At 63.2% G+C, this 56,164-nt stretch carries 54 protein-coding genes, 1 tRNA gene and 1 pseudogene (2 of these 56 running past the window's edge); 23 read left to right on the forward strand and 33 right to left on the reverse strand.

What is annotated here, in order from left to right; genetic code table 11:
* The 5 genes from JQ558_RS31500 to JQ558_RS31520 all read left to right on the forward strand — a co-directional run.
* Positions 1 to 304, forward strand: partial view of an OB-fold-containig protein gene (locus tag JQ558_RS31500; RefSeq protein WP_212296261.1) — the 3' portion only. Its footprint begins 347 nt before the window's first position; only the last 304 of its 651 coding nucleotides appear in the window; its start codon lies off the left edge, out of view; it ends in the stop codon at positions 302 to 304.
* Positions 305 to 306: 2 nt separating this feature from the next.
* The gene (locus tag JQ558_RS31505; protein ID WP_212296232.1) at positions 307 to 2,064 is read left to right on the forward strand and encodes a flotillin family protein; all 1,758 of its coding nucleotides are present in this window, start codon (positions 307 to 309) and stop codon (positions 2,062 to 2,064) included.
* Between the two features lie 197 nt (positions 2,065 to 2,261).
* Positions 2,262 to 4,331, forward strand: coding sequence for a peroxidase family protein (locus JQ558_RS31510; RefSeq protein ID WP_212296233.1), 2,070 nt, complete (start codon positions 2,262 to 2,264; stop codon positions 4,329 to 4,331).
* Between the two features lie 211 nt (positions 4,332 to 4,542).
* A complete protein-coding gene (locus tag JQ558_RS31515) occupies positions 4,543 to 5,802 on the forward strand; it encodes an MFS transporter (RefSeq protein ID WP_212296234.1) in 1,260 nt (419 codons plus the stop codon).
* Positions 5,803 to 6,004: 202 nt separating this feature from the next.
* Complete coding sequence (locus tag JQ558_RS31520; protein WP_212296235.1) at positions 6,005 to 7,216, forward strand: multidrug effflux MFS transporter; 1,212 nt, start codon at positions 6,005 to 6,007, stop codon at positions 7,214 to 7,216.
* On the opposite strand, the gene JQ558_RS31525 is transcribed toward JQ558_RS31520, so the two are convergent.
* From JQ558_RS31525 to JQ558_RS31550, 6 genes are read right to left on the reverse strand one after another with little or no spacing between them, the layout of a single operon-like run.
* Positions 7,213 to 8,472, reverse strand: a complete 1,260-nt coding sequence (locus JQ558_RS31525) for an adenylate/guanylate cyclase domain-containing protein (protein WP_212296236.1) — start codon at positions 8,470 to 8,472, stop codon at positions 7,213 to 7,215. The genes JQ558_RS31520 and JQ558_RS31525 overlap by 4 nt on opposite strands.
* 50 nt (positions 8,473 to 8,522) lie before the next feature.
* Positions 8,523 to 8,930 (reverse strand): arsenate reductase (glutaredoxin), encoded by a 408-nt coding sequence (gene arsC / locus JQ558_RS31530; protein ID WP_212208198.1) that lies wholly within the window; start codon positions 8,928 to 8,930, stop codon positions 8,523 to 8,525.
* Positions 8,927 to 9,625, reverse strand: a complete 699-nt coding sequence (locus tag JQ558_RS31535; RefSeq protein ID WP_212296237.1) for an MIP/aquaporin family protein — start codon at positions 9,623 to 9,625, stop codon at positions 8,927 to 8,929. The genes arsC and JQ558_RS31535 overlap by 4 nt, the downstream gene beginning before the upstream one ends.
* Positions 9,625 to 10,152: an arsenate reductase ArsC gene (locus JQ558_RS31540; protein WP_212296238.1), complete on the reverse strand. Its 528-nt coding sequence runs from the start codon at positions 10,150 to 10,152 to the stop codon at positions 9,625 to 9,627. The genes JQ558_RS31535 and JQ558_RS31540 overlap by 1 nt, the downstream gene beginning before the upstream one ends.
* Positions 10,145 to 10,510, reverse strand: a complete 366-nt coding sequence (locus tag JQ558_RS31545) for a helix-turn-helix transcriptional regulator (RefSeq protein WP_212296239.1) — start codon at positions 10,508 to 10,510, stop codon at positions 10,145 to 10,147. The genes JQ558_RS31540 and JQ558_RS31545 overlap by 8 nt, the downstream gene beginning before the upstream one ends.
* Before the next feature lie 56 nt (positions 10,511 to 10,566).
* Positions 10,567 to 10,767, reverse strand: coding sequence for a GDCCVxC domain-containing (seleno)protein (locus tag JQ558_RS31550; protein ID WP_212296262.1), 201 nt, complete (start codon positions 10,765 to 10,767; stop codon positions 10,567 to 10,569).
* Between the two features lie 830 nt (positions 10,768 to 11,597).
* Between JQ558_RS31550 and JQ558_RS31555 the strand changes: the two genes are divergently transcribed.
* The 5 genes from JQ558_RS31555 (at position 11,598) to JQ558_RS31575 (ending at position 16,267) form a co-directional block, all read left to right on the forward strand.
* On the forward strand, positions 11,598 to 11,912 hold the full coding sequence (locus tag JQ558_RS31555) for a helix-turn-helix transcriptional regulator (protein ID WP_212296240.1): 315 nt from the start codon (positions 11,598 to 11,600) through the stop codon (positions 11,910 to 11,912).
* A 49-nt stretch (positions 11,913 to 11,961) separates the two neighbouring features.
* Positions 11,962 to 13,326, forward strand: coding sequence for an NAD(P)-binding domain-containing protein (locus tag JQ558_RS31560; protein ID WP_212296241.1), 1,365 nt, complete (start codon positions 11,962 to 11,964; stop codon positions 13,324 to 13,326).
* Positions 13,327 to 13,378: 52 nt separating this feature from the next.
* On the forward strand, positions 13,379 to 14,548 hold the full coding sequence (locus JQ558_RS31565; RefSeq protein WP_212296263.1) for an MFS transporter: 1,170 nt from the start codon (positions 13,379 to 13,381) through the stop codon (positions 14,546 to 14,548).
* Positions 14,549 to 14,682: 134 nt separating this feature from the next.
* On the forward strand, positions 14,683 to 15,861 hold the full coding sequence (locus tag JQ558_RS31570; RefSeq protein ID WP_212296242.1) for an MFS transporter: 1,179 nt from the start codon (positions 14,683 to 14,685) through the stop codon (positions 15,859 to 15,861).
* Positions 15,851 to 16,267, forward strand: coding sequence for a RidA family protein (locus tag JQ558_RS31575; RefSeq protein WP_212296243.1), 417 nt, complete (start codon positions 15,851 to 15,853; stop codon positions 16,265 to 16,267). The genes JQ558_RS31570 and JQ558_RS31575 overlap by 11 nt, the downstream gene beginning before the upstream one ends.
* Positions 16,268 to 16,299: 32 nt before the next feature.
* On the opposite strand, the gene JQ558_RS31580 is transcribed toward JQ558_RS31575, so the two are convergent.
* Positions 16,300 to 17,526 (reverse strand): MFS transporter, encoded by a 1,227-nt coding sequence (locus tag JQ558_RS31580; RefSeq protein ID WP_212296244.1) that lies wholly within the window; start codon positions 17,524 to 17,526, stop codon positions 16,300 to 16,302.
* A 250-nt stretch (positions 17,527 to 17,776) separates the two neighbouring features.
* Here JQ558_RS31580 and JQ558_RS31585 point away from each other — a divergent pair, with 250 nt between their 5' ends.
* Both JQ558_RS31585 and chrA read left to right on the forward strand, forming a co-directional pair.
* Positions 17,777 to 18,595 carry a chromate resistance protein ChrB domain-containing protein gene (locus tag JQ558_RS31585; protein ID WP_212296245.1) on the forward strand — a complete coding sequence of 273 codons (819 nt, stop codon included), beginning with the start codon at positions 17,777 to 17,779 and terminating at the stop codon, positions 18,593 to 18,595.
* Positions 18,595 to 19,998: a chromate efflux transporter gene (gene chrA / locus JQ558_RS31590; protein ID WP_212296246.1), complete on the forward strand. Its 1,404-nt coding sequence runs from the start codon at positions 18,595 to 18,597 to the stop codon at positions 19,996 to 19,998. The genes JQ558_RS31585 and chrA overlap by 1 nt, the downstream gene beginning before the upstream one ends.
* A gap of 16 nt (positions 19,999 to 20,014) precedes the next feature.
* On the opposite strand, the gene JQ558_RS31595 is transcribed toward chrA, so the two are convergent.
* The 11 genes from JQ558_RS31595 to rpoZ form a co-directional block, all read right to left on the reverse strand.
* Positions 20,015 to 20,962, reverse strand: a complete 948-nt coding sequence (locus tag JQ558_RS31595) for a cation diffusion facilitator family transporter (protein ID WP_212296247.1) — start codon at positions 20,960 to 20,962, stop codon at positions 20,015 to 20,017.
* Positions 20,963 to 21,068: 106 nt separating this feature from the next.
* The gene (gene parC / locus JQ558_RS31600) at positions 21,069 to 23,324 is read right to left on the reverse strand and encodes a DNA topoisomerase IV subunit A (RefSeq protein WP_212272807.1); all 2,256 of its coding nucleotides are present in this window, start codon (positions 23,322 to 23,324) and stop codon (positions 21,069 to 21,071) included.
* Positions 23,325 to 23,539: 215 nt separating this feature from the next.
* Positions 23,540 to 24,292: a DNA repair protein RecO gene (gene recO, locus JQ558_RS31605; protein ID WP_212038341.1), complete on the reverse strand. Its 753-nt coding sequence runs from the start codon at positions 24,290 to 24,292 to the stop codon at positions 23,540 to 23,542.
* A 125-nt stretch (positions 24,293 to 24,417) separates the two neighbouring features.
* Positions 24,418 to 24,798, reverse strand: coding sequence for a hypothetical protein (locus tag JQ558_RS31610; protein ID WP_212208213.1), 381 nt, complete (start codon positions 24,796 to 24,798; stop codon positions 24,418 to 24,420).
* A gap of 32 nt (positions 24,799 to 24,830) precedes the next feature.
* Positions 24,831 to 25,745, reverse strand: a complete 915-nt coding sequence (gene era, locus JQ558_RS31615) for a GTPase Era (RefSeq protein WP_212208214.1) — start codon at positions 25,743 to 25,745, stop codon at positions 24,831 to 24,833.
* Positions 25,735 to 26,562 (reverse strand): ribonuclease III, encoded by an 828-nt coding sequence (gene rnc, locus JQ558_RS31620; protein ID WP_212272805.1) that lies wholly within the window; start codon positions 26,560 to 26,562, stop codon positions 25,735 to 25,737. Before rnc ends, era begins: the two co-directional genes overlap by 11 nt.
* The gene (gene lepB, locus JQ558_RS31625; protein ID WP_212038338.1) at positions 26,559 to 27,317 is read right to left on the reverse strand and encodes a signal peptidase I; all 759 of its coding nucleotides are present in this window, start codon (positions 27,315 to 27,317) and stop codon (positions 26,559 to 26,561) included. Before lepB ends, rnc begins: the two co-directional genes overlap by 4 nt.
* A gap of 317 nt (positions 27,318 to 27,634) precedes the next feature.
* Complete coding sequence (acpS, locus tag JQ558_RS31630; protein WP_212208215.1) at positions 27,635 to 28,054, reverse strand: holo-ACP synthase; 420 nt, start codon at positions 28,052 to 28,054, stop codon at positions 27,635 to 27,637.
* The gene (locus JQ558_RS31635) at positions 28,051 to 28,818 is read right to left on the reverse strand and encodes a pyridoxine 5'-phosphate synthase (protein ID WP_212272803.1); all 768 of its coding nucleotides are present in this window, start codon (positions 28,816 to 28,818) and stop codon (positions 28,051 to 28,053) included. Before JQ558_RS31635 ends, acpS begins: the two co-directional genes overlap by 4 nt.
* A gap of 30 nt (positions 28,819 to 28,848) precedes the next feature.
* Complete coding sequence (locus JQ558_RS31640; RefSeq protein WP_212208217.1) at positions 28,849 to 31,140, reverse strand: bifunctional (p)ppGpp synthetase/guanosine-3',5'-bis(diphosphate) 3'-pyrophosphohydrolase; 2,292 nt, start codon at positions 31,138 to 31,140, stop codon at positions 28,849 to 28,851.
* Positions 31,141 to 31,439: 299 nt separating this feature from the next.
* A complete protein-coding gene (gene rpoZ / locus JQ558_RS31645) occupies positions 31,440 to 31,832 on the reverse strand; it encodes a DNA-directed RNA polymerase subunit omega (RefSeq protein WP_074276225.1) in 393 nt (130 codons plus the stop codon).
* Positions 31,833 to 32,183: 351 nt separating this feature from the next.
* Here rpoZ and JQ558_RS31650 point away from each other — a divergent pair, with 351 nt between their 5' ends.
* Positions 32,184 to 32,813: an NYN domain-containing protein gene (locus JQ558_RS31650; protein ID WP_212208218.1), complete on the forward strand. Its 630-nt coding sequence runs from the start codon at positions 32,184 to 32,186 to the stop codon at positions 32,811 to 32,813.
* Between the two features lie 113 nt (positions 32,814 to 32,926).
* Positions 32,927 to 33,583, forward strand: coding sequence for a uracil-DNA glycosylase (locus JQ558_RS31655; protein WP_212208219.1), 657 nt, complete (start codon positions 32,927 to 32,929; stop codon positions 33,581 to 33,583).
* On the opposite strand, the gene JQ558_RS31660 is transcribed toward JQ558_RS31655, so the two are convergent.
* From JQ558_RS31660 to dapA, 4 genes are all read right to left on the reverse strand, one after another.
* On the reverse strand, positions 33,580 to 34,155 hold the full coding sequence (locus JQ558_RS31660) for a peroxiredoxin (RefSeq protein ID WP_212208220.1): 576 nt from the start codon (positions 34,153 to 34,155) through the stop codon (positions 33,580 to 33,582). The two genes, JQ558_RS31655 and JQ558_RS31660, sit on opposite strands and share 4 nt — an antisense overlap.
* 105 nt (positions 34,156 to 34,260) lie before the next feature.
* Positions 34,261 to 34,734 carry an SsrA-binding protein SmpB gene (smpB, locus tag JQ558_RS31665; protein WP_027537130.1) on the reverse strand — a complete coding sequence of 158 codons (474 nt, stop codon included), beginning with the start codon at positions 34,732 to 34,734 and terminating at the stop codon, positions 34,261 to 34,263.
* A gap of 1 nt (position 34,735) precedes the next feature.
* The gene (gene mscL, locus JQ558_RS31670; protein WP_212208221.1) at positions 34,736 to 35,152 is read right to left on the reverse strand and encodes a large conductance mechanosensitive channel protein MscL; all 417 of its coding nucleotides are present in this window, start codon (positions 35,150 to 35,152) and stop codon (positions 34,736 to 34,738) included.
* A 42-nt stretch (positions 35,153 to 35,194) separates the two neighbouring features.
* Positions 35,195 to 36,085, reverse strand: coding sequence for a 4-hydroxy-tetrahydrodipicolinate synthase (gene dapA / locus JQ558_RS31675; protein ID WP_212208222.1), 891 nt, complete (start codon positions 36,083 to 36,085; stop codon positions 35,195 to 35,197).
* A gap of 310 nt (positions 36,086 to 36,395) precedes the next feature.
* Between dapA and JQ558_RS31680 the strand changes: the two genes are divergently transcribed.
* Together JQ558_RS31680 and JQ558_RS31685 are read left to right on the forward strand one after the other, a co-directional pair.
* Positions 36,396 to 38,645 (forward strand): lytic transglycosylase domain-containing protein, encoded by a 2,250-nt coding sequence (locus JQ558_RS31680; RefSeq protein ID WP_212296248.1) that lies wholly within the window; start codon positions 36,396 to 36,398, stop codon positions 38,643 to 38,645.
* Between the two features lie 130 nt (positions 38,646 to 38,775).
* Positions 38,776 to 39,612, forward strand: a complete 837-nt coding sequence (locus tag JQ558_RS31685; RefSeq protein WP_212296249.1) for a tetratricopeptide repeat protein — start codon at positions 38,776 to 38,778, stop codon at positions 39,610 to 39,612.
* Here the strand turns inward: JQ558_RS31685 and JQ558_RS31690 are convergent.
* Positions 39,613 to 39,969 (reverse strand): annotated as a pseudogene (locus tag JQ558_RS31690) (hypothetical protein); the annotation flags it as partial. It lies immediately after the preceding gene.
* Positions 39,970 to 40,539: 570 nt separating this feature from the next.
* On the opposite strand from JQ558_RS31690, the gene JQ558_RS31695 reads away from it, so the two are divergent.
* Positions 40,540 to 40,633: transfer RNA gene (locus JQ558_RS31695), tRNA-Ser, on the forward strand.
* A gap of 245 nt (positions 40,634 to 40,878) precedes the next feature.
* Here the strand turns inward: JQ558_RS31695 and JQ558_RS31700 are convergent.
* From JQ558_RS31700 to JQ558_RS31715, 4 genes are all read right to left on the reverse strand, one after another.
* Positions 40,879 to 41,088, reverse strand: a complete 210-nt coding sequence (locus JQ558_RS31700; RefSeq protein ID WP_212296250.1) for a hypothetical protein — start codon at positions 41,086 to 41,088, stop codon at positions 40,879 to 40,881.
* A gap of 82 nt (positions 41,089 to 41,170) precedes the next feature.
* Complete coding sequence (locus JQ558_RS31705) at positions 41,171 to 42,535, reverse strand: hypothetical protein (RefSeq protein WP_212296251.1); 1,365 nt, start codon at positions 42,533 to 42,535, stop codon at positions 41,171 to 41,173.
* Positions 42,536 to 42,556: 21 nt separating this feature from the next.
* The gene (locus JQ558_RS31710) at positions 42,557 to 43,462 is read right to left on the reverse strand and encodes a ferritin-like domain-containing protein (protein ID WP_409363390.1); all 906 of its coding nucleotides are present in this window, start codon (positions 43,460 to 43,462) and stop codon (positions 42,557 to 42,559) included.
* Between the two features lie 1,233 nt (positions 43,463 to 44,695).
* Entirely contained in the window at positions 44,696 to 44,941 is a 246-nt protein-coding gene (locus JQ558_RS31715; protein ID WP_212208230.1) for a hypothetical protein, read from the reverse strand.
* A 226-nt stretch (positions 44,942 to 45,167) separates the two neighbouring features.
* Here JQ558_RS31715 and JQ558_RS31720 point away from each other — a divergent pair, with 226 nt between their 5' ends.
* A complete protein-coding gene (locus tag JQ558_RS31720) occupies positions 45,168 to 45,587 on the forward strand; it encodes a DUF6766 family protein (RefSeq protein WP_212208231.1) in 420 nt (139 codons plus the stop codon).
* 101 nt (positions 45,588 to 45,688) lie between these two features.
* A complete protein-coding gene (locus JQ558_RS31725) occupies positions 45,689 to 45,865 on the forward strand; it encodes a hypothetical protein (protein WP_212208232.1) in 177 nt (58 codons plus the stop codon).
* Positions 45,866 to 46,023: 158 nt separating this feature from the next.
* On the opposite strand, the gene JQ558_RS31730 is transcribed toward JQ558_RS31725, so the two are convergent.
* A complete protein-coding gene (locus JQ558_RS31730) occupies positions 46,024 to 46,251 on the reverse strand; it encodes a hypothetical protein (RefSeq protein WP_212208233.1) in 228 nt (75 codons plus the stop codon).
* A 305-nt stretch (positions 46,252 to 46,556) separates the two neighbouring features.
* On the opposite strand from JQ558_RS31730, the gene JQ558_RS31735 reads away from it, so the two are divergent.
* Positions 46,557 to 47,099, forward strand: coding sequence for a PRC-barrel domain-containing protein (locus JQ558_RS31735; RefSeq protein ID WP_212273157.1), 543 nt, complete (start codon positions 46,557 to 46,559; stop codon positions 47,097 to 47,099).
* A gap of 115 nt (positions 47,100 to 47,214) precedes the next feature.
* Here the strand turns inward: JQ558_RS31735 and JQ558_RS31740 are convergent, their stop codons facing one another.
* Positions 47,215 to 47,523 (reverse strand): hypothetical protein, encoded by a 309-nt coding sequence (locus tag JQ558_RS31740; protein ID WP_212272789.1) that lies wholly within the window; start codon positions 47,521 to 47,523, stop codon positions 47,215 to 47,217.
* An 811-nt stretch (positions 47,524 to 48,334) separates the two neighbouring features.
* On the opposite strand from JQ558_RS31740, the gene JQ558_RS31745 reads away from it, so the two are divergent.
* From JQ558_RS31745 to JQ558_RS31755, 3 genes are all read left to right on the forward strand, one after another.
* Entirely contained in the window at positions 48,335 to 48,478 is a 144-nt protein-coding gene (locus JQ558_RS31745) for a hypothetical protein (protein ID WP_212296252.1), read from the forward strand.
* Between the two features lie 32 nt (positions 48,479 to 48,510).
* Positions 48,511 to 48,690: a hypothetical protein gene (locus JQ558_RS31750; protein WP_212296253.1), complete on the forward strand. Its 180-nt coding sequence runs from the start codon at positions 48,511 to 48,513 to the stop codon at positions 48,688 to 48,690.
* A 455-nt stretch (positions 48,691 to 49,145) separates the two neighbouring features.
* A complete protein-coding gene (locus JQ558_RS31755) occupies positions 49,146 to 49,295 on the forward strand; it encodes a hypothetical protein (RefSeq protein ID WP_212208237.1) in 150 nt (49 codons plus the stop codon).
* A gap of 1,963 nt (positions 49,296 to 51,258) precedes the next feature.
* Here JQ558_RS31755 and JQ558_RS31760 read toward each other — a convergent pair.
* The 4 genes from JQ558_RS31760 to lepA all read right to left on the reverse strand — a co-directional run.
* A complete protein-coding gene (locus JQ558_RS31760) occupies positions 51,259 to 51,714 on the reverse strand; it encodes a DUF1801 domain-containing protein (RefSeq protein WP_212277064.1) in 456 nt (151 codons plus the stop codon).
* A 17-nt stretch (positions 51,715 to 51,731) separates the two neighbouring features.
* Positions 51,732 to 52,904: an acyl-CoA dehydrogenase family protein gene (locus JQ558_RS31765; RefSeq protein ID WP_212277062.1), complete on the reverse strand. Its 1,173-nt coding sequence runs from the start codon at positions 52,902 to 52,904 to the stop codon at positions 51,732 to 51,734.
* 90 nt (positions 52,905 to 52,994) lie between these two features.
* Positions 52,995 to 54,242, reverse strand: a complete 1,248-nt coding sequence (locus JQ558_RS31770; protein WP_212209796.1) for an MFS transporter — start codon at positions 54,240 to 54,242, stop codon at positions 52,995 to 52,997.
* A gap of 171 nt (positions 54,243 to 54,413) precedes the next feature.
* Positions 54,414 to 56,164 carry the 3' portion of a translation elongation factor 4 gene (gene lepA / locus JQ558_RS31775; protein WP_212209795.1) on the reverse strand. The gene runs 61 nt beyond the window's last position, so the window shows 1,751 of its 1,812 coding nt (coding positions 62–1,812); the start codon falls outside the window, past its right edge; the stop codon is at positions 54,414 to 54,416.

Raw genomic sequence — 56,164 nt, forward strand, 5'->3', positions numbered from 1 at the left:
TACCAGCCGCGCTATCTCACGCGTGATCCCGCGCGACGAGACCTATGCGGTCGATGAGGCCGACTTCGTCGGCCAGGTCGCCGTGGTCTCGATCGGTCCGCTCGACCAGGGACTGCCCGGCCGCGTCCGTCTCAAGGATGTCTTCGGCAACTGGCACTCTGTCCCGGCGCGCGCCGGCCCCGATTCGAAAGCGCTCGCGGTCGGCACCAGCGTGTTGCTGGTCGACCGCGACACCAGGAGCTTTATCGCGATTGCCGCACCAGCCAACCTCATTGCACAACAATGGTCATCAGACAGGGCATGAACATGTGGGAACTTGCAGTACCGATCGCTATCGGCGTCCTTCTTTTTGTCATCATCGGCTTCATGTTCGCGACGCTGTACCGGCGTTCGACCCGCGACGAGGCCTATGTCCGGACCGGTCTTGGCGGCCAGAAAGTCGTTCTCGACGGCGGCTCCGTCGTGCTTCCGGTTTTCCATTCCACGGCAGCCGTCAATCTGAAGACGTTGCGGCTGGAGGTCGCCCGTGGCGGCCCGGACTCGCTGATCACCAAGGACCGCATGCGCGTCGACATCGGCGCCGAGTTCTACGTCCGCGTCAAACCGGACATGTCGTCGATCGCGCTGGCCGCGCAGACGCTCGGCAACCGCACCAACGACGCTGCTGAACTGCGCGAACTGATCGAGGCGAAATTCGTCGACGGCCTGCGCTCGGTCGCCGCCACCATGCATCTCGAAGAGCTGCAGGAACAGCGCGCGACCTTCGTCAAATCGGTGCAGGACGCGGTCGGCGCCGACATCCAGAACAACGGCCTCGAGCTTGAATCGGTCTCGCTGACGAGGCTCGACCAGAGCGACATCAAGCATTTCAATCCGAGCAATTTCTTCGACGCGCACGGCCTCACCACGCTGACCAAGATCACCAAGGAGCGTGAGCAGGAGCGCAACCAGATCGTCCGCACCACCGAGGTCAACATCGCGCAGCAGGATCTGGTCGCCCGCCAGACCACGCTGACGATCGAGAGCACCAAGCGCGAGGCGGAACTGGCGCAGCAGCGCGACATCGCCAACAAGACCGCCGCGATGCGCGCGCAGACCGCGCAGGTCGAGCAGACGGCGCTGCAGAACGAGGCCGAATACCGCATCCAGCAGGAACTGGCCGTCGCCAACGTCCAGACCGAGGCCAACCAGGCCCGCGACACCAAAAAGATCGAGGCTGATCTGGCGGTGAAGCGCCGCACCACCGAAATGGAGCGTGATCTCCAGATCGTGGCGCAGGAAGCCGCGATCGTCGTCGCCACCAAGAACAAAGAGCAATCCGAAGCGCAGACCATCGCGGAAACGGCGCGCGCGCTTGCGATCGCAGCCGAAGAAAAGGTCACGACGGCACGGGCCACAGAAATCGCCGAGCGCGACAAGATCATCAACGTGATCGCGGCGCGCAAGGTGGCGGAAACCGACGCGATGCCGATCACCGTGATGGCGGAAGCCGAACGGCAGGCCGCCGCCAACAAGGCGGAAGCGATCAACGTGCTCGCCAAGGCCGACGCCGACGCCGCAACCACGCGTGCGACCGGCGTCAAGGCGCTCGGTGAAGCCGAGGCCGAGGTGGCGGCGCTCAAGGCCGAGGCCCGCAACAAGCTCGGTGCCGAGATGATCGAGTACGACCTCAACCTCGCCCGCATCAATATCATTCCGAGCGCGCTGGCCGAAGCGGTCAAGCCGATCGAGAAGATCTCCGACATCCGGATCTTCGATACCGGCGGCATGCTCGGTCGCGGTGGCGGCAACGGCGCGATGAACGGCGGCGGCAATGGCGGTCTCGGACTCGGTGATGGTCTCGCCGCTCAGCTGTTGTCGGTATCGGCGTTCAAGCCGATGATCGACAGGATTCTCGGCGAGGCCGGTTTCCCGGCTGGCCCCGACGGCATGACCAGCCTGTTGAATGCGCTGCGTGCCGGCAATAGCCCGCTGACTGAAGCGGAGGCGCCTGCCGACAGCCCCGCAACGCCGCCGACCACCCTCTCGGGCACGGGCAAGGCGACGCTCGGACCGAAATCGTAGTCGCAATGACGGTCTGAGCCGCCGTCAGATCGCAAATAGGCAAATAGAGAGAAGCCCGCCGCGGTCGATGCGGCGGGCTTTTTTACGCCTTGCCGGGCACGGCGCGTCCCTCCGTCTTCGATTTCCTTATTGCAAATGCCTCTCATTAGTGACACTAGTTGCGAATAATTCGCAATTGCAGGTCAGGGAGGCGGTCGATGCGTCAGCTCAAGCGGGCTTTTGGCGGCAAGGACGGAGACCATGACGATTTCCACTTCGGCCATTTTTCCCAGCATTTTTTCCTGCCGCACCAGCCTCACGGTTCACATGGCACGCACGACGCCCACCCCTCTCACGGATCCCATGGTTCTCACGGGGGCCACGGCTCTCATGGCCCGCATGACGGCCCGTCGTGCCAACCGGGTCCGCAGCCGGTAAAAATCGAGTACCGCAGCTTCGACGGCTCGCAGAACAACCGGTCCGATTCCACCCTCAACGCCGCCGGCACCGAATTCGCACGTATCGGGACGGCGCATTTTGCCGACGGCATTTCCGTGCCGCTGGGCGGCAACAATCCGCGCACCATCAGCAATCTCGTGGTCGGCGCCGGCGATGCCGACGTGGCGAACCCGGAAGGTGTTTCCGCGTTCATGTACGCCTGGGGCCAATTCATCGACCATGACATGACGCTGACCCGCACCGACGGCGTCAACGACATCAGCGTCGTGGTCCCCGCCGGCGATCCCGTATTCCCCGCCGGCACCATCATTCGGATCACCCGCGCCGTCACCGATCCCACGACCGGTCCGGGCACGTCCAATCCGGCGATGGCGGTCAATTCCAATTCCGCCTGGCTCGACGCCTCGATGGTCTACGGGTCGAGTGCAGCGGTCGCCGCCAGCCTGCGCACTGCCGACGGCCACATGAAGACGTCCGCGGGAGACAATTTGCCCATCGTCAACGGCATGGTGGTGGCCGGCGACGTCCGCGCCGCGGAAAATCCGGCGCTGACCGCGCTGCAGACGCTGTTCGTGCGCGAACACAATTACCAGGTCGACAAACTGCACCTTGAGCATCCGAACTGGAGCGGCGACCAGCTCTACAATTACGCCCGCGCCATCGTGTCGGCGGAAATCGCCAACATCACCTATTCCGAATTCCTGCCGAACCTCGTCGGCAAGGACGCGCTCACGCCCTATGACGGCTACGACCCCAATGTCGATCCGCATTTGACACTGGAATTCGTCGCCGCGGCGTTCCGCTTCGGACACTCGATCGTCTCGGGCGAAACCGAAGGCCTTGCGGAGAACGGCGAGGTCATCGCCGGCTCCGAGGAAGACCTGAAAGACGTGTTTTTCCAGCCGGCGGCCAACTTCATCGACAATGGCGGCGCCGACGGACAATTGCGCCATCTGGCCGCCGATCCCTCGCAGGCGCTCGATGCGCGCATTGTCGAGGATCTGCGTAATTTTCTGGTCGATGCGCCGGTGTCGATGGATCTCGCCGCGATCAATATCCAGCGCGCCCGCGACCTCGGCCTCGGCACGCTCAACCAGACCCGTGAAGCGCTCGGGCTCGACCCCTACACCGATTTCAGCCAGATCACGAGCGACCCGCAGACGCTGGCCGGGCTGAAGGCGGCCTACGGCAACGTCAACAATGTCGGCCTGTGGACCGGCGGCCTGTCGGAGAACCATGTTCCCGGCGCGCTGGTCGGCGAAACTTTTCAAGCCATTCTGACGATGCAGTTCGAGGCGCTGCGCGATGGCGACCGGCTCTGGTTCGAGAACCAGGGTTTCGATGCCCGGACGCTATCCGAGATCAAGGGCACGACGCTCGCCGACATCATCCTGCGCAACTCCGACACCAAGCACATCCAGGATGACGTCTTCGTCACCTATGTCCGGCACACCGGCCTTGCCGGCGGCGTCGAGTCCGAAGACCCCGACGCCCGCCAGATCGTGATCGGCTCCGATGGCACCGACACCCTGATCGGCGGTCCGCAGGGCGATTACCTGTTCGCCGGAACCGGCAAGCAGACCATGACAGGCCATGCCGGCGCCGATCGTTTCGTGTTCGATACCGGCGCCACCAAAGCCAGGATCACCGACTTCGATCCCGGCGTCGACCTGCTGGTGTTCGAGCATGCCGGCCGCCTCGACTTTCGCGATGTAAAAATCTCGGGCAATCACGGCAACACGATCGTGCACGTCGGCGACGACTGGATCGAATTGATGGGTGTGCGGCCCTATGAACTCAGCAGGCACGACTTTCTGTTCGACGTCTGATGGGTCAGCAAGACGTGGATGGCCGGGACAAGTGTTTAGCCGGACAGATCACTGGTGTTGGGAGACATCGCTGACACATCAAGGTGAGAAACCTCCACACGTTCACGTGTGGAGGTTTTTTCGTTGCCCCGCCGCTTGTCGGGAAACGGGTGGGTTGGGCCGTGCTGTCGTCGGACAATGAGGGCCGATAAAGCCATCAGGGAATCGCCCCATGTCCGCCGCCGAGACGCCGCGCCTGCCGCCGACCTTCAACCGCCTCGCCTGGTCGAACCTCGCCGCGCAATCGGCCGAACAAGTCGCGCTGGCCGCCGCCCCGATCGTCGCCGTGCTGCTGCTGGGCGTCGGCGAAGGCCAGACCGGCCTGCTGCAGACCGCGCTGACGCTGCCCTTCATCCTGTTTGCGATCCCTGCCGGCCTGCTGGCCGACCGCATCTCGCGGCGCTGGCTGATGGCGGGCGCCGAAGCGCTGCGTGCGGCGGCGCTCGGCGGAATCCTGCTGCTGATCTGGCTCGGCTGGATGACGCTGCCGCTGCTGGCTCTGCTCGGCTTCATCGCGGTGTGCGGCACGGTCGCCTACAGCGTCGCGGCACCGGCGCTGGTGCCCTCGCTGGTGAACCCGGAGCAACTGCCCGCGGCCAATGCGCGGATTGAACTGGCGCGCACTGTCGCCTTTGCCAGCGGCCCCGCGCTCGGCGGCGTGCTGGTCGGATGGGTCGGCGCCGCCCCCGCGTTCGGATTTGCCGCTGCGCTGTCGGTCATCGCGGTCGTGCTGCTGTCGGGCATCTATGAGCCCGCCCGCGCGCCCGCTCCCCGCCGCCATCCGCTGCAGGAGATCAAGGAAGGCGCCGTGTTCGTGCTGCACCACAAGCTGCTGCGGCCGGTGTTCATCACCCAGTTCATCTTCAACACGGCCTCCTTCCTGCTGCTTGCGGTGTTCGTGCCCTATGCCGTGCGTCATCTCGGCCTTTCCGCGACCGGCGTCGGCACCACGCTCGCGATGTACGGCGTCGGCATGGTGGTCGGCGCGCTGCTGGCGACGCGCGTCATGAAGCGCCTCGCCTTCGGCACCGTGATCGGGCTCGGCCCGGTGACCGGTTTCGTCGCCGCCGCCGTGATGGCGCTGACGACCATCTTTCCCTCACCGCAGCTCGCGGGCCTGAGCTTCTTCCTGCTCGGCGTCGGTCCGATCCTGTGGGTGATCTCCACCACGACGCTGCGCCAATCGGTGACGCCGCCCTCGCTCTTGGGCCGCGTCTCCGCCATCAACATCATGAGCTATGGCGCCCGCCCGCTCGGCTCGGCGCTCGGCGCCATCGTCGGCGGGCTCTACGGCGCCGAAGCCTGCCTCTACCTGGCGGCCGCGATCTTCGCCGCCCAAGCGCTGGTCATCCTGATGTCGCCCGCCGTCTCGCTGACGCGGCAGCCGGAAATGGTCGGCGACGGGCCGGCGCTGCGGGCGCATGCGTTCTGAAAAGGTCCTCGTCATGCCCGGGCTTGACCCGGGCATCCACGTCTTCCTTGGCTGCAACCGCGAAAGTAAGTCGTGGATGGCCGGGTCAAGCCCGGCCATGACGAATCAACGCCAATACAAAGCAAAATGGCATGGCTTATTTGCGTTTCCGCACCCCGTTTTATATGATATACATCATCTTATCGAAATGCGGGAACCCTCCATGGCCGACCAGACCGTAGCGATCGCGCGCCCCCGTCCCGAGGCCTCCTCCACCGTTCTGCAGATCGCGGTGCTGGCGGCGCTGGCTGCCACCGGGACGCTGGCGACCAATATCCTGCTGCCGTCGCTCCCGCAGATGGCAGCCTCGCTGCACGTCACGAGCGCGGCGGTCACGTCAGCGATCACGATCTTTCTGGCGGTGTTCGCAGTCGGCCAGCTCGTGGTCGGGCCGATCTCGGACCGCTACGGTCGCCGCTGGCCGGTGCTGATCGGATTTGCCGTGTTTTTCGCCGGCAGCGTCTGGTGCGGCCTCGCCACCGACCTGCCCAACCTGCTCGCCGGCCGCGTGGTCCAGGCCGCCGGCGCCTGCGCCACCTCCGTGCTGTCACGCGCTATTGCGCGCGACCTGTTCTCCGGCGCCGCATTGGCGCGCGCGATGGCGCTGATCATGATTGCGATGGCGGCGGCGCCTGGCTTCTCGCCGCTGTTCGGCGGCGCGCTCGACCATTATTTCGGCTGGCGTTCCGAGTTCGCGCTTGTCGCCGCCTTTGCCGTGCTCGGCGCGCTCGCCTACGGCATGGTTCTGGGCGAGACCCATCATGCGACGCGCACACCGCTCGACCCGCTCGCGATTGCCAAAAACTATCTTGGCCTGATCGCCGACCGGCGTTTCGTGGTGCCGGCAGCGACCGTGAGCCTGATCATGGGCGGTCTGTTCGCGGTGTTCTCGGCCGCGCCCCGCGTGCTGATCGAAGCGATGCACTTTACGCCAATTCAGCTCGGCCTGTTCTTCGCCGGCACCGTGCTGATCGTATTCGCGGCCGGAATGCTGGCGACAAAGCTGGCGCCGCGCTACGGACTCGACCGCTCGATCCGTGGCGGATTATTCGCGGCGGCAGCCGGCAGCCTCGCGATGCTGCTGGTGTCGCTGTATAGCCCGACCTTCCTGCCGTTTCTGGGCGCGATGAGCGTGTTCCTGCTCGGCATGGGCATCGTGAACCCCTTGGGCACCGCACAGGCGCTCTCCCCGTTCGGCGAGAAGGCAGGCGCGGCCTCCGCGCTGGTCGGCTTCTGGCAGATGATGAATGCGGCGATCGGCGTCTGGCTGGCCGCGACGATCTCGCACGAGGCGCTGTTCGCGCTCGGCGTGGTGCTGACGGTGTTTTCGTTGGTGGCGGTCGGCCTCTACTCGCTGCACGCGAAAGCGGCCTAGCTGCCGAGATACCGCTCGTATTTGCCAGCCACAACTTCATCCGACGCAATGTCCGGATCGAGCGTATAGAGATCCTGCGCGCGGCCGATGCCACGCAGCGCATAGCGGCCGGTGGAAACCAGATAGTTGCGCCCCGCAGCATCCAGTCCGGTCCGGAACGCCTGCGACGTCAGCAATTCGCGGTCGACCGAACGGCACATCGAGGCGATGCGGCTGACCTCGTTGACGGCCGGCCCCACCACGGTGAAGTCGAGCCGGTCCTCGCTGCCGATATTGCCGTAGAAGACCTCGCCGACATGCAGGCCGACATGGGCCGTCGTCACCGCCACCCCTTCGGCGGCACGGCGCGCGCTGACCGCAGCCATGTTGTGGCGGAAGCGATGCTCGGCGCGCAGCGCCGTGCGCTTGGCAACGGCCATGTTCTCATGGGTGAACATCGCCAGCACGCCATCGCCGATCAGTTTCAGCACCTCGCCGCCGGCATCGTGGATGGCGTCGATCGAGGCCTGCGCATAATCGTTCAGGAACGGGATGATCTGGCCGGGCTCGATGCTCTCGCTGATCGAGGTAGAGCCGCGCAGATCCGAAAACCACAGCACCGCGTTGATGCGCTCGGTGACGCCGCGGGCAATGCGGCCGCGCAGCACCTGCTCGGATGCGTCCCGGCCGAGATAGACCCTCCCCAGCGTCCGCGCGACCTCAGCCTGTGCGGCGGATTTGACCGCAAGCCCGAGCACCGGCACCAGCTCGCGCAAGGCGGCGAGTCCCTGCTCGCCAAATCCTTCGTCGCGCCGGGTCACCCATGTCGAGTAAAAGCAGTCCATCTGCCCCATGGTGCCGGCTTCGCCGAAACGGTGCACCATGCTGAGAAAATGCTTGTGACCCTTGGCGGTCAGGTCCTCGATCATGTTGAAATCGAGGCCTTCGCAATCGGACAGATCGATCAGCAGCTCGTCGCCGCCGGTTTCAAGCAAATGGTAAAATGTCGAGCGCCGCCAGTTATCCGCGACGGCGCCCTCGCTGCTCGAACCATATTCAAACCTGTCGGCCTCGTTGGTCTGGGAATCGCTCCAGCGAAATCCGCGGCCCTCGAACACCGGGTGCAGCGTGTCAATGATGACCATTGCGCGCGACAGCTCCAGGCCATGGGCGCGGCAGCGTTCGCAAAAGCCGCGGAGCAGATCGTTCTCGGGCAGGCCTGTCAGGCTCTGATGGGCGATCCAGTTCATCAGGCGCAGGCGGGGCGTGAGTTCCATGCCGCCATTATGCCGCGCAATCGTGACAGACGGAAGCCTGCGGAAATCCCTTAGGTTTTCCCGGATACGACGACTTCGCCGTCTTCCTTCACGAAGGAGGCCACGGGACGGTCGAGCAGGTCGAGCACCATCTCCGACGGCCGGCACAGCCGAACCCCCTTCGGCGTCACCACGATCGGCCGGTTGATCAGGATCGGATGGGCGAGCATGAAATCGATCAGTTCGTCGTCGCTCCATTTGGGATCGGCAAGGCCGAGCTCCGCATAGGGCGTGCCTTTTTCGCGGAGCAGCTCGCGCGCGGAGATGCCCAACGCGGCGATCAGCTCGACCAGCCGGGCGCGGCTCGGCGGCGTCTTCAGATACTCGATCACCTCGGGCTCTTCGCCGCTTTGCCGGATCATTGCCAGCGTATTGCGCGAGGTGCCGCAGGACGGGTTGTGATAGATCGTCACGCTCATGAGCGAGCTTCCTTCGCAGTTGCGGCCACCTCGCCTGCCTCGCGCAGCAGCCAGCCCATCAGCATCATCGCCAAGATCGCACCACAGAGTTCGGCGGCGATGAAACCGGGCAGATCGGTCGGACGAATTCCCGAAAACGTATTGGTGAACGATCGGGCGATGGCGACCGCGGGATTGGCAAACGACGTCGACGACGTGAACCAATAGGCCGCCGTGATGTAAAGCCCGACCAGCCAGGGGATCGCCGCCCGGTTGAACCGGATACCGGCCAAAATCGTCGCAAGCAGGCCGAACGCGGCCACCGCCTCCGCCAGCCATTGCGCGCCGCCGGTTCGCACCTTCAGCGAGGCATCCAGCAGCGGCAGGCCGAACATCGCATGCGCCATGATGGTCCCGGCGATGCCGCCCGCGATCTGCGCCGCCACGTACAATAGCGCCTCACGCGCTGTCAGTTCGCGCCGGAGCGCAAACACCAGCGACACCGCGGGATTGAAATGCGCACCCGAGATAGGACCAAGAATGGTGATCAGCACCACCAGGATCGCGCCGGTCGGCAGCGTGTTGCCGAGCAGCGCCAGCGCAACGTCCTTGGTGAGCGTTTCCGCCATCACGCCGGATCCGACCACGGTTGCGACCAGTATCGCGGTGCCGAGGGCTTCGGCGGTCAGGCGGCGCGGAAGATCAAAATCGGACATCAACTCGCCTTCTCGTGACCGTTAGTGGCACCATCGATGCGGCCGATATCGCGCAGCCGCGTTCCCAGCGACAGCGCATTGATGCTGCTCAACGGCAGGCTCGTGAACGCGGCGATGCGATTCTTCATGTACCGGAATGCCTCGACGAACGCCGCTTCGCGCTCGATATCGGTACCAACAACCTCCGCCGGGTCTGCAATACCCCAATGCGCCGTCATCGGCCGGCCGGGCCACACCGGGCAGGACTCGCCTGCAGCATTGTCGCAAACCGTAAAAATGAAATCCATCGCGGGAGCGCCGGGGCGCGCGAACTCCTCCCAACTCTTGGAGCGCAAATCGCCGGTCGGATAATCCAGGCTGTTCAGGACCCTGATCGCGAATGGATTCACCGTTCCCTTCGGCTTGCTCCCTGCGGAGAAGGAGCGGAAGTGGCGACGGCCATCCTTTCGCAGGATCGCCTCGGCCAGGATCGAACGGGCGGTATTTCCAGTGCAAAGGAAGAGAACATTATACATGCGATCAGACATGGACTTTCCTCCTCTTCGGTTTAGGTGAACAGCAAGGCGTGAGGTCTTCGATCAGCGGCGCGCAGATTTCCGAACGTCCGTCGCAGCAATCCCTGACCATGAACAGCATGACCGCCCGAAACGCGTCGAGATCGGCGCGATACACAATTGATCGGCTGAAGCGCTGGGCCGTCACCAGCCCTGCACGCGACAGGATCGCCAGATGCGACGACATGGTGTTCTGCGGCACCGCCAGCGCCTTGGCGATATCGCCGGCCGCCAGCCCCTCCGGTTCGTGCTTCACCAGCAGGCGAAACACCTCGAGCCGGGTCGGCTGCGCCAATGCAGCGAGCGCAAGAATGGCCTGTTCTGATTCCATATATCCAGATTTATGGATATATCTGAACATCGTCAAGCGGCTTATCGATATTGCCACTACGAGCGGCAAATTCCCGACTGGATCGGCGGGCACGGCACGGTGCCGTAAGAACAAAACACGCAGCAATCGCCCGAGCGAGGCTTGAGACGCTCGCCGCAGCCCTTGCAGTCGTAAAAGAACTGGCAGGCGTTGGTGGGCATGGTCTCGACGGATTGATGACTGCACTTTGGGCAAGTGAGCGTTGATTCCAACTGCATCAGGGATTTGCTCACACTCATTTTCAGCCGCATCGCGTTCAACGCCGCCACAAGGATCGTCGATCGCCCCACCGCGAACTGCGCAACGCGCACTGCGTCGCCTAGCGGTCAAGCACAATCTAGCAGCCAAGGCGCGACAAAACAACCCGACGGGCAAATCACTTACGATTAACAGAAATCATGTCAAGCCCGGGAAACAAAAATATTTCTGTTTTACAGAATCAAAAATCGGTTTATATAACAGCCATCCCGTCCCACTCAGAGGGCGTCGGCCGTCGTCACGGACGTTGGACGGGTTGCGGTGGACGCTGATGTTGCGGAGACGTAACGCGACAGCGGCGTACGGCGAAGACGCGTGGTCCTGGCGCCCGTTGCTGGCGTCAAGTTCCTGAGAAGCCAAAAGCTGATCAGGGGCGACGGAGTCAATCGAGAACTCGTCTCCGGGGAGAGCGCGCTATAAGCCGTAAAGCCATTGCGCAGGGAATGTCGGATGTTCTCCGCTGCCCTGTATGCTCGTGTGCAGCTTTGTTTGCACTATTCGCACACGAGACCGCGGGTGCAGCGCGCATCCGGCATTCCCTGCGCCCTCTCATTTGAGGGCGGGAAGTTTCTGGCAAAGCTCGGGCGCAATGCGTCGCGAGATTGCGAAAGTGCGTTTGGATGATGGTGCAATAACAAACACCGCCGTCGTCCCGGCCTTGAGCACAGATGCGCAATTGCCCATCTGAGTTCGCCGGGACGACGCGTTGATGGAGTTCGGGACACGCCACTATTTCCATAATTCTGGAAATACAGTTGACAAGTCTCGTACCGAATATCATGATGCCGTCATGAAACTCGACGACGCCGCTGCACACCTCGAAGCCTTGGGCAACCCGACCCGGCTCAAAATCTATCGCGCGCTGGTTCGTGCCGGCGATGCCGGAATGCCGGTCGGCCGGTTGCAGGACAAGCTGAAGATCGCGCCGTCCACCCTCTCGCATCATATCAAGACATTGATGGTGGTCGGCCTGATCAGTCAGGTGCGGGACGCAACCACACTCGTATGCCACGCCAATTACGACGTGATGCGCGGGCTGGTGGAGTTCCTGGTGGCGGAATGCTGCACCGGCTCCGAAAGCAACGATACGCAGACCGCGGCGTGAATTTGCGCCGCCGCTAATTTCGATATTTCTAGTTTGATGGGAGAACAGCATGAGCGAGGCAAAATCCGTTGCGATCATCGGCGCCGGCCCGGTTGGCCTTGCCGCTGCCGCCCATGTGATGGAGCGCGGGCTGCGGCCGATCGTGCTGGAAGCAGGCGACAGCGTCGGACATTCCGTCCGGCAATGGGGCCACGTCCAGCTGTTCTCGCCGTGGGAGTACAACATCGACCGCGCCGCGGAGCGCCTACTCGCGGCAACGGGGTGGAATTCGCCGGACCCGCAGCACTATCCGACCGGCGCGGAATTGCTGGAAGGCTACCTTGAACCGCTCGCAGCCAAGACCGCCCTCACCGATCACATCCACACGACGAGCCGTGTCACCGACATCAGCCGCGCTGGTTTCGACAAGCTCAAGACCAAAGCGCGCGAGTCCGCGCCGTTCGAGATTCGCTATCAGAACGGGCAAGGCCCGAAGGTCGTCAAGGCTGACGCCGTGATCGACGCGTCGGGCACCTGGCATTCGCCCAACCCGGCCGGCGCCAATGGCCTGCCCGCCATCGGCGAGACGCAGGCTGCGGCCAAGATCGCCTACGGCATGCCCGATGTTCTGGGGAGAGATCGCGCGCGCTACGCCGGCAAGACCGTCGCCGTGCTCGGCGCCGGTCATTCGGCGATCGGCACGCTGACCGATCTCGCGCGGCTCGCCGTCGAGGTCCCGGAAACACGTCCGGTCTGGCTGTTGCGGGGCAATGATCCCGCCAAGGCCTTTGGCGGCGGCGCGAACGACAAGCTGGTTGCGCGTGGCGAGCTGGGCGCGGCCTTTGCATCACTGGTCGCCGCTGGCCGCATCAAGGTCGAGAGCGAGTTTGGGGTTTCGCACATCACGGCGGAGGGCCCCCGCCTCACCGTCGCAACCGGTGCGGGCAGTTGCTGCCGTCAAATCGTCGTCGATGAGCTGATCGTTGCCACGGGCTTCCGGCCAGACCTGGATTTCGTGCGCGAGCTTCGCATCCAGCTTGATCCGGCGATCGAATGTCCGGTGGCGCTGGCGCCGCTGATCGATCCGAACGAGCATAGCTGTGGCACCGTGCGACCCCACGGCGCGCGCGAACTGACGCAGGCCGAGCCCGGCTTCTATTTCGCCGGCATCAAGTCCTACGGCCGTGCGCCGACATTCCTGATGCTGACGGGCTATGAACAGGTCCGTTCGATTGCCGCCGATATTGCCGGCGATCACGCGGCGGCAGAGCGTGTCGAACTGGTGCTGCCCGAAACCGGCGTTTGCAATCGCGCGGACGCGCCCGGCGCAAGCCAGTGCTGCGGCGGACCGGCGCCATCAGCTGTTGACGCCTGTTGCGCAGAGGACGCTAATGCCAAGCAACAAGGCAAAACAGGATGCGGCTGCGCGTCCTGAACGAACCGGGGTGAAACGCATTTCCTTAAACGGCCGATCCGTCATCGTCGCGATGTGTGTGGGGCAGCTCGGCAGCCTGCTCCCCCATGTCGTGGTGCCCTCCATTCTCGCGGCATTCCTGATTCCGGAATGGCATCTCAGCGGCGCGCAGGCCGGCCTGCTCGCAGGCTCAGGCGCTGCGGGCTACATGTTGACCGTGCCGGTGCTGGCGACGCTGACCGACCGGATCGACGCGCGAAAAATCCTGATTGCCGGCTCGGCGGTCAGTGCACTCGGTACATTGCTGTTCGGCCTGTTTGCCACCGGCCTCTGGTCCGGCGCGTTGTTCAACGCCATCGCAGGCATCGGATTTGCGGGCGCTTACATGCCCGGCCTCAAGGCGTTGACCGATCGGCTTGCGCCGGGCGATTCATCGCGCGCTATCACGTTCTACACATCAAGCTTCTCGTTCGGCGTCGGACTGTCGTTCCTCGTCTCGCAGCTCGTCGCCGACGCCTGGGGCTGGCGCGCCGCCTTCCTGGTGACGGCGCTGGGCCCGCTGGTGATGCTTTCGGTCTGCTTCCTGTTGCACCCGGTGACGCCAAAGCCCGCGCAAGGCCGTTTGCTGGATTTTGCGCCGGTGTTCCGCAACACCAGCGCGATGGGTTTCGTTCTCGGCTATGGCGCGCACTGCTTTGAGCTTTACGGCATCCGAACCTGGCTGGTGGCGTTCTGGACGTTCGTGGCGGCGAGGAATTCGGACGGCTCGATCCTGACCCCCGTCGTCGTCAGCGTGCTGTTCTCCGTGCTGGCGATGCCCGCAAGCATTCTGGGCAATGAATGCGCGATCCGGTTTGGCCGCCGCCGCGCCATCACGGCCGTGATGTTCAGTTCTGCGGTCGTGGCGCTGCTGATCGGCGCGTTCGCCGACAAATCGCCATGGCTGCTGCTGCCGCTGATCCTGGCCTACGCCATCACCGTGCCCGCCGATTCCGGCGCGCTGACATCGGGGATGACGATGGCGGCGGACCCGAAATACCGCGGGGCGACGATGGCCGTGCATTCGACCGTCGGCTTCAGCCTTTCGGCTTTGGGCGCCTGGGCCTTGGGCGTGGCGCTGGATGCGGCCGGTGGACCGTCGAGCGCCTCCGCCTGGACGGCGGCGTTTATCGTGCTCGCGGTGGGCATTCTGCTGGGGCCACTGGCACTCTACTGGTCGAGACGGACCACGGTTCAGGCATGAGTGCGACACAAGCCTGTTGCCACCTGGCATCATGGCGCTTAGGTTCCAAGTTGTCTATTATCATAGACAACTTGATTCCGGCACGCCGGAACGACGGCAACGACAACAAGCAGGCGCAACGAAAAAGATAAGCCATGAGCGCACGCCCCCTCCCCATCATCATCGCGCTCGGCACCACGCAGACGCTGGCCTGGGCGTCGAGTTATTATTTGCCGGCCATTCTGGCCGACCCGATGTCGCGCGATCTCGGCGTCTCCTCGAACTGGATATTTGCCGCCTTCTCGGCAGCATTGGTGCTCTCGGCTTTGCTCGGCCCGCGTGTCGGCCGGCAGATCGACCTGGTCGGCGGCCGATCGGTGCTGTCGATGTCCAACATGGTATTCGCGGCAGGACTAACGCTGCTTGGGTTCAGCTACTCCATTCCGGTGATGGCCATCGCATGGCTGCTGCTCGGTATCGGCATGGGCGCGGGCCTCTACGATGCGGCGTTCGCCGCGCTCGGGCGCATCTACGGCAATGACGCGCGGCGCTCGATCACCGGCATCACGTTGCTCGCGGGTTTTGCGTCGACGGTCGGATGGCCGCTGTCGGCCTGGGGGCTGGAGACCATCGGCTGGCGCAACACCTGCTTTGCCTGGGCGGCGGCGCATATCCTGATCGGCCTGCCGATCAATTTGCTGATGCTGCCGGCGGTGAAGGGCGCCAAGGCTGCGGTGGCGAACGCCGTCAAGCCGCACATCGCGATCGACCGCACCATGATCCTGCTGGCGTTCGTGTTCGCCGCCGCCTGGACCGTCACCGGTGCGATGGCCGCGCATCTGCCGCGCATCATGGAAGCCGCCGGCGCCACCACCGCGCAGGCCGTGTTCGCCGGCGCCCTGCTCGGCCCGGCGCAGGTGGCGGCGCGCATTTTCGAGGCCGGCTTCCTCAGCCGCTTTCATCCGCTGGTCTCGACCAAGCTCGCATGTGTCACCAATCCGATCGGCGCGGCGATCCTCGGATTGGCCGGTGGCGGCGCGGCCAGCGTGTTCGCGATCTTCTACGGCGCCGGCAACGGCATCCTCACCATCGCGCGCGGCACGCTGCCGCTGGCGATCTTCGGCCCCCAGAATTACGGCTATCGCCTCGGCATTATCGGCGCGCCGGCGCGGATGGCGCAGGCTGCTGCCCCATTGCTGTTCAGCCTCCTGATCGACATCATGGGCAGCCGCGTTCTCATCGTCTCCTCCGCGCTGAGCCTTGCGGCACTGCTCGCGCTGTTTATGGTGCGCAGCCATCCGGCACTGAAGCAAGAGGATACCCATGTCGACTGACACGACGCCGTCGATCCGCCGCATCAATCCACCCGAACTCGGCACCCCACCCAGCTATTCGCAGATCGTCGACGTCAGCGCTGGCCGTCTCGTCTTCATCGCGGGCCAGACCGCGCTCGACCGCGACGGCAATGTGGTCGGCAAGAATGATTTTGCCGCGCAGGCAGAACAGGTGTTTGAGAACCTCACCATCGCGCTGCGGGCAAGCGGATGCACGACCGCCAACCTGGTCAAACTCACGGTCTTCCTCACCGACATGGACAATCTCGGCCGCTACCGGGAAGCCCGCAACCGCTTCTTTGCCTCCGTCACGCCGCCGGCGGCGCCCGCGGTGACGCTGGTCGAGGTCTCGAAACTCTATGGTCCCGACTTCCTGATCGAGATCGAGGCCATCGCCGCGGCGTGAGCAGTGCAAATTTGCTTCAGCCCAACGAAACGTCAGGACGACTCCTCGGGCGGCTTGATGTGGCGGAACGAGAACAGCAGCGCGAGGTCGTAGCCGATCTTCAGCGCGCCGCAGACCACCAGCGGCAGGCCGGAGAATGCCGTCATCAGCAGCGCGCCTGAGATCGCCGGGCTGATCGCGGACGCAAGGCTGCGCGGCACCGCGGTGACGCTGGCGGCGGCGGGCCGCTCTGCGGGTGTCACGACTGCCATGACGTAGGAAGTGCGGGTCGGCACGTCCATTTGCGACAGCGCCGAACGCAGCAACAGTAAGCCCAGCGCCAGGTAAAGATTGGGCGAGAACGCTGCCAGGATCAGGAACACGCTGGAGGGGATGTGCGTGAACACCATGGTGTTGACGAGGCCGATGCGTCTGGCGAGCCAGGCGGCGACCGGATAGGAGAAGGCGCTCAGCGTGCTCGACCAGAAGAAGAACAGCCCCGCCGCGGATAGTGAAAGATCGAAGCGCTCGAACAGCCACAGCACCAGCAACGACTGCGCGACAAAACCGCCGGCGAACGCATCGATGCTGAACAGCGCGGCGAGCTTGTAGACGGTGCCGCGCGAGGGCCCGAGCGGCGTCTGCGGCGCCCTCTCCTCGCCGCGCGTGTGCGGGACACGACGATAGAGCGCCGCGCAGAGAATACCGAGCGCGGCGTAGGCATAGAACATCAGGCGGAACGCGCCGAGCTGGGTGCTGCCGCCGGCGACGAGAAAATCGGGCAGCGACGCCGCCAGCGAGCCCGCCGCGGTGGCGAGCGCGCCGATCAGGCTGTAGCGGGCAAAGACCTGCGTGCGGCGCTCGTCGGTCGTGCTGTGCGCCAGCACCGTATGTTCGAGCGGCACCAGCACGCCGAGGTCGCCGCCGGACGGATTGATGGTGCCGATAAAGGCGACCAGCACGATCAGGACGAAATGCTCGACGCCCGGAAACGCAATCCCGGTGGCCGCCATCAGGCCGGCGCCGAACATCAGTAGCGGACGCAGATCATGCCGGGGTGCGATCCAGCCGACGATCAAGGTCAGCAGTGCCGTTCCAAGCAGCGCGGCTGTGGCGACAATACCGACCGCGACGGCGTCATACCCCAGCAGCGTCATGTAAGCCGGCAGGATAATGATCGCAAAACCGTCGCCGAACCCGCGCAGACCCCGCGCGAGATAGAGCAGCGTGATCAGCGAATTTGCCGACGAGACGTTCGATTCCGAGGGGATGCTAGCCATCGATCCATGCTTTCATGCGCAACTCGACACGTCGAGCGGTGCGCAGAGCTTGGACGGCGGACCGTCTGACGGGGAGCCTGCTTTGTCCCCGATGCGGAGCAGGCTAGGTCGGAATCTGCACCGGCGCAAGGTTGCAAGGTTGACAGCGGAACCGGCAAGCGGTTAATTCGCGCCATGGGGACTCTGCGATCTCCCCACGAGGCGACATGCCCAAGTATCGCGCCCGTTTTCTCTTAACGAGGGCGCAACCATGTCATCCTACACCACGATATCTCCAGATAAACTTGCACGGTTGATCGGCACGGCGAACATGCCTGTCCTGATCGACGTCCGTACCGACGAGGACTTTGCCGCCGACCCGCGGCTAATCCCCGGCGCCGTCAGGCGCAGCCATCAGGACGCCGCCAGTTGGGGCGAGGAGTTCTCCGGCCGTCCCGCCATCGTGGCTTGCCTGCGCGGCCAGAAGCTCGCGCAAGGCACCGCCGCCTGGCTGCGGCATCTCGACGTGCCGGCCGAAACGCTTGAAGGCGGCTTTGAGGGCTGGAAGGCCGCAAAGCTGCCGCTGGTGCCGGCCGCAAAGCTGCCCGCGCGCGATGCGCGAGGCCGCACCGTCTGGGTCACCCGGGCGCGGCCGAAGATCGACCGCATCGCCTGCCCCTGGCTAGTTCGCAGATTTGTCGATCCAAACGCGGTGTTCCTGTTCGTCGCACCGTCCGAAGTGCTCGCGGTCGGCGAGCGCTTTAACGCGGCGCCCTTCGACGTCGAGAACGTGTTCTGGAGCCACCGCGGTGAACTCTGCACCTTCGATGTGATGGTCGAGGAGTTTGGCCTGGCAACGCCGGCCTTGCTGCGGCTGGCAACCATGGTCCGCGCCGCCGATACCGGACGGCTCGATCTTTCGCCGGAAGCACCCGGGCTGCTGGCCGCCTCGCTCGGCCTGTCGCGAATGTTCGACGACGATCTCGAACAGCTGGAGGCAGGCATATTGCTGTATGATGCCTTCTATCGCTGGTGCCGCGATGCGACCGGCGAAACCCACAACTGGCCGACCAACAAGGCGAAGCCGTAATGGACGCGACCATCAACAAGACAGCCGAAGCCGGTGCCAACCGCGAATACGCACACGGCATCAGCTTCGGCGAGGCGTTCCGGGTCTGGCTGCGGGTGGCGTGCTTAAGTTTCGGCGGGCCGGCCGGTCAGATCGCGGTGATGCACCGCATTCTGGTTGAGGAAAAGAACTGGATCTCGGAGAGCCGGTTTTTGCATGCGCTGAATTACTGCATGCTGCTGCCGGGGCCGGAGGCGCAACAGCTCGCCACCTATATCGGCTGGCTGCTGCACCGGACCGCCGGCGGCATCATGGCCGGCGGCCTGTTCATCCTGCCGGGCGTCATCGCCATCATGGGGCTGAGCTATATCTACGCGGCCTACGGCAATGTCGGCTTCGTCGAGGCGGTGTTTTTCGGGCTGAAAGCGGCGGTGCTCGCCATCGTCGTGCAGGCGGTAGTTCGGGTCGGCAAACGCGCGTTGCGCAACCGGGTCATGATCGCGCTGGCAGGCATCGCCTTTGTCGCGATCTTCTTCTTCAATGTCCCCTTCCCGATCATCATCATTGCCGCCGGGGTGATCGGCTATCTCGGCGCCCGTAGCGGCCGGTCGGAATTCGCCGCGGTCGAACATGGCGGCGGCGGCAAGAAAACAGCCGTTGTCGACAGCCTGCTCGGTGAGGAGTTGCCCGAGCATGTCCGCCCGAGTGTCGCCAAGGCGCTGAAAGTCAGTTCGGTCTGGTTGCTGCTATGGCTGGTGCCGGTGGCCGCGCTGCTGATCGCGTTCGGCCAGGACAACGTGTTCAGCCAGATCGCGTTGTTTTTCTCGAAGATGGCGATGGTGACGTTCGGCGGCGCCTATGCCGTGCTCGCCTATGTCGCCCAGCAGGCAGTCGAGCATTATCACTGGCTGCAGCCGCGCGAGATGCTGGACGGGCTCGGCATGGCCGAGACCACACCGGGCCCGCTGATCATGGTGCTGCAGTTCGTCGGCTTCATGGCCGCCTTTCGCGATCCCGGCACGCTGTCGCCGATGATGGCGGCGACCCTCGGCGGGTTGCTGGCGACCTGGGTGACCTTCACGCCCTGCTTCCTCTGGATCTTCCTCGGCGCGCCCTTTATCGAGACCTTGCGCGGCAACAAGGGGCTTGCGGGCGCGCTAACCGCAATCACCGCCGCCGTGGTCGGCGTGATCCTCAACCTCTCGATCTGGTTCGCGTTGCATACGCTGTTCCGGCAGACGACGCCGGTTCGATCGTTCGGGCTGTCGTTCGACATGCCCGTGCTGTCGAGCATCGATATCGCCGCGTTCGTATTGGCGGCGGCCGCCGCCACCGCAATCTTCCGCCTCAATATCGGCATGCTCTGGGTGCTGGCGGGGTCCTGCGCGGCCGGCGTGGCGCTGCGGCTGACGGGGATGATTTGAGCGGCGGCGCTGCCGCCTACACTTTCTCCGCCGGCGCCAGCTTGCAGACCGCGCCGCTGGACTCGATCTGCAGCGTGGCGTGGTGAATGTTGAACCGGTGCAACAGCTCTTCGCTAACCCGATGCAGGAAGGCGTCGTCGCTGCCGTCAGGCCGCACCAGATGCGCCGTCAGCGCGGTCTCGTTGGTGCTCATGGCCCAGACGTGGAGGTCATGCACTTCCGAGACGCCATCGAGGGTACCGAGATAGTCCCTGACCTTTGCCAGCTCGATGCCGCGCGGCACGCCGTCGAGGGCGAGATTGACGCTGTCGCGCGCCAGGCCCCACCCGCTCACGAGCACCACGGCGGCGATGACGAGGCTGATCGCGGGATCGACCCACAGCCATCCCGTGAACATGATCACCAGGGCCGCGATCACCACGCCAAATGACACGCCGGCATCGGCGGCCATGTGCAGATAGGCGCCGCGAACATTGAGGTCGCCATGGCGGCCGCGGATGAACAACAAAGCCGTGCCGCCATTGACGGCGATGCCGAGTGCCGCAACCGCCACGACGGTCCAGCCGGCCACCGGCGCGGGCGCCGAGAGGCGATTGATCGCCTCGACGATGATGCCGCCGACCGCGACCAGCAGAAGGCCGGCATTGAACAGCGCCGCGAGGATCGAGGCCCGCCGGTAGCCATAGGTATGCCGCTGGGTCGGTTGCTTCTGCGCGAGCCACGCCCCGCCCCAGGCCAGCAGCAGCGCGATCACGTCGGATAGATTGTGAACGGCGTCCGAAATCAGCGCCAGCGAATTGGCGGCATAGCCGAAGATCAGCTCGGCGGCGACAAACGCCGCATTGAGCGATGCGCCGATGGCAAATGCCCATCCGAAACTGTCGGGCGCATGGCTGTGCCCGGCGTGGTCATGTTCGTGGGAGTCGTCGTGGTGGTGGTGGTGGTGGTGGTGAGCCTGCGCCATGGCGCGGATATATAGCGCACGGAAATCCGAATACTATCACAGCAATTGATCGTCGTCCCGGCCTAGTGCGCAATTGCGCACTAGGCCGGGACGACGCCGCAGAAACCTACTCCACGCCCCGCAGGAACTTGTTCGACTTCGGCAGGCCGTGCGCAAGGCGGCCAGCGTCGGCGCGGTTGCCGCGCCAATCGGCCAGTTCTTTCCAGCTCATGCTTTGGTCGCGGCCGGCGGAATCTTTCCAGTTCAGCCCCGCCTTGGACTCGAATACCGCGACGTCGGAGAGTTTGGCGCTGGTGTATTTCTGCAGCCGTACGCCGCGGCCGCGCGCCATCTCCGGCACCTGGTCGAGCGGGAACAGCACCATCTTGTGGTTGGTGCCGATCACGGCGACGGTGTCGCCGGCCACGGTCGTGATCGCGCAGGCCTCGTTCGGCATTTCGACGTTGAGCACCTGCTTGCCCTTGCGGGTATTGCCGACGCAATCGTCCTCGTTGACGATAAAGCCCTGCCCTTCGAGGCTTGCGATCAGGAATTTGCGGCCGCCCTTGTTGACGAACAGCGACACGATCGCGGTTTCCGGCTCCATGTCGATGAACATGCGGATCGCCTCGCCATGGCCGCGGCCGCCCGGCAGCTTGGCGACGTCGAGCGAATAGAATTTTCCGTTGGTCGCGAACACCAAGAGCTTCGAGGTGGTCTCGGCAAAGAAAGCGTGGTCGAGCTTGTCGTCGGTCTTGAAGGCGAGCCCGGAAATATCCTCGACATGGCCCTTGAGCGTGCGCACCCAGCCCTTTTCGGAGATCACCACCGTGCACGGCTCGCGCTCGACAAAGGCCTCCTCGATCGCGGCGAGATCATGCTCGGGCGCATCGGCGAATGTGGTGCGGCGCTTGCCGAGCGGCGTCTTCGGACCAAACATGTCGCGGACCTTGCGCACCTGGTCGCCGACCTTGGACCATTGCTCGGCCTCGGAGCCGAGCAGCGACTTGATGCCCTTCAATTCGGCCCGAAGGTTCTTGTCCTCGGTGCGGATCTCGAATTCCTCGAGCTTGCGCAAACGGCGCAGCCGCATGTCGAGGATGGCGTCGGCCTGGACCTCGGTCAGCTTGAACGCCTTCATCAACTCCGGCTTCGGTTCATCCTCGGTGCGGATGATCTTGATCACCTTGTCGATGTTCAGATAGGCGATCAGGTAGCCGCCGAGCACTTCCAGCCGGTTCTCGATCTGGGTCTTGCGGTAATTCGAACGGCGCAGCAGCACGTCGCGCAGATGGTCGAGCCATTCGCGTAGACATTCGGCAAGCCCAACCACTTTCGGGATCTTACCCTTGATCAGCACGTTGAGGTTCAGCGAAATCTTGCTTTCGAGCTCGGTGAGCCGGAACAGCGATTCCATCATCAGCGCAGGATCAACGGCGCGAGATTTCGGCTCGATCACGAGCCGGACGTCTTCGGCGGACTCGTCCCTGACGTCGCCGACCAGCGGCAGCTTCTTCTCGTTGAGCAGTTCGGCGATCTTCTCCACCAGGCGGGATTTCTGCACCAGCCACGGGATCTCGGTGATCACAACGACCCAAGTGCCGCGCGCGCCCTCTTCCTGGGTCCATCGCGCGCGGGTGCGGAACGAGCCGCGCCCGGTCATATAGGCTTCGGCGATCGCTTCCTTGGAGTCGACGACGATGCCGCCGGTCGGGAAATCCGGCCCCTTGACCCATTTCAGCAGCGACTTCGATTTGGCGTCCGGCTTGTCGATCAGATGCAGGGCGGCGTCGCACAGCTCGGCGGCGTTGTGCGGCGGGATCGACGTCGCCATGCCGACCGCGATGCCCTGGGAGCCGTTGGCGAGCAGGTTCGGGAAGCCGCCCGGCATCACCACCGGCTCTTTGGTCTGGCCGTCGTAATTGGGACGGAACTCGACGCCGTCCTCGTCGATGCCCTCCAGCAGCAGCTGCGCCACCGCGGTCATGCGCGCTTCGGTGTAACGATAGGCCGCCGGATTATCACCGTCGATATTGCCGAAATTGCCCTGGCCGTCGACCAGCGGGTAGCGCGAGGAGAAATCCTGCGCCAGCCGCACCATGGCGTCATAGATCGCCTGGTCGCCATGCGGATGGAACGAGCCCATCACGTCGCCGACGATCTTGGCGGATTTCTTGAACGCCGTGCCGGGGTCGAGCCGCAGCAGCCGCATGCCGTAAAGGATGCGCCGATGCACCGGCTTCAGACCGTCGCGGCCGTCCGGCAGCGCGCGATGCATGATGGTCGAAAGCGCATAGGTGAGATAGCGCTCTTCCAGCGCATCCCGCAGCATGACTTCATGGATTTCGGCCGGCTCTTCCGGCGGTAACGTTCGTTTTCCCATGGGGACGGGTTAAACTTTTGGGCTGACTCGGGCAAGCCGCGAATCGGGGCAACACCATCATGGCGTCGTCCCGGCGAAGGCTCAGATGCGCAATTGCGCATCGGGGGACCCATAACCCCAGGTGTTTTTGAAAGAAATCGACTGGAGCCACGGCTCTTATCGATAAGCCGCGGCGTATGGGTCCCGGCTCAAGGCCGGGACGACGGGCCCTGCCTTCAGACCGCGGAACTGATTCGCGCCCGGTATTTGGTCACCGCGTTGATGAATCCATCGCGGGCGTCGGAATGGCCCTGCCCGCGCGGCTCCAGCACGTGGCGGAGCAGGAACATGCCGGTGAGCCGAAAGCCGTCCTGCAGGTCCTGGTCCGACCAGCCATTCGTCCCGCCCTCGCCCTCTCGCAAAAATGCCGGCAGCGGCAGCAGCCGGTCGCGGTAGGGCTCGCCGGCGCGCCGCGACACCGCGCCGCCGGATTTCGGCGACACGTAGATCAATTCCGTTGTCTCGCCGGTCGCGGCGCAGTTTTCCAGGTCGAGGCCGAAGCCGAGTTCGGCCAGCATCGCGAGCTCAAACCGGATCAGATGCGCCGCGGCGCCGCCGACATCGTCGAAATCGTCCAGCGTGCGCTCGAACATCTCGTAGATGTCCTCGTGCGGGTCGCGCTCCGGCAACAGCCGCACCAGCGAGGCCAGATGGGTGACGCCATAGGTGGCGTGCGCCGACGCCAGCAAGGTCGCCGCGCGCAGCCGCGTGCCCTCGATGGCGTAATATCCGAGATGCTCGTCGAGCCGCGCCCGCCACACCGTGGTGACGCTGTTGCCGGGCTGCAGCAACGGCCGCATCCTTTTCCCCGCGCCGCCGCGCACCAGGCCAAGGTGCCGGCCATGGCTGCGCGTCAAGAGCTCGACAATGGCGGAGGATTCGCCATGCCGCCGCACCCCCAGCACGATGCCTTCGTCGGTCCATTCCATGGGTGGGAGTTTATCACGTAGGGTGGGCAAAGCGTAGCGTGCCCACCGCGATCAACAAAGCCGTCCGCGCGAGATTGGTGGGCACTGCGCAAGTGCGCCTTTGCCCACCCTACGCAGTGTCGCGGTTACGCGTTGAACCAGCCGACGGCATCGCCGGTGAAGGAAAAATACAACCCCGCCGTCGTCAGCGCGCAGGACACCACCTCGATGGCGCTGTCGAGTTGCAGGCCGTTCGCACCGATCACCTGCGCCAGCGAGATCACCGACAGCACCAGCGCCGCGGCCAGCACCCAGCGCGGCCAGTTCTTGCGCTCCCGCGCCGCGAGCCGGACGAAATTGACCAGCAGCAGGATCAGGCCGGCCGCCATCAGGGTCGCGACCATGATCATCTGTTCGGTCATGTCGCCTTTCGGCGTGCGGTCCTGGAAAGCGACCGACACCGCATCCAGCGTCAGCGACATATACAGCAGCACTTCAAACCAAACTACGTTCCTGGGCAGGGTCATCGAAGACGCCGATCATCGCTGATGTTTCTTGATTATTCTTTGGGGAAATCAATTCCCATTTCGCGGTAGCGCTCCGGGTCGTCGCCCCAGTTCTCGCGCACCTTGACGAACAGGAACAGATGCACGGGCTGGCCCAGTATCTCGGCGATCTCTTTCCGCGAATCCGCGCCGATCGACTTGATGGTGGCGCCGCCCTTGCCGAGGACGATCTTGCGCTGGCTCTCCCGCTCGACAAAGATGGTCTGCTCGATGCGGACCGATTTGTCCTTGCGTTCGGTCCAGCTGTCGGTCTCGACGGTGGACTGATACGGCAGCTCCTGGTGCAGCTGGCGGTAGATCTTCTCCCGCGTGATCTCGGCCGCCAGATGCCGCATCGGCGCATCCGACATCTGGTCTTCGGGATAGTGAAACGGGCCAGCCGGCACCATTCTGGCGAGTTCGGCGCGCAGATCGTCGACGCCGTCGCCCGACAGCGCCGAGATCATGAAGGTGTGTTCGAATTTCATGCGGTCATTGGCGGCCTGCGCCAGCGCCAGCAATTTCTCGCGCGGGATCAAATCGATCTTGTTGAGCACCAGGATTTTCGGATGCTGCACGCTCGCAAGCCTGCTCAGGATCGCGTCCGCCTCCTCGTCGATGCCGGCTTTGGCATCGAGCAACACGCAGACCAGATCGGCGTCATGCGCCCCGCTCCAGGCGGTCGATACCATGGCGCGGTCGAGCCGCCGTTTCGGCGCGAAGATGCCGGGCGTATCGACCAGGATAATCTGCGCGTTGTTCTCGATCACGATACCGCGGATCAGCGCCCGCGTGGTCTGCACCTTGCGGGACACGATCGTGACCTTGGAGCCGACCAACGCGTTGACCAGGGTCGACTTGCCGACATTGGGCGCGCCGATCAGCGCGACGAAGCCGCAAGCGGTCTGGGCAGGAGATTCAGCTGTCATTGCCACCACCGCCGCCGACGCCCTCGCGCTCGATCATCACCGAGGCCGCAACCTTCTCGGCCGCGCGCTTGCTGCCGCCGACGCCTTCGGCCAGCGCCAGTCCCGGCAGTTCAACGGAAACGCGGAACTGCGGATCGTGATGCGGGCCGGTGCGCTCGACCTCGCGATAAACCGGCGTCGGCATCCCCTTGCTCTGCGCCCATTCCTGCAACACCGTCTTGGGATCGCGCAGCGGCCGGCGCGGCTTGCGCATCCGTTCGGTCCAGTTGCGCTCGACGAATTGGGCGGCAGCGCCGTAGCCGCCGTCGAGAAAGATTGCCCCGATCACGGCTTCGCAGATGTCGCCGAGCACGGATTTGCGCAAACGGGCGCTGGCGCTGGCGCCGACCTGGCCGAGCTTGATGTCGTCGACCAGCCCGAGCGATTTGGCGACGTCGGCGCAGCTTTCCTTGCGCACGAGATCGGCGAGGCGTTTTGACAGCTCGCCCTCGTCGGCGTTCGGAAAGGCGCGATACAGCATGTCGGAGACGATCAGCCCCAGCACATGATCGCCGAGAAATTCGAGGCGCTGATAGCTTTCGGTGCGGTTGCGCGCCGGCTTGAGCGCGGACACATGCGTGAACGCTGATGTCAGGAGGTTGGGATCGGCGAACTTGTGGCCGATACGCGCTTCGAGCGCGGCAGCCGCGGCCTTGGCCGATTCCTTGGCCGAACCCCTGCCGCGCTTCTTCTTGGCCGCAGGTTCGCCACCGGCATCAGGCTGCGGGCTCTCGCCCGGTGTCGGGGTATCCCTGATGACGGGCGTTTCGTCGTTCATCGCACGATTGAAAAAATGCGATTCCAGCGCACCGCGGTCGGCCAGCGCCAGAACATCCAGGCATGTTCGCCCTCGGCAATGGAGAAGAAGATCATTTGCGCCCGGCCGACGATGTTTTCGAACGGCACATAGCCCACCGCCGACAACACGCGGCTGTCGGTCGAATTGTCCCGGTTGTCGCCCATCATGAAGAAATGGCCGGCCGGCACGGTATAGATGGTGGTGTTGTCGTAGAAGCCGTTGTCGACGCAATCGAGCGACTCATAGGAGACGCCGTTCGGCAGGGTTTCCTTCCAGCGCTTGACGCGCGCGGTGGCGTCGGAGCCGCACGGGTCCTCACCGATGAAATCGCTCAGGCGCTCGCGCTTGATCGGAGCGTCGTTGATGTAGAGCAGTCCTTCGCGCATCTGGATGCGGTCGCCCGGCAGGCCGATCACGCGCTTGATGTAATCGGTGGAATCGTCCTTCGGCAGGCGGAACACGACGATATCGCCGCGCGACGGCTCCGAGCCGAAAATGCGGCCCGAGAACAATGGCGGCGACAGCGGGATCGAGTAGTGGCTATAGCCGTACGAATATTTCGAGACGAACAAATAGTCGCCGACCAGCAGCGTCGCCTTCATCGATCCCGAGGGAATGTTGAACGGCTGGAACAGGAAGGTTCGGATCACGAGCGCGATCAGGAGGGCGTGGATGACGACACGGATGGTTTCGCCCAAGCCGCTTTCAGTTTTTGTCCCGGATGTCACGCTCATCGCTTTCCCAATTCCCGCAAGGCTGCTTCAAGCAAGGCAAGTACTAAACAGAGGCTTGGCCTGCACGGTGGCAGAACGTTTTCCTCACGCGAATCGAACAGTTCCGTTCGCGTCAAGAAAATGGTCTTCGATACTGATGTTGAAGGCAAATTCCGGCGCAAAACCCGAATTCGCCCTGGCTCGGTAGTGTCGCTGCGGCGTTTTAGACGGTTGTTCGCGGCCGTGCAATCAAGCGCCTCGGTAAAACTTCGTAATACATTGATAAATCAATGTTTTTTAGTTTTACGTCGGTCCCCCGGCGCGAACAGCCGCCTGCCCTATGATTTGCCCGGAACGACCGCCGAAATTATGACGAAGGCCTGCGCCAGCGGCCAGTCGTCGGTGATGGAAAGGTCGATCCGGGCCTCGAACCCTTCCGGCGTCAGTTTCTCGAGCCGGGCCAGCGCCCCGCCAGTCAGCTTCATGGTGGGACGGCCGCCCGGCAGGTTCACCACCCCCATATCCCGCCACCAGACGCCCTGACGGATGCCGGTGCCGAGGGCCTTGGAACAGGCCTCCTTGGCCGCGAATCTCTTGGCATAGGTCGCGATCACCATCTTCTCGTTGTTGGCGCGGCGCGCGGCCTTGGCGCGCTCGGCATCGGTGAAGATGCGCTCGAGGAAGCGCTCGCCATGGCGTTCGATCACCTTGGCAACCCGCGTGATATCGATCAGGTCGGAGCCGATGCCGATGATCATGTCGAAGCCACGCTGCGCTGCCGCCCGCGGTCCATCGCCGCGCGCATGCTGCGGACGGTTTCGCCGAGGCCGACGAACAGCGCCTCCCCCATCATGAAGTAGCCGATATTGAGCTCGGCAAGTTCGGGCAGCGCGGCGATGGTCTCGGCCGTGTCATAGTCGAGGCCGTGGCCGGCATGAACCTCAAGCCCCGCGGCGCGCGCCAGCCGCGCGCCCGCGACGATGCGCTGCCATTCCGCCTCGGCCTTGGCGGCATGGCCATCCACCACGGCGTCGCACCAGCCGCCGGTATGGATTTCGATCACCGGCGCCCGGAGTCGCGCGGCCATCTCGATCTGGGCGGGATCGGCGGCGATGAACAGCGACACCCGGATGCCGGCATCGTTCAGGCGCGCGATGAACGGCGCCAGCGCATTGTGCTGGCCGACCACGTCAAGCCCGCCTTCGGTGGTGAGCTCTTCGCGGCGCTCGGGAACCAGGCAGACCGCGTGCGGCCTGGTCGCCAGTGAAATCCGCAGCATGTCCTCGGTCGCCGCCATCTCGAAATTCAGCGGTTTTGAGATTTCGGCCTTGAGGCGCGTCATGTCGGTGTCGCGGATATGGCGGCGGTCTTCGCGCAGATGCGCGGTGATGCCGTCGGCGCCCGCCTCGATCGCGGTCAGCGCGGCGCGCACCGGATCCGGCCGCGCGCCGCCCCGTGCATTGCGCAAGGTAGCGACGTGATCGACATTGACCCCGAGGCGCAGCGGAAGAGCTTTCGGCATTTCACTCTCTTGGAATCCTGGCGGGCGACGTTACCCATTAACACGCTCGACCCGTGCGACGACGGCCTTGGCGCGCAACTGGGCGATAATAGCGCTGAGATGCTTCAGGTCATAGACCTCGAGATCGATGGTCAGCTCGGTGAAATCGGGGGAGCGGCGCGACATGCTGATATTGTCGATATTGCCATCATGCTCGGCGATCACGGTGGCGACCTGGGCAAGGCTGCCGGGCTCGTTGACGTTGTGCACGAGAATCCGCGCCGGAAAACGTTGCGGCATCGTCTCGTCGACGTCCCAGCGCACGTCGAGCCAGCGCTCCGGCTCTTCCTCGAAATCCTTCAGCGCCGGCGACTGGATCGGATAGATCGTGATCCCCTCACCCGGTGAAACGATGCCGACAATGCGGTCGCCCGGCACCGCGCCGCCGTTCGGGGCGAACTTGACCGGCAGGTCGGAATTGAGGCCGCGCACCGGGATCACGGATGCGCTGCGCGCCGGATGTGGCGGCGATTTCAGCTTCAGCTTGTCCGCGAGGCTTCGCTTGGCCCCGTAGCGCACCATCCGCTCTTCCTTGTAGTCCGGATACATCGCCCGCGCGACGTCGGACGCCTTCAGTTCGCCGCGCCCGACGGAGGCCATCACGTCTTCGATCGAGGCGCGCGCCAGCCGGGGCAGCGCGCCCTTCAGCTTGTCATCGGCGTATTCGATCTTGGCGCGGGCAAACAGGCGGTCGACGATACGGCGGCCAAGTCCGGCATATTGATCGCGCACGGCGGTCCGGGTGGCGCGGCGGATCGCCGCCCGCGCCTTGCCGGTGACCGCAAGCGACTCCCAGGCCGATGGCGGCGCCGCCTGTGCCTTCGAGGTCAACACCTCGACCTCGTCGCCGTTCTGCAATTCCGACGACAACGGCGCGAATTTGCCGTTGATCTTGCAGCCGACCGCGCTGTTGCCGACGTCGGTATGCACGGCATAGGCGAAGTCGATCACGTTGGCCTGGCGCGGCAGCGCGATCAGCTTGCCCTTCGGGGTGAAACAGAACACCTGGTCGTGGAACAGTTCGAGCTTGGTGTGTTCCAGGAACTCTTCGGGATTGGCGCTTTCGGACAGAATGCCGACGGTGTGGCGTAACCAGGCAAAGGCGTTGGACTCGTGCTTGAGCCGCTCGGTCGGCGAGCCCTCCCCCTCCTTGTAGAACGCATGCGCCGCGATGCCGAATTCGGCGATCTGGTTCATCTCCTCGGTGCGGATCTGCAGTTCGACGCGCTGCTGGCCGGGACCGATCACGGTGGTGTGGAGCGAACGATAGTCGTTCTGCTTCGGCGTCGAGATGTAGTCCTTGAAGCGGCCCGGCACCACCGGCCAGGTGGTATGGACGACGCCGAGCGCGCGATAGCAGGATTCGACGTCGGCCATCACGACGCGGAAACCGTAGATGTCGGACAATTGTTCGAAGCCGACGGACTTGCGCTCCATCTTGGTCCAGATCGAAAACGGCTGCTTGCGGCGGCCATAGACCCGCGCGGTGATTCCGTTCTTCTGCAAATTCTTCGACAGCTGGCTTTCGATTTCGCCGATCAGATTGCGGTTACGCTCGGCCAGTGCGTCGAGCCGCTGCATCACCACAGCATAGGCTTCGGGATCGAGCGTGTGGAACGACAGGTCCTCGAGCTCTTCGCGCATCTCCTGCATGCCCATGCGGCCGGCGAGCGGCGCATAGATGTCGAGCGTCTCCTCGGCGATCCTGCGGCGCGAGGCGTGCGGCACGAATTCCAGGGTCCGCATGTTGTGCAGGCGGTCGGCGAGCTTGATCAGCAGCACGCGGACGTCGTCGGCGATCGCCAGCAGCAGCTTGCGCAGGTTCTCGGCCTGCTTGGCCTCGCGCGAAACCAGCTCCAGCCGCTTCAGTTTGGTGAGGCCCTCCACCAGGGCGCCGATCTCGTGGCCGAACACGTTGTCGATCTCGGCGCGCGTCGCCTCGGTGTCCTCGATGGTGTCGTGCAGCAGCGCCGCGACGATGGTGGCATCATCGAGCTTGAGGCCGGTGAGGATCGCCGCGACCTCGAGCGGATGCGAGAAATAAGGATCGCCCGATGCGCGGGTCTGGGTGCCGTGCGCCTTCATGGCGTAGACATAGGCGCGATTGAGCAGGTCTTCGTCGGTGTCCGGATTGTACGAGCGGACGCGCTCGACCAGATCGTATTGCCGCATCATGCGCGAGCGGGGGGATTTGGGCCGCTCCACCGCGGGCAAGGCCGGCGCCACCGCGACCGAATCGGTCGCAGCCTGCATTTGCCGGGATATGCGGCGCCAGAACGCCATCGAATCACTGCCTCATCCGCGCGCCGAGCTCGGCCCGCTGCAAGAATGCCTCAAGAACACTAATGCGATTTCGAGCGAAGCTGCACCCCGTTGGGGGTCCGCAAGCGATCAATTTCGCATGGCTTGGAACGATTGTGATGCCGAACCCGGGTCAAGCTGCGGCCAACCCGGTTCAGGCGATCTCGCACCCATCCGCCAAGCACGCATCGTACCTGAAAAAATGTCAACAAAAGCAAAGGCCCGGACAAATGTCCGGGCCTCTGTCAGATCAGGGTGTTCGGGACGTCCCGTTGCCGGGTCTATTCGTCCTCTTCGGGCTGCTCTTCCGGCGGCGCCAGGCCCTCAAGGCCCTTCAGGAGCTCTTCCTCGGTCATGCGCTCGACCGCGACCTCGGTGTCGTCGGCATCGACGCTGGCGCCGGCCGAGCCGATCAAGGGCACGGTATCGGGCTCAGGCTCATCGACTTCGACGAATTTCTGCAGGGAATGAACCAGTTCCTCGCGCAGGTCTTCCGGGGAGATCGAGGAGTCGGCGATTTCCCGCAGCGAAACGACCGGATTCTTGTCGTTGTCGCGGTCAACTGTGAGTTGTGATCCGGACGAGATCATACGGGCGCGATGTGCTGCCAGCAGGACCAGGTCGAACCGGTTGTCGACCTTATCAATGCAATCTTCCACGGTGACGCGCGCCATAGACTGTCGCTCCGTTAAATGGGGCCCAATATGTCGGTTATAGGGGCTAGTTATAGGGGCGGATGGCGTTTCGCAAGACTAAATTTGTGATTTGCCTTCTTAATGGGCTCTGGTAACCCAATTCCCGGGGCCAGAAGGCCGGAGCGTCCGAAGACGGCGGGACACCGTTCGGGACAAGTATTCTCTCCTTACAACGTCAAAAGACTAGGTATTTCGCCCTCGCCTCACCATAATTGCAGTGGTGATTGTCGTGGGGAAAGATTCACCGAACTTTAGACAGCTGACCTGGAAAGTGCGCGCGGTCGATTCCCGCTGCGCTAAAAACGTTAACAACAACGCGAGAACCCTTTGATGTCACCCGCTTCCAACAAGATCGCGCTCTTCATCGATGGCGCCAATCTCTATGCAACCGCAAAGACACTCGGCTTCGACATCGACTACAAGCGCCTTCTCAAGGAATTCCAGAGTCGCGGTACGCTGTTGCGAGCGTTCTACTACACGGCGATTATCGAGGATCAGGAATATTCATCGATCCGTCCTTTGATCGACTGGCTCGACTATAACGGCTACACTGTCGTCACCAAGGCGACCAAGGAATTCATAGACGCCAGCGGCCGCCGCAAGGTGAAGGGCAATATGGACATCGAGCTCGCGGTCGATGCCATGGAGCTCGCCGAGCACGTCGATCAGATTGTGCTGTTCTCGGGCGATGGCGATTTTCGCTCCCTGGTTGAAGCGGTGCAGCGGCGCGGCGTTCGCGTCACGGTGGTGTCGACGATTTCGAGCCAGCCGCCGATGATCGCCGACGAGTTGCGCCGCCAGGCCGACGTCTTCACCGATCTGGTCGAGCTGCAATCGAAGCTCGGCCGCGATCCCTCCGAGCGCCCCGCTCCGCGCGAGCCGCGTCATCACGCTCCGCAATTCCTGCAGCGCGCGACCACCATGGCGCCGCGGGCCGGCGACGACGATTTCGAAGATTGAGAATAGTCCGCTGCACTGCTAGAGCCCGGTTCTGGAATCAGAACCGGGCTTTTGTTTTTGTCGCGACGTCCTGACGCGAACCGGTGCCCACATTGAAAACGCCATGGTCATGAATGGCTAGCGCCGCCGCCTTTTCCGCTATTGGACCGGACCGCAACTGCCCGCTTTGCCCGCGTCTCGCCGAGTTTCGTGACCAGGCTCGTGCCCGTGAGCCGGGCTGGCACAATGCGCCGGTGGATTCGTTCGGCGATCCAAGAGCCCGGTTGCTGATCGTAGGCCTCGCCCCGGGCATGCAGGGCGCCAATCGCACCGGACGCCCCTTCACCGGCGACTACGCGGGCGACCTGCTCTATGCCACCTTGCTGGAATATGGCTTTGCCAAAGGCAGTTACCAGGCGCGACCCGACGACGGATTGCGGCTGGTCGACTGCATGATCAGCAACGCGGTGCGCTGCGTGCCGCCGCAGAACAAGCCGCTGCCGGTCGAGATCAACACCTGCCGGCAATTCCTGATCACGACCATCGCCGGCATGCCCAGACTTCGCGCGATCGTGGCGCTCGGCAGGATCGCCCATGAATCGACGCTGAAAGCGCTTGGCCTGCGCAGCGCCGCGGCGTCGTTTGCGCACGGCGCCGTGCATAGTGCCGGCCCGATCAAGCTTTACGACAGCTATCACTGCTCCCGCTACAATACCAATACGCGGGTGCTGACGCCGGAAATGTTTCGCAATGTGTTTGCGAAAGTGCGCGCTGATCTGGATAAGAGCTAGACCCGGTTTTCCTTCAGCCACGCCAGCACGTCGCCGGCGTTCCGGTCCGGCGGAAACACCGGATAGAACACGTGGCTGATGCGCCCGCCATCGATGATCAGCGCCAGCCGCTTGATCAGCGTCAGCCCCGCCACCTCCATGGTCGGCAATTCGAGGGCGCGGGTCAGCGCCAGCTTCTCATCCGACAGCACCGGGAACGGCAAATGCAGCCGCGACGCCATTTCGGTCTGGTAGATGTTGCTTTGCGTCGACAGGCCGAAGACGTGCCTGGCGCCGGCGGCCTTCAGATCGGCGAACAGATCGCGGAACGAGCAGGTCTGCGGCGTGCAGCCGCGCGCCCCGGGGATCATGTCCCAATCGTCGACCAGGCTGATCTTGCCGGGCTCGCCAGTGCGGGGATAGGCGAATACGACGACCCGGCCCGGCAGCACCGACAGCGTGACCGAATTGTCGTCGGTCGCCATCAGGCTGATCGGCGGGATCGCCAAGCCGACAAGGTGGGCGGCTGCGCCATCGTCCGACGGCGCCGGGATCTTGCTCCAGTCGACTTCGAGCAGATTTTTTTGATTCATTGAATGCTCGCTCCCTCAAGGTGGCGAGTAGCGAATGGCGAATACCGAATAGAAGGGATAGCTGCCGAATTTACCATTCGCCATTCCCTGTTCGCCATTCGCCCCCTACCCCCGCGCGCGCAGCAGGCGGCCCTTCTCCCGGCCCCAGTCGCGTTTCTTCTCGCTCTCGCGCTTGTCGTGCAGCTTCTTGCCCTTGGCCACCGCCAGCAGCAGCTTGGCGCGGCCGCGCTCGTTGAAATAAAGTTTTAGCGGAATCAGCGTCATGCCGTCGCGATCGACCGCGCCCATCAGCTTGTTGATTTGTTTGCGGTGCAGCAGCAGTTTACGCGGCCGCTTGGGCTCGTGGTTGAAGCGGTTGGCCTGCAGATATTCGGGGATGTTGGCGTTGATCAGCCAGATCTCGCCGTCCTTGGTGTCCGCATAGGACTCCGCAATGGTGGTCTTGCCGTTGCGAATTGATTTCACCTCGGTGCCGGTCAGCGCGATGCCGGTCTCGATGGTGTCCTCGATCGCATAGTTGAACCGGGCCTTGCGGTTCTCGGCGACGACCTTGATCGGGCGCTCGTTCTTCTCGGCCACGTTAGCTCTTCTTGAGGAGATCGCGGATCTCGGTCAGCAGCTCTTCCTGGCGCGTCGGCTTCGGCAGCGCCGCGGGCGCCGCCTCGTCCTTGCGCTTCAGGGTGTTCATGGCGCGAATGACCATGAACAGCACGAACGCGATGATGATGAAATTCAGCGTCAGCGTCATGAAGCTGCCCCAGGCCAGCACGGCGCCCTGCTTCTTGGCATCGGCCAGATTGGTCGCCGTCACCGCCTTCGACAGTCCGGTGAAGTAATTGGAGAAGTCGAGACCGCCGGTGATCGCACCGATGACCGGCATGATGATGTCGCCGACCAGCGAGGTCACGATGGCGCCGAAGGCCGCACCGATGATGACGCCGACCGCGAGGTCGACGACATTGCCCTTCATCGCAAATTCGCGGAATTCCTTCAGCATAGTCGGTTTCCTTCGTGCATCGGGCGAAGTGAGAGGCCAGCCTCAGTTGATCAGGCCGGCATGGACCATGGCGTCGCGGATCACCTTGCCGGTTGCCGGCGTCACATTCATCAGCGGCAGACGCACTTCTTCTTCCAGCCGTCCCAATAGCTTGAGGCCATGCTTGGCTCCCGCGAGACCCGGCTCCTTGAAGACCGCATCATGCAGCGGCACCAACCGGTCCTGAAGCTTCAGTCCGGTGGCGTAGTCGCCCTTCAGGACGGCCGTCATCAGCTCGGCGCACAGTTTCGGCGCCACGTTGGCGACCACCGAAATGCAACCATGTCCGCCCGCCGCCATGTAGGCCAGCGCCGTCATGTCCTCACCGGACAGCTGGATAAAATCCGGTCCCATCGCATGGCGCTGTTGCGATACCCGGGCGAGATTGGCGGTGGCGTCCTTGACGCCGGCGATGTTCTTCAACTCGAACAGCCGGGTCATGGTCTCGACCGACATATCGACGACGGAGCGCGGCGGGATGTTGTAGATGATGATCGGGATGCCGATCGCGTCATTCACCGCCTTGAAGTGCTGATACATGCCTTCCTGGGTCGGCTTGTTGTAATACGGCGTGACCACCAGCACGGCATCGGCGCCGGCCTTCTCGGCGTGGACAGCCAGATCGACGGCCTCGCGCGTGGAGTTCGAGCCCGCGCCGGCGATGACGGGCACGCGCCCCTTTGCCTCCTCGATACAGATCTCGACCACGCGGTGATGCTCGGCATGGCTCAGCGTCGGGCTTTCGCCTGTCGTGCCGACGGGAACGAGACCGTGCGAACCCTGCTCGATTTGCCAGCTGACGAGACCGCGGAAAGCCGCCTCGTCGAGCGAACCGTTCTTGAAGGGCGTGACCAAGGCGGTGAAGGATCCCTGGAATTTTGTCTTGGCTGCCATGGATTTCCTCCCAACGCGCGCGTGACGGCACCGCTAAAAATGACCAGCCAATTCATATCGGGTCTGGCGATCTGGCGAAAGGGCCGAAGGATATGACCACAGGCCTTTGTTTTTGACGCATTTTCCGGCCGCGAGGCCTCGAGTGTTCCCGGATCGAATCCGACGGCTCGAAAATGCCGTAGCCGCGATTTTGCCGTGGTGTTGGCGCAAACACCCCCGGCCGCGACGTTTTTAGCATTTTGTACGCATATTCAATCAAATAGACCTAAGGCTTGAGCGATTGAGTGATTCGCCGCCGCAGAGGAAATTCGTGACCCGATCCGCCCGCGCAGCCGCATTGCGATCGACCGCACTGGCGACAGGTCTGGCGCTGTCGGTTGGGCTTTCCGCAGTTTCTGTGGAGGCCTGGGCCAAGCCGAAAGTTCCGTTGCCGAAGCCGCGGCCGATCGCCCGCAACGTCGTTCCGAAAACCACACCTGCAAGCCCGACAACGGCAAACCCGACGTCTGCGATCCCGACGCAACATTCAGCAGCGCAAACGACGGCTCCCGCTTCGCCAGGTCCAGCACCGATCCTCGCGCCTGCGACGCGCCAGCACGCCGCTCTGCCCGCGGCGCGCAAACACGTGACCCCTGCGGCGGTCGCCGCGACGTCGTCGACCTCGCAGTCCGACAAGGACGCGCTGGAGAATGTCATCGAGCTGGTTCGCAAGCGCAAGCCCGGCGATGCGACGCAGGCACAGGCTGCCATATCAGATCCGGTCGCCCGCAAGCTTGCGGAATGGCTGATCCTGCGCAGCGACGACAATGGCGCTTCCGTCGAGCGCTACCGCGCTTTCATTTCAGCCAATCCGAGCTGGCCCTCGCAGACCTTCCTGCGCCGACGCATCGAGGCCGCGCTGTGGGACGACCGCCGCGACGACGCCACGGTCTGGTCGTGGTTCGAAAACGAATCGCCGATCTCGGCCAAGGGCAAGTTCGCGCTGGCGCGGGTGATGATAGGGCGCGGCGATCGCGCCAATGCCGAACGTCTGGTGCGCGATGCCTGGCGGCACGACGGCATGACGGAGGACACCGAAAACACCGCGCTCGATCTGTTCGGCGCCCTGCTGACGGCCGGCGATCACAAGGCACGGATGGATTTTCTGCTCTATGGCACCGAGCAGGAAGCCGGCGGCCTGCGCGCCGCGAAACGGCTGGGTGCGGGCCACATGGCCTTGGCCAAGGCGCGCATCGCCGCCACCAGGAAGGGCTCGAACCTCCGGGCCTTGCTGGACGCGGTGCCGCGCGAACTGCACGGCGATCCCGGCTACACCTTTGCCAGGATCCAGCTGCTGCGTCGCGAGGAGAAATTTGCCGAGGCAGCCCAGTTGATGATGGGCGCGCCGAAGGATCCGGGCCGCTTGCACAATCTCAACGAATGGTGGGTCGAGCGGCGGCTGCTGGCGCGCAAGATGATGGACGTCGGCGAGCATCGCAACGCCTATCTGATCGCGCGGGATGCCGCCCTGCCCTCGCGCGACATCTACAAGACCGAGCAGGAATTCACCGCCGGCTGGATTGCGCTGCGCTTCCTGAAGGACCCTGCGGTGGCCGCCCAGCATTTCGCGCGGATCGGCGTCGGCAGCATGAACCCGACCGCGCTGGCCCGCGCCGGCTATTGGCAAGGCCGCGCGGCGGAAGCCGCCGGCCGCGCCCAGGAGGCCCGCGCCGCCTACACAAGGGCCGCCGAACAATCGACCAGCTATTATGGCCAGCTGGCGCGCGCCAAACTTGGATTGCCGCAGATCGACCTGAACGGCGTTCCCCGCGGGCGCGGCGCCGAGCGGCTCGAGATCGTGCGCGCGGTGCAATTGCTCTATGAACTCCAGGAGCGCGAGCTCGCCATCCCGATTTTCGGCGACATGGGCGAGAATGGCGATCCCGACGCGCTGGCCGGGCTTGGCGAGCTGACCGCGCGCTACACCGACGCCCGCGGCATGCTGCTGCTCGGCAAGGCCGCCCTCAATCGCGGCCTGCCGTTCGACCACTACGCCTATCCGGTCAACGGCATCCCGCCGTTCAAGTCGATCGGGCCCGAGGTCGAGCAGAGCATCGTCTACGCCATCTGCCGGCAGGAAAGCGCCTTCAATCAGGCCGTGGTCTCCCCGGCGCAGGCCTACGGACTGATGCAGGTGACCCCGGATGCCGGGCGCTATGTCGCCAAACGGGCCGGCGTCAGCTTCGACCTCAACCGGATGAAGACCGATCCGGTCTATAACGCCGCGATGGGCGCCGCCGAACTCGGCGGCTTGCTCGAGGACTATCGCGGCTCGTACATCCTGACCTTCGCGGCCTACAATGCCGGCCGCGGCAGCGTCAAAAAATGGATCGAGCGCTATGGCGATCCGCGCGACCCCAAGGTCGACGCGGTCGACTGGGTTGAGCAGATCCCGTTCTCCGAAACGCGAAACTACGTGCAGCGGATCATGGAGAACCTCCAAGTCTACCGCGCGCGGTTCGGCGGCGGGACCAGGCTTCAGATTGAAGCCGATTTGCGGCGCGGCTCCAGCGTCGAGTAGCGCCGTCGCACGGGTTTTGTGGGCCAGGATTCCCGGACGGTTGGATCGAGGTGCCGTAGAAAACCAGCACCTTGGAGATCCCGGCTAGACGTTGTTGGACGCCCGGGGGAAGTGGTTTAGAATCGACGTCGTGAGTAACAGGCAGAACAATTCCCGCGATCAGACGCTGCAGCAGGCCTCACAAGCGCTGCAGATGCAGCAGTTCGATCGAGCCCAGCAGCTGGTCTCCGGCATACTGAAATCGAACCGCACCGACAGGAGCGCGGTCCTCGTTCTGGCTCATGCCCTGATCGGTCAAAATCGTCACGTTGAGGCGATCATGCCGCTCGAAAGGATGATGCGCCGTAACAGCGACGGAGAGATCGAAACCTTGCTTGGTGCCGTGTTGTGCGGTGCACGCCGATCGTCGGACGGTATCGATCAATTGCGGCGCACCGCGGCGCGGCGTCCGCCATACTTGCCTGCGTTTCAGGAACTGGCAGGCCAGCTCTCCAAAGCCGGACAACTCAACGAAGCGATCAGGACCATCGAGGATGCCCTCGCATTGGCTCCTGCAAACATCGATTTGAAACTCGACCTGGGGCGCCTGCTGCTTGAGGACAATGATCGCGCAAGGGCTCGCGAAATTCTGATGGTCGCTCGCGATGCAGCGCCGGGGCGCCCGGACATCCTGACAGAGCTCGGGCGGGCATTGCTCCTTGACGGCGAATACGCGGCGGCGGCCAATGCCTTCCGCCACGCGCTCGGCCTGCGCCCTCAGGATGCGTTGGCGCGCGCCAACCTTGCCGCATGCCTGCTGGAGATGGGAGAGCGCGATGGTGGCGAGGCTGCCTTGCGTTCCGTCATGCGCGGACGCCCTCAGATGCTCGGCCGCGCCACCTACGCCCTTTCCGCTTCCTCACATGGGCGCTTTTTTTTCCGGCGGAGTGCGGTGGTGCAATTCCTCGGCGAGAAGCGCCCGGAGTAGCTACGTCCTGAAATTCCGTCTGTACAATCCGGGCTCGCGTCTGATCTGGTGCTGCAAAGCGCTAACCCGCCGCGCTTCTTCTTCCGTGAAGCAAGAAATTTGCGCGCTCCAGTTTTCTCGCTTGACGGGAATGCATTGCGCGATGGGCGTGCCTTTCGGAATAACACCCTCGAAGTCCCTGTCATGCCAATGCGCCGGGAAGTGCACCCAAGTGTCCTTGTAGCGGTCGCAATCGACCAGTCCGCTCAGCGTGGTAAAAGGCAGATCGAAGCGATTGACGGGATGCGTGAAGAATACGCAGTAGCCTTCCGGGGCTTCGATGGTCCACAAATTGTGGAACTTGACCACGAAGTGGTCGGTTGCACAAACACGCAGACGCGATCAGACTTTCTTGGTAACCAATTGTTTCAAATAGATATTTTTCAAAGTTCCATTAGACCCCGAATTGTTGCTGGCCGGCCGGCGGGCGGTTTTCCCTCTTCCCGCACGTGGGCGACGTCGAATCGAGCGTCCAAAATCACCGAATCCCCGTCAGGCCGTCACACTCGTGAAATGAGGATCAGCGAAAGGACCGCCGTAATGCCCGTTCGCCGCCATATATCTATCGCAGCCATATAAAGGCTCATGGGGCCGCGGTGTTGTTTTACCGGAACGGTTGCGGCCACAAACGGCTCTGCGAAACGCCCCCCAGGATTGCAAATGTCCCTGTTACCGGCGGCCCAAGGCCTTCAAGGCCAGCTTTATTGTATGGACGCCGCCTGGCCGGCTCGGGGCCCGGAAGGCCGCACGGAAGCTCTCAAACCGGCGCCGCCAGATGCGAATTGGCGTACGCGCGCGCCAGTAGGCGGCAGCGTCCATAAATGGCCCCGGCGTAACCTGAATCTGCCGCTTGCGGCCCGCCCCCGCGTCGGGCATATCCGCCCTTACGGAGCTGTGGCCGAGTGGCTGAAGGCGGCGGTTTGCTAAACCGTTATAGGGTTGTAAAGCCCTATCGAGGGTTCGAATCCCTCCGGCTCCGCCACCCTTCGCCCTGACGGGCTTCCGGTGGCAGGCCACCCGGAGACCGTCGGGGCGAAGGGTGTTGCCACATGTGGAACGTCTATTTTCCTTGAACGCAGCAACGGCGATATCTGCGTCGGCTCGACGGATGATCTCCGACGTCATTTGCGTCTCATCAACAAGGGCGCGTCGTTTCGACGAGCGCCGAGCCCGATCATAAAGGACTGGTCGCACCAGCGCCCTGTTGAATGCGTCGGGCAGCAAAGCCTATCCGCCCCACGAACTGCGGCTGGTCGCAGATTTCTTCTTCTTCGCCTTTGCCTGCTTCTTTGCCGAGAATTCGTCGATCGTGCTCTTCCCACTCAGGTCCGCAACTTGCGGTCCGGCCTGCCCTGCGAGCAGCCTCTCGGTGGCCACCGCGGGCGCCGCAAGGCCTACACAGGCGGTGGCCGCAAGGATCAATGTCAGCTTTCTCATCTGCTTCTCCATTCGAAGCCGATAAATGCCCACCAAGATCCAACGAACGAACGCACGCCGCGTTCCTATCTCCTCCCGCGGATCAGCGCCGAGGCGCGGGGCCAAGGTGGCATGTGGAGCATCGTCTCGACGGAGATGGCGTGGGCCGTGAAGCTGCAGCGGGTGCGCATTGCGGTGGCTTGTCAAACACGGAGCGCGAGAATGAATGGCCCGGAAGCCACGCGCGATAGTCGAGTGCCGCGAAGAGGCGTTTTCCTTCGTCCCCTCGTAACGAAGTCACCATGAACACCGTTGGTCGCCCGGAGAGAGCCTGCCAGCTCCAGGCGACGCGCGGACTGGCGAGCGGACAGACCAGAATGCGAGCCGTTCCGTAAGGCGACAGAGAGGTCGTGCCGTCGATCGTCGCCGCGCACTCGCAGGGAGCGCGCGAGGCCCAATCGGTGCGGATCGGCCCCGGCAGCACCGCCCTGCAGACCGGCGGCCCGTCACGATAGTGCGTGATGTTGTACCCCTGCGGATCAAGAAGCAGCGAGTCTTGAACCGTGATCCCAGCTTCCGCTTCCCCGAACGTTCGGGTGCGTTGTGCCGGCATGGTCCAGTCATACAGCACTTCGGTCGGGTATGGATTTTCATCGGAATCGAACGGTGTCACCAGACCTGTGATCGCGAGTTGCTCGGGCCATTCGGAAAACGGGACCGCCGCACAATCTGCCTTCAGTTCAGGCATGATCCGCTTGATCTCGTCCTCGGCAAATTCGCGCGATTGCGACATTGCATCGATCAGGCCATCCAACACACGCGGCGGATTAGCTGCCATCGCCGGCTTGGCCGGTTTGCAGGCGGCAGCGATCTCGGCGAGATCTGTCTCGTCCAGCGTCTCGAATCGAACCTGATAGCTGAGCGCATATCGGCTGAACGGCGGAAGCCGATCACTTGCAAACGGAAATATGAGGCGGAACGGCGTTTGATCCGACGTCTTGTACCAGAGCCAATAGCTAGCGGGCTCTGGCGCGATAGCTGTCTTCCACCATTCAACCGGCGTCTCGCCAATCGGCGCTGAGCCGGCGCACAGCGACTGCGGTGCAAGCCAGTCTGTCATAAGCGGCCGCCAGCCGGTCTCGCCTAAAGCGCGGCACTGCTTGTTCGCGGCGCCTTCCGACTTGAGGACGTACGTCTGGTTGCCCGCAACGAACAGGTCCAGCGACCCGCGCCTGACGCCATGAAGCTTTACCCGCATCGCGGGAAGCGTAAGGTCAGCGACGATTTCGGCCAGCACGAGCTGTGCCTTGGTGAAAGGCGCCATCAGATAAGTGCCGCGCCATTTCTCCGGCAGGCGCGGATGTGATGTTGCGCCGCAAGGGGCGAGTTGCGGCAGGTCGAGCAGCGCACGCGGTTCTTGTGCCGCCGCGGGAAAAACCATCAAGGCGGCAATCGTTACCGAAGCCATGCGCCAGCATGCGTATCGCGTTCAGGTGCTCCTGAGTTCTCCGTTCATTCCGTTCGGGTAGAAGCCGCCCTTGCTAACGCCGGTCTTGTCGGTCAGGTAGACGATACGCAGAACCTCTTGCGGCGTGCGCCGGAAGGCAATCGCATCTGACGTCGAAGGCACAAAGTTGGCTTTACCGTCGACTCTGATCCCCTCGTCTTCTTTCTCGGGGGTCCCGTCAATTTTATCCCGCGCATCGGAAATCGCGTTGGCGGCTTCCCACGCCTTCTCGCCCATCATGTAGAGCTGGGAGCGGGCCATTCCCATGTGGTAGGCCTCGACAGCAAGAATCCCGGCCGCCGCCTGCACGAATTCCTTTTTCTTGAGCAGCGGCGCCGCGCCCGCATAAGCGGTCACGCCGACGTCTTCGAACAGCATGCCGCCGAGCAGGACCGACATGTCATCGGCAAATGGATCGAAATCGGCGGGCAATCCGGCAGCCTGAGCTGCGGCCTTGAACCCGGCGTCGAAGTCGATCGCCGGTCGCGATATGGCGTTCCTGCCAAGCGTCTTGCGGTAGAAGCGAACGTGGGCCAGCTCGTTTTCCGCCGTCTCTTCGATGAACTCGCGGATCGCCTTTTCCTTGAACTGGGCCTCGTGTCCACCCACCACCCTACCGGCGTCCATGCCGGCATCGGCGTCGCTAATGCCCTTGCCGGTCGTGGCGCGCAGATAGAACTCAGCCTCCATGTATTCGAGGTTCAGGGCGAAGGTGAAAATATCCTCGTCGTCGATCGCTGCCCTTTTCTGACCGATCCCAACGCCGGTCGTCTCGCGCTTTTGCTGGGCATAGGCCTGCGGCATGAGCAATCCCGCGAGCCCTGCGACCGATAGGCCGGCGATCGACTGCCGGCGGGAAATAGGCCGGGAGATATGCAAGGCATCCATGGCGTAACCTCCTGCGTTCTGAGAGGGGCCGCGCCACTGTTCATCGCTATCCAAGGCGCATACGGGCGCGGCCTTGGCACCAGTGCCTGGTGCTCGAAGCGCACAACAGGAGACCACGGCGCAGGTTCCAAACCGCCCGGAAGCCAAGCAGCACGATCTCGTGACGCTTCCACGAAAGTCGGCCTTCGTGGTTTTAGCCAATGGTGGCACGCAGGTGGAGCGGCCCGGGCGGGCCTGTGAGCCGCAGCGAAACTGAGCCGGCGATTGCACGTCGCGAAAGCGGCAACGAAAAAACCCCGCCGGATGGGATCTCCGGCGGGGGTCAAGTCAGGGTTAGCAACGCGTTGCGAAAAACAACGCTGCGAACAATCATCGCGCTTATTATTCTGATTTAAAAGATTAATCTTTGCCCTTTAATTTTTAAATGTTGATTACATGGTGGGCGACAATCGGTCCGGTACTTCGCGGTTGCTGCCAAACAAGGCGGCCTTGCAATTCGGATTGGCGGCAAGCCCGCAGAGCGATGCTGTCCGTCGCCTTGCCGACCAGGGTGGAACATGCGCGCGCGCCGCGCATTTGTTACGGACAGCCATGGCGAACGCGCTGAACAAGTGGCCGCGGTCACGGCCACCGATCGAGCGGACCTGACCGTAGGCGCTTGATCTGGAAAGCCTCGGTCCCGGGGATAGCCACTCTTATATATCTTGTTCCCGGCGCGAAACTTTACAGGCGAAACTTACAGGCGAAACTTTACAGGAATGGCTCAAGCGGCTGAAAGTGCTGCTTCGGCTCACCGGGCATGCTGCAAATTTTTCGGCTCCGTCCGGGAACAAGTGGCAATGTTCGACGTTATCCCGCGTCTGATGGACACGGACATAGGACCCCTAAACGGCCTCGGCGCGCTTCCCCCGTGCGCTGAGGCCGTTCTTTTTTCTGCAGGCTTCACGGACCGCTTTGAGGGGTTTACCGTCACCTGCGCGACCGCTGCCGAGGCGCCCGGCGTCAAGGCGCCCTGCCCCGGATCGCCAGCGGGACGCGAGCCATCCTCACCATTCGCAAGCGAGGTGACCGCGGCATGCGTGAGGATGTTGCCGAGAAGATCCTTGATCAGCACTTCCGAATGCCCGTCTTCGGAAACTTGAGCTGCCCAGGCGGTGGCGTATCCAAAACTTTCTACAGGCGGTGCCGTTAGCCCGCCTTGACGACCTCGATCCCGCCCGGCACGCGGACGTCTCATAGGTTAAACAGTTGCGGATTGCTCGTGACGTATTCGGCCCAAAGCTCGCGCATCATCCGCCTGACGTCTTCAGCCCTGAAGCCGCTTCCATTCGGATGTCTATTTGCGAGTTGACCTGAGCGCTCGATTCCAGAAAAGGGATCGCCCGGATATGGCGTGAAGGCTGCGTCGGTCGGCTTATGGACGATGCCTTGCGGAGTAATATTGAACTGGTCGCGCCTGACTAAAGTGCTCTCCATCATCGACGTCCTGCGGCCAACAGGTAAAGGCCTGAACCGTGCAGGGAAAAGCGAGGAAGCGAGGATAAGTTCCTGGCGTTCGGATCAGACGAAAGCCGCACACCGGGTGCTGCCATTCCGGGCCCCCATGGTCCGGTGAAGGCTGGATGAACGAAGACCTCGGCAAGGCGTTTTGCCTGACGAAGCCGTGGCGCCGATGCGAAAGCCGGCGGCAAGGAGGTCAGCAACGATGAAACGCAGATCGATCTGGAAACGATACGGGTTCGCCTGGGTGACTGGAGCGCTGTTCGTGATCACCCTGTCGGGCCACTGGGTATTTGGCTGGTTCGCCTACGTGAACGAACAGCACTCGCTTCAACAGCCTGTTGAGATCAGCGGCTATACGATCGAGATGATGCGAGACACGCTGGAAAACTGGCAGTCCGAGTTTCTGCAGCTGCTCTGGCAGGTTGCAGGCCTCGCCATCCTGCTCCACGTCGGGTCTCCCCAATCCAAGGAAGGCGATGATCGTATGGAAGCGAAACTCGATGCGATCCTGCTGGCAGTCGACCCCGGAAAGGGCGATCAGCTCATCAAAGGCATCGATGATGAATATGAGGGCCGGCATACCGATCGTCGCTTTGTCCGAATGCTGGAGCAGCGCCGTTGACGTTCGTCTGAACGGCTCTGCCGCAGCTGTCGGGGCGATGCCCCCACATTGAAACCTGGTCGGCCGTCGCGGATTGTCCCCCCACACGAGGGAGAGACACCATGGCTGATCCGGAGCGCTTGAAACCAAATGACTTCCCCGTTCACGCCAACAAGAAGAAAATTATCAAAAGCGACGGCGAGGACATTGCTGAAGCCACGACGCCTGCGGTCGCGGAAGACGTCGCGGAGCGATTGAACGAAGACGAGCACCGCCGGGAAGAAGATCGGTGGGCATAACTCGTTCCGCGGCATTGATTTTGAAGGAACGCCGCAAATCAAAAAAACGCCGGGCAAAGGAAAACCCTGCCGAAGCTCGACAGGGTTACGCAGACAACCGATGGACGGCAAAGCGAAGGCATTGTCGCCCATCGGGGGAATACGCTAATTCGCCAAGATCAGTTTTCCGTGCAGACCTTCATGGTCTTCATGCCGGTTTCGGCCTCGGTTCTGGTCTTAAATATTCCGTTGTCCACGACGGTTGTCGTCGTGGTCGTCGGCTTCTTGTCAACAATGGTGCACTTCTTGGTCGTCGTGTCTCTCACGACATAGAACTCGGTGGTTTGCGCCAGGGCCGAAGTGACCGAGAATGCGACGACAACGCTTGAAAGCAAAAGCTTCTTCATGGGGCTTCTCCAGATTGATCAAGTCAGGTTGCGGTTTAGTTCACCGTGCGGACCAGGAAATAACCAACGCCGCCGACGAAGATCACGGCAGGCACCGCCCAAAGTAATAGAACTGGCATACTACTCTCCTCATGTTTGCCCACGTGGACTAACTTCGCCGATTGCCACTTGTTCCCGATCCAGTGCGCAAGGCCTGCGGACGACCGCCCTCCGCATTGTGTGTGGTGGACTATCTTCCTCGATCCGCCGGAACATTTGATCTTCTGTTCTGTTCTCCAAGAACTGTTTCAAACCTGGAGGATGTAATGAAGACTCTCGTCACTGCCGCTCTCTTGAGCGTTGCCGTTATTAGCGCCCCGGCCTATGCCCAGACCGCCCAGCCCGGCGATCGCGCTGCCCCGGCCGCGACCACCAGCCCGGCGGCTTCCAACAAGATGATGCTCAAGGGAAACTGGCGCGCATCGAAGCTCATGGGCCTCGACGTCTACAATGAAGCCAATGAGAAGCTGGGTGATGTCAACGAGATCATCCTGGACAAAACCGGCAAGGTTAGTGCTGTCGTTATCGGCGTCGGCGGCTTCCTTGGAATGGGCGAGCACGACATCGCCGTTTCCCTGGACAAGTTGAAGTTCATGGAAGAGCCCGCCCGGACCGCCTCAACCGCTCCGGCGACGACAACCGCGCCGGCGACGACGCGTGATAGCACGACCGGCGCGGCCACAGCCCCGGCCACGGCTCCCGCGCGTACGGCGGGTGCCAATGATTGGGTACCCGATCATGCCGTGATGAGCGGCAACAAGGAGCAACTCAAGGCGATGCCGCAGTTCAAATATTCGGATTACAACTAAGGTCGAAAGCGAGGGGGCCCATCTCGGGCCCCCTTTTTCTTAACGATAACCTCAACGCGGGGACTTCGGCCACGATGCGGCTATTCCTCCGGAACCTATCAGCTAACGAAAGACCCTAACTTCGGGGGCTGGCCGGGGGCGTCGTCGACGTTTGTGGCGCGGCGGGCTGCGGATCGCCGGTCCCGCGGGGCACACAGGTGCCCACGTTGCTGAGCAGCCGTTTGGCCTGCAGATCGCGCGCCCTGGCATATTCCCGCCGACGCTCGAAGTTGATGGCAGCCCCTCGGTCCCAGGCCTCGAATGCATCGGCATAGTGCTTGCGCATCTGTTCTTCCGCAGCCAGACACTCGGAGAACTTCTCAAACACCAGGTTTGTATTCACGGGGGTAATGCCGCCGACCAGGACCACGAGCATCCATTTCATCGTCCGCACCCACGCTGTTGCCCTGCACACAACAGCGAGAACGCGGTTACGTTCCAGCATTCGGGAACAGGTGGCAATGAGCGGCGTTGAACGTCCGTCTGGCGGATACCGGACATATGGAAACGGCCTCAGCGTCCTACCCCGAGGCTGGGGCCGTTTCTGCTCGCTTGTGCTCAGCGTAGCCAGCCACCTTTGGCTGGACTTGCTTTGGATGCCGTAAGCCCAAAGGACGCCGTTGGCCGCATCCACATCGAGAAGATCGAGGGACCGTTCCTGTTTGCCCACGGTGGCGGCCCGGCTGAGTACGGCGAAGGCCTCACATTTGCAATCGAGCGCGGTTGGCTCTGGAAACACGAATCCGGCCTATGTGAAGTTCACGCCGGCTGGCGCGCAGCTGTTCGCTTGAGCGTCCGGTGAAACTGGACAGGGTCACTTACTCATTTGTAGATGAGCTGATTTAAAGTGGTTCCCGAGGGGGAACGAAATATATGCGGCTCGCGTTCTAAGGGGGCGGGGCGCAAGATTGCTCGTCACTGCGAGATCCGTGGCTTCCATCTGTGATGAGAACGCCCGCTCCCGCCTTCTACAAACGGAAAGTAGCGCGCCATGCCCCAACGGCGTCGGATCCGACAAAAATTATCCCTCTCAGAACGGCTGGCGCTATACGGCAAGGCCGCGCGAGAGAAGGCTTCCCTTCTTCAACCGGGAGCTGAGAAAGACGAACTCCTTCGCAAGGCGGGACTGGCCGATACTGCGGCGCACCTCAACGAATGGGCCAGCTCGCCCGGCCTTCCGCCGCCGAAGTAGAGTCATGAAGGATTATCAAGCGTCCGTCGAAAAGCTTCGCAAGGATGCGGCCGAGGCCGCGCTGATCCGCTTGGCAACGGATGGAGCAAAGCGCGACGTCTTCAATCGTCTATACGAACCCCTCAATCGCCTTGCAGAAGTCGAGTGAGCGATGAGCGGTCAGACAGCTGGAGGACGACCATGGCTAGCGACCTGCGCATCCGTGACCTCAATGCTGAAGCCGATGAAGCTTTGGAGGCGGCGCGTACCATGCCGAACGGGCAAGCGAAGATGGAAGCCTTGAAAAAAGCCGGACGGCTGCGCAACGCTGCCGATGCTGGCGGGATTTCGTTCGCAAAGCGTGGCAGGCCACGAAAGTAAGGCCGCCTCAGTTTGGCGGCCCTTTGAGCCGTCGATAGGCGGCCCCAGCGCGACTGGCGCTGCACTGGAGGCCGCCCCAACCGCCGGCAACGGCGGCTGCTAACGGGTCAGCCAAATTACTGCAACTTGATTGATCTTCCCGAACTAGTTCGGACTACCTCGCGGCCTGGCGGGCGTAAAAAAACGGCCCCACCGTCTAAATTCCATTAAACGGGGATTGTAACTCGGAGCAGTTGCCACTTGTTCCGGTCGGCCGAGACAACTCAATGCATTGGCAAGTCGGCGCTAATTCCTCCGACGCGAGGATGGTGGCGCAAATTGGTTCCCACATGGGAACGAACACGGAGCATGGGCCGTTATCGCCTGGATAGTAGGCCCGGCCTTGGAATCAGCCTAGGCCCCGCCGCTCTTTATCAGAGGGACAGCCAAGATCGGGTGGCATCATGTTGGAGCTAATGGCGCTGGTGACCGCAGCCGTTTCGATCCCGACAATCGTAGTGCTTGGCCTGTTCCGCCTTGCTGAATTGAAGCGTGCCGAGGACCTAGAAACACCGCCCCAGGTCGATGAATGGCTTGCGTCTGAAGAGCTTCATTCGCCGAATTGAATGATTGTCACTTGTTCCCGAAATTCCGTGCCCGTTTTCAGCAAACTTACTTCTCGGCGTCATCGGAGCGGTTTGTTTTTTCCCGAGCCACCCCTGAACCACCCGCAGCCAAGCGGTTCGTTCGACCTCGCTAGGTGCGCGATCCGCTTCTCGCTGAGCCTCTGCCGTCTTCGCCTTGTAATCGTCGCGGCCCGTCATCAGCGCAAATTAGGTCGGTGCGTCCCGAAAGAACGAGGCTGCAGCATCGTGATGTTCGACCCCAGCCATTGCGGCTTGCATCAGATGGAAGACGACAAGACCTGCCAGGCCTTTCCTGTTCGGCGTGGTCGGGCTGTTTGGATCGTTTGTCGGCTGCAATCGCCAGGCTGGTCTGGGGGCGATCGGAAGTATCTGACCGCCTCACCTCTCCCGCCGCACGTCCTTGAACTTTTTCGCGGCCTTGGTCTTCCTGACGGCCATGAACTCGCCGCTCTTCTTGTTGCGCCTGGTCCAGGCGCTGGCGCCGCCGAGCTTCGTCTTACAGCTGGGTGCGTTTCTTCACCGCGCCCTTGCGCGCATTGTCGCCCTTCGGTTTGTTGACCGCCATCCTTTATCTCCGTTGGCCGCTGCCGGGAGGAAAGCCCTTAACCGGGCAGATGGTTCCAGCGAAGGAGCGATCGGTCAGCGCTGGCCGCGGTAGGCCACAAAAAGCCCGGCTCAAAGGCCGGGCTATTCTGAGGAGGTCTCACTGCTTAACTCGGAATTTTCAAACGGCCCCAACCGAGGGGCCGCCAACCCGAACGATACGGGTTTTCCTCCAGCAGTCGGGGGGCGCCTTCTGGCTGGAAGCTTCAAAACGACGCTCTGGCAATCCAATGGTTCCAGCCAAAGCGAATTGGGACACTCAAAAGATTCAACTTTGGCACTGCGAGGAATACAAAGGCATTTCGGCTCACAGGAATTGCCGGCTTGCGCCGGCCCTTCTTGGGCGGGTGATGGGAGCGCTGATTTGATGGCCTTCGCGCTCTAGCGATGCTCTGCAAAGGTTTGCGCAGCTCGGTCGCAAGGCTTGCAGCGTGCGTTTCCGGGATCAGAATACCGATGCTGCGGTGCTACCTTGGCAACGTGTTGGTCGAATAGAGTTTGAGCTCCCGTGCGGGCCGACGTTTGTTCAAATGACCTTACCGGCAGGTGCCGCTCTTCTCCGTTAGCGTGTCACCTGCGATCAGTCGCGAAGCTGCAATGACGAAATCATTGCTCTCCTGCGTCCAATTGACCCGTCGGGCAAATCAATTCCGATTTACGGAAGTTGTGTCAAGCCCCGAAATGAAAAATATTTCTGTTTACCAGAACCAAAACCAGGTGTATATCTTTGCCCATCCCGTCCTACTCAGAAGGGCGTCGGCCGTCGTCACGGACGTTGGGCGGGTTGCGGTGGACGCTGGTTTACGCTGAGACGACGGCGTGGATGAGCGTACGGCAAAACCGTGTGGTCCTGGCGCCCGTTGCAGGCGTCAAGTTGCCGGAGAAGCGTGAGCTGAACCGGCAGCGACGGAGTCAACCAAGAACTCGTCTCCGGGGAGAGCACGGCATAAGCCGTAAAGCCATTGCGCAGGGAAGGCCGGGTGTTCTCCGCTGCCCTGTATGCTCGTGTGCATTTTGTTTTGTGCTAACCGCACACGGGACCGCGGGTGCAGCGCGCACCCGGTCTTCCCTGCGCCCTCTCGATGAGAGGGCGGGAAGTCTCCAGCAAACCTCGGGCGCCATGCGTCGCGAGAAGGTGAAACTGCGTTTAGACCACGGTGCAGCAACAAACACCGCCGTCGTCCCGGCCTTGAGCCGGGACCCATAACCACAGGAAGAAGTTATGCGAAAGGTCTCTGTTACCGAGCCTTCACCGAGAGATCACGCGGTATGGGTCCCGGCTCAAGGCCGGGACGACGCGCGGAGCGAGCGCTGTGCGTCCTCGCAATAACGGTGGAGATTACTTCGCTCCCGCGCCCTTCCGCTTGCCCAAATGATACGTCAGCGCCAGCGCCACACAGTGACGCAACTCGGCTTCGGGCACCTTATCCTCCGCGCCAAGAAGGATGGCTCGGTTTCCTTCATAGCGCAGCTCCGGATAAAGCTCGCGAAACGTCTCGACCAGATTGGTCTGGCAATGGAAGTAAACCGCGTACTGCCCGGGGACCGGCTTGACCTGATCGATCCGAATGGTGCTGCCGCTTCTGGTCTCCGGCGTGAGATAGCTCGGCTGCCCCCATTTCAGCGCCTCTTCCAGCGCGCCGACGCCCTTGGTGGATTTTGCGGTGTCGAAGATCAGCCGGCGCAGCGCCAGCAATTTTGTCCGCACCGGCTTGGGATAGGCCTCGAAGACGGCTTCGACGGCGGAAGCCGGGTTTTTTGTGGGCTGCTTCTTTGCAGCTTTCGTCACGGCCATTTTCCTCACCAGTCTCCTCAGCGTGCCGTCGGCGGCGTGTCGAGATTGGCGAAAAGAATCGCCTTGCCGGCATCTTCGTAATGGGTATCGCGGGCCTGGATTTGCTGCGCGATGGCGTGCATGTCGCGAAACCGCCGCTCGAACTTGTTGGCGCTGAACACCGCGGTGGCGCCGGCCATGTGATAGGCGGTATCGACCACGGATGTCGATTGATGAATGGTCCAGGTCGCGGCGATCCGCAGCGCGATGCGGTGCTGCTCGGTGAGGGCGTCGCCGCGCGCCAGGTCGCGCCAGACTTCAGCGGCGGTGGTGTAGAGATAGGCGCGCGCGGCGCGCAGGCTCGCCTCGGTGCGCCCGATCAGGCCCTGCACGGCGTTGTTGTCGCGCATCGCCTTGAGGCCTTGCGGCGTCTTGCCGCGCGCCAGATCGGTGGCGGCATCCAGCGTCGCGCGCGCGACGCCGAGCGAGGTCGCGGCAAAGCCCATGCTGAACACCATGTTGGTGGAGAGCTTGTAGAGCGGGCCATGTTCGCGGAGCGCCGCAGGGTCGTCGCGCAGCGCCGCGAATTTGTCCGGGATGAACAGATTATCGACGGAGTAGGAATCGGTGCCGGTGCCGCGCAGACCGATGACGTCCCAGACGTCGTACATCGTGGCATCAGCCACCGGAAACAGGATCGTGCGGATTTCCGGCGAGCCGTCCGCCTTGCGCCGCGGACTGCCGTCGGCCTCGACAACCCTGACATGCGCGCCGAGCCAACTCGCCTGACGGGAGCCGCTGGCAAAATCCCAGCGCGCGCTGGCCTTGTAGCCGCCGGGCACCACCTGCACTTCATGCTTGATCGCGCCCCAGGCGAGGATGCCGGGCGCGACGTTGAAAATCTCGCTGGCGGCCTCGGCATCGAGATAGGCGGCGGTCATGGCGCAGACGCTGCATTGGCCGAGGCACCAGGCGGTGGAGGCATCGGCCTTGGCGATCTCCTCCTGCATCTGCATGAAGATCTCGAGCGGCAACTCGGCGCCGCCGAGGCTTTGCGGCAGCAACGAACGATAAAGCCCGTTCTCGATCAGGGCGGTGGTCACATCAGGCGTCAGCCGCCGCGTCCGCTCGATCTCGTCGGCGTCGCGCGCGATCAATGGCTGCAGCATGCGCGCGCGCTCGACGAGGTCGAGGCCGGGGTGCTTGTTCATGCGCTTCCTCGCATTGTCTTGTTTTGTTTGCGCGAGGGGCGATGGTGGCCCATCCGCCGCCCTCGATCAAGGCGGCGGAGAATACGCATCTCAGGCTGCGGCGCGTCCGAGATCGAGCGACGGCTGCGATGGCCGCTTCGCCGATGGGAAACTCAGCGCCACCGCGACCGCCGTAATGCCGATCGCGAAGGAGCCGACGTAGAGCCAGTTATAGGCGTGGAAAGTGTCGAACACCCATCCGCCGGCCAACGGCCCCAGCGCCATGCCGAGGCTCGCAAAGGCGGAGACCGCGCCGAACACCGTGCCCATGATGCGCGCGCCGAAATATTCGCGCACCAGCACCGCATAGAGCGGCATCACGCCGCCATAGGCGAGTCCGAAGATCACAGACAGCGCATAGAACTCGCCGAGCTGGCCGACCGCGAGATAGGTCGCGACCGACATCGCCTGCACGAACAGCCCGCCGACCAGTACCGGCTTGGCGCCGAGGCGATCGGCCATGACGCCGAGCAGCAGCCGGCCGCCAAGTCCGGAGAATCCGGCAAGGCTGTAGACGGTGACGGCGGTCAGCGGCGCGATGCCGCAGATCATCGCGTAGCTCACCATGTGGAAGATCGGCCCCGAATGCGCCGCGCAGCAGGCGAAATGTGCCAATGCCAGCGTGATGAATTGCGGGGTACGCAACGCCTGCCCGACCGTCCATTGTACTTCCGGCACGTCAGGCCCGCCGCTCACGGGTGCTGCGGCCGGCGGCGCCGGACGCACCAGGAACGATGCCGGGATCAACAGCGCCCAGGACGCGATGCCGATCACCAGCATCGCCGTGCGCCAGTCATAGGCCGTGATCAAATAGCTTGCGAAGGGTGCAATCGTCAGCGGCGACACGCCCATGCCGGCCGACACCAGCGCCACCGCGAGGCTGCGGCGATGTTCGATCCAGGCGCTCGCCGCCGCGACCATCGGCGCATAGAAACTGCCAGCCGCGATCCCGATCAATACGCCGAAGAAAAACTGGAATTGCCAGAGGCTCGCAGCCTGGCTCGCGCCGACCAGGCCGATGCCCAGCAGCACCGCGCCGGCCAAAACCACGATGCGGGTGCCGAACCGGTCGGACAGCGCGCCCCAGAAGAACGCGGCAAATCCCATGGCAAGGAAATCGATCGTCGCCGCCGCCGAGACGCCGCTGACCGACCAGCCGGTATCCGTCGCAATCGGCTGCAGAAACACCGCCAGCGACAGCATTGTGCCGAAGCCGACACAGGTCATCAGCGCGCCAGCGCCGACGACGACCCAGCCATAGGAGGAGCCGGGCTGGGAGAAACCGGCGGGCTTGCTCATGCGTTTCCTCGCGCTTGTAATATTTTTTGTGTGCGCGGGACGATGGTGACCTATCCGCCGCGGCAGAGCAAGGCGGCGGACGAATGGCCGGTCACAGGTTTTCGCATCTCACCGCCAGGGTTTGGGCGGCGCAGGTCGTTGAGCCAGCGGGCAAAGTGCGCGAAGCGCGCCTCAGCTATCCACCTTCAGCGCGGCGATGAAGGCTTCCTGCGGGATGTCGACCTTGCCGAACTGCCGCATCTTCTTCTTGCCTTCCTTCTGCTTCTCCAGAAGCTTGCGCTTGCGCGTGATGTCGCCGCCGTAGCATTTCGCGGTGACGTCCTTGCGCAGCGCGCGGACGGTTTCGCGGGCGATCACCTTGCCGCCGATCGCGGCCTGGATCGGGATCTGGAACATGTGCGGCGGGATCAGTTCCTTCATCCGCTCGACCATGGCGCGGCCGCGGCCTTCGGCCCGGGTGCGATGCACCAGCATCGACAATGCGTCGACCGGCTCGTTGTTGACGAGGATCTGCATCTTGACGAGATCGGCGGGCTTGTAGTCGGTGAGATGGTAGTCGAACGAGGCGTAGCCCTTCGAGACCGATTTGAGCCGGTCGTAGAAATCGAACACGACTTCGTTGAGCGGCAGATCATATTTCACCATCGCGCGCGAGCCGACATATGTCAGCTCCTTCTGCGAACCGCGGCGGTCCTGGCACAGTTTCAGGACGCTGCCGAGATACTCGTCCGGGGTCAGGATGGTGGCTTCGATCCACGGCTCCTGGATCTCGGCGATCTTGACCACGTCGGGCATGTCGACGGGATTGTGGATCTCGATCTCCTGCCCATCGGTGAGGTGCATCTTGTAGATCACGCTCGGCGCGGTCGCGATCAGGTTGAGATCGAATTCGCGCTGCAGGCGCTCCTGGATGATTTCCAGATGCAGCAGCCCGAGGAAGCCGCAGCGGAAACCGAAGCCGAGCGCGGCGGAGGTTTCCATCTCGAACGAGAAGCTCGCATCATTGAGGCGCAGCTTGCCCATCGCCGCGCGCAACGTTTCGAAGTCGTCGGCATCGACCGGGAACAGGCCGCAGAACACCACGGGGATCGCCGGCTTGAAGCCCGGCAGCATGTCGGTGATCGGCTTGCGATCGTCGGTGATGGTGTCGCCCACTCTCGTGTCGGCGACTTCCTTGATCGCCGCGGTGATGAAGCCGATCTCGCCGGGGCCGAGTTCGTCGACCTGCGTCATCTTCGGGGTGAAGAAGCCGACGCGCTCGACGTCATAGGCGGCATTGGTGCCCATCATGCGGATGCGGCTGCCCTTCCTCATCGTGCCGTCGACGACACGAATGAGGACGACGACGCCGAGATAGACGTCGTACCAGCTGTCCACCAGCAGCGCCTTCAGCGTCGCCTCGCGGTCGCCCTTCGGCGGCGGCAGGCGGGTGACGATGGCTTCCAGCACGTCGGGAATGCCAAGCCCGGTCTTGGCCGAGATCATCACCGCGTCGGCGGCGCTGATGCCGATCACGTCCTCGATCTGCTGCCTGACCTTTTCGGGTTCGGCCGCGGGCAGGTCGACCTTGTTGAGCACCGGCACGATCTCATGACCCGCGTCGAGCGCGTGGTAGACGTTGGCGAGCGTCTGCGCCTCGACGCCCTGGCTGGCGTCGACCACCAGCAGCGATCCTTCACAGGCCGCCAGCGAGCGCGAGACTTCGTAGGCGAAGTCGACATGGCCCGGCGTGTCCATCAAGTTGAAGATGTAATCCTTGCCGTCCTTGGCATGGTATTTCAGCCGGACCGTCTGCGCCTTGATGGTGATGCCGCGCTCGCGCTCGATATCCATGGAATCGAGCACCTGCTCCTTGCCCGCCATTTCGCGATCGGTCAGCCCGCCGGTGGTCTGGATCAGGCGGTCGGCCAGCGTCGATTTAC

This window comes from Bradyrhizobium sp. AUGA SZCCT0160, from assembly GCF_018130105.1.
GTDB lineage: Bacteria > Pseudomonadota > Alphaproteobacteria > Rhizobiales > Xanthobacteraceae > Bradyrhizobium.

Bases quoted from the DNA above. Each gene is read 5' to 3' on its own strand.
- era (WP_212208214.1), bottom strand. From the start codon at position 25,745: ATGACAGCTGAATCTCCTGCCCAGACCGCTTGCGGCTTCGTCGCGCTG.
- JQ558_RS31745 (WP_212296252.1), top strand. From the start codon at position 48,335: ATGAAGGATTATCAAGCGTCCGTCGAAAAGCTTCGCAAGGATGCGGCC.
- JQ558_RS31575 (WP_212296243.1), top strand. From the start codon at position 15,851: ATGTCGACTGACACGACGCCGTCGATCCGCCGCATCAATCCACCCGAA.
- recO (WP_212038341.1), bottom strand. From the start codon at position 24,292: ATGGAATGGACCGACGAAGGCATCGTGCTGGGGGTGCGGCGGCATGGC.
- JQ558_RS31640 (WP_212208217.1), bottom strand. From the start codon at position 31,140: ATGGCGTTCTGGCGCCGCATATCCCGGCAAATGCAGGCTGCGACCGAT.
- JQ558_RS31565 (WP_212296263.1), top strand. From the start codon at position 13,379: ATGTGTGTGGGGCAGCTCGGCAGCCTGCTCCCCCATGTCGTGGTGCCC.
- JQ558_RS31740 (WP_212272789.1), bottom strand. From the start codon at position 47,523: ATGAAATGGATGCTCGTGGTCCTGGTCGGCGGCATTACCCCCGTGAAT.
- JQ558_RS31505 (WP_212296232.1), top strand. From the start codon at position 307: ATGTGGGAACTTGCAGTACCGATCGCTATCGGCGTCCTTCTTTTTGTC.
- JQ558_RS31655 (WP_212208219.1), top strand. From the start codon at position 32,927: ATGGCTAGCGCCGCCGCCTTTTCCGCTATTGGACCGGACCGCAACTGC.
- mscL (WP_212208221.1), bottom strand. From the start codon at position 35,152: ATGCTGAAGGAATTCCGCGAATTTGCGATGAAGGGCAATGTCGTCGAC.
- JQ558_RS31725 (WP_212208232.1), top strand. From the start codon at position 45,689: ATGGCTGATCCGGAGCGCTTGAAACCAAATGACTTCCCCGTTCACGCC.
- JQ558_RS31535 (WP_212296237.1), bottom strand. From the start codon at position 9,625: ATGTCCGATTTTGATCTTCCGCGCCGCCTGACCGCCGAAGCCCTCGGC.
- JQ558_RS31635 (WP_212272803.1), bottom strand. From the start codon at position 28,818: ATGCCGAAAGCTCTTCCGCTGCGCCTCGGGGTCAATGTCGATCACGTC.
- JQ558_RS31610 (WP_212208213.1), bottom strand. From the start codon at position 24,798: ATGACCCTGCCCAGGAACGTAGTTTGGTTTGAAGTGCTGCTGTATATG.
- JQ558_RS31510 (WP_212296233.1), top strand. From the start codon at position 2,262: ATGCGTCAGCTCAAGCGGGCTTTTGGCGGCAAGGACGGAGACCATGAC.
- JQ558_RS31710 (WP_409363390.1), bottom strand. From the start codon at position 43,462: ATGGATGCCTTGCATATCTCCCGGCCTATTTCCCGCCGGCAGTCGATC.
- JQ558_RS31660 (WP_212208220.1), bottom strand. From the start codon at position 34,155: ATGAATCAAAAAAATCTGCTCGAAGTCGACTGGAGCAAGATCCCGGCG.
- parC (WP_212272807.1), bottom strand. From the start codon at position 23,324: ATGGGAAAACGAACGTTACCGCCGGAAGAGCCGGCCGAAATCCATGAA.
- JQ558_RS31555 (WP_212296240.1), top strand. From the start codon at position 11,598: ATGAAACTCGACGACGCCGCTGCACACCTCGAAGCCTTGGGCAACCCG.
- JQ558_RS31770 (WP_212209796.1), bottom strand. From the start codon at position 54,242: ATGAGCAAGCCCGCCGGTTTCTCCCAGCCCGGCTCCTCCTATGGCTGG.
- lepB (WP_212038338.1), bottom strand. From the start codon at position 27,317: ATGAGCGTGACATCCGGGACAAAAACTGAAAGCGGCTTGGGCGAAACC.
- JQ558_RS31570 (WP_212296242.1), top strand. From the start codon at position 14,683: ATGAGCGCACGCCCCCTCCCCATCATCATCGCGCTCGGCACCACGCAG.
- JQ558_RS31560 (WP_212296241.1), top strand. From the start codon at position 11,962: ATGAGCGAGGCAAAATCCGTTGCGATCATCGGCGCCGGCCCGGTTGGC.
- JQ558_RS31735 (WP_212273157.1), top strand. From the start codon at position 46,557: ATGAAGACTCTCGTCACTGCCGCTCTCTTGAGCGTTGCCGTTATTAGC.
- JQ558_RS31525 (WP_212296236.1), bottom strand. From the start codon at position 8,472: ATGGAACTCACGCCCCGCCTGCGCCTGATGAACTGGATCGCCCATCAG.
- JQ558_RS31545 (WP_212296239.1), bottom strand. From the start codon at position 10,510: ATGGAATCAGAACAGGCCATTCTTGCGCTCGCTGCATTGGCGCAGCCG.
- JQ558_RS31520 (WP_212296235.1), top strand. From the start codon at position 6,005: ATGGCCGACCAGACCGTAGCGATCGCGCGCCCCCGTCCCGAGGCCTCC.
- JQ558_RS31515 (WP_212296234.1), top strand. From the start codon at position 4,543: ATGTCCGCCGCCGAGACGCCGCGCCTGCCGCCGACCTTCAACCGCCTC.
- chrA (WP_212296246.1), top strand. From the start codon at position 18,595: ATGGACGCGACCATCAACAAGACAGCCGAAGCCGGTGCCAACCGCGAA.
- JQ558_RS31540 (WP_212296238.1), bottom strand. From the start codon at position 10,152: ATGTCTGATCGCATGTATAATGTTCTCTTCCTTTGCACTGGAAATACC.
- JQ558_RS31715 (WP_212208230.1), bottom strand. From the start codon at position 44,941: ATGATGGAGAGCACTTTAGTCAGGCGCGACCAGTTCAATATTACTCCG.
- rpoZ (WP_074276225.1), bottom strand. From the start codon at position 31,832: ATGGCGCGCGTCACCGTGGAAGATTGCATTGATAAGGTCGACAACCGG.
- JQ558_RS31765 (WP_212277062.1), bottom strand. From the start codon at position 52,904: ATGAACAAGCACCCCGGCCTCGACCTCGTCGAGCGCGCGCGCATGCTG.
- JQ558_RS31760 (WP_212277064.1), bottom strand. From the start codon at position 51,714: ATGGCCGTGACGAAAGCTGCAAAGAAGCAGCCCACAAAAAACCCGGCT.
- JQ558_RS31730 (WP_212208233.1), bottom strand. From the start codon at position 46,251: ATGAAGAAGCTTTTGCTTTCAAGCGTTGTCGTCGCATTCTCGGTCACT.
- JQ558_RS31585 (WP_212296245.1), top strand. From the start codon at position 17,777: ATGTCATCCTACACCACGATATCTCCAGATAAACTTGCACGGTTGATC.
- JQ558_RS31580 (WP_212296244.1), bottom strand. From the start codon at position 17,526: ATGGCTAGCATCCCCTCGGAATCGAACGTCTCGTCGGCAAATTCGCTG.
- arsC (WP_212208198.1), bottom strand. From the start codon at position 8,930: ATGAGCGTGACGATCTATCACAACCCGTCCTGCGGCACCTCGCGCAAT.
- JQ558_RS31550 (WP_212296262.1), bottom strand. From the start codon at position 10,767: ATGCAGTTGGAATCAACGCTCACTTGCCCAAAGTGCAGTCATCAATCC.
- JQ558_RS31700 (WP_212296250.1), bottom strand. From the start codon at position 41,088: ATGAGAAAGCTGACATTGATCCTTGCGGCCACCGCCTGTGTAGGCCTT.
- JQ558_RS31720 (WP_212208231.1), top strand. From the start codon at position 45,168: ATGAAACGCAGATCGATCTGGAAACGATACGGGTTCGCCTGGGTGACT.
- dapA (WP_212208222.1), bottom strand. From the start codon at position 36,085: ATGGCAGCCAAGACAAAATTCCAGGGATCCTTCACCGCCTTGGTCACG.
- rnc (WP_212272805.1), bottom strand. From the start codon at position 26,562: ATGAACGACGAAACGCCCGTCATCAGGGATACCCCGACACCGGGCGAG.
- JQ558_RS31705 (WP_212296251.1), bottom strand. From the start codon at position 42,535: ATGGCTTCGGTAACGATTGCCGCCTTGATGGTTTTTCCCGCGGCGGCA.
- JQ558_RS31755 (WP_212208237.1), top strand. From the start codon at position 49,146: ATGGCGCTGGTGACCGCAGCCGTTTCGATCCCGACAATCGTAGTGCTT.
- JQ558_RS31650 (WP_212208218.1), top strand. From the start codon at position 32,184: ATGTCACCCGCTTCCAACAAGATCGCGCTCTTCATCGATGGCGCCAAT.
- JQ558_RS31595 (WP_212296247.1), bottom strand. From the start codon at position 20,962: ATGGCGCAGGCTCACCACCACCACCACCACCACCACGACGACTCCCAC.
- JQ558_RS31750 (WP_212296253.1), top strand. From the start codon at position 48,511: ATGGCTAGCGACCTGCGCATCCGTGACCTCAATGCTGAAGCCGATGAA.
- acpS (WP_212208215.1), bottom strand. From the start codon at position 28,054: ATGATCATCGGCATCGGCTCCGACCTGATCGATATCACGCGGGTTGCC.